This window comes from Lysinibacillus sp. NPDC096382 (genome assembly GCF_044762845.1).
In the GTDB taxonomy this organism is placed as follows: domain Bacteria; phylum Bacillota; class Bacilli; order Bacillales_A; family Planococcaceae; genus Lysinibacillus.
The window spans coordinates 1-54,900 of sequence record NZ_JBIWFC010000003.1; the positions used below are offsets into that span (position 1 = coordinate 1).

Genomic DNA, 54,900 nt, shown 5'->3' on the forward strand with positions numbered 1-54,900 from the left:
AGATACTTAAGAGGTTGAACCGCCGTATACGGGACCGTATGTACGGTGGTGTGAGAGGTCGACTAGCCAAATAATGGCTAGTCTCCTACTCGATTTTCTCCTGAAGGGCTTTCCGTTCCTAATATGCCATTCTCTAGTATTTTAGTTCGTTGATTGTAACTCAACTTTGATTTATTACATTTATTCTTTTGTCGGAATCTCTTTTTATGTGATCTATTTTTACTGATTTTCTATTTCTGTTTGTCGTAAAAGTTGATTTCTAGTATGATAATGGAGTGATAGGGGGGAAACCCGTGAATAACGGTTCGAAAAAACAAGAAATGCTTGCAAAAATGCAAGAAAGAAAATCCGAGGTAAAAATTGTGAGAAAAATCGTTGCTATTGTAGCAATTGCTTTTGTTTTAATATCAGGGATTGTCGGTTTACTTGGTTATAGTTATGTGAAGAGTGCCTTAAAACCAGTGGATCCAGATGCAACTAAAACAATAGCAGTTGAAGTGCCGATAGGCTCAACTTTAAGCTCTATTTCAACTCTATTAGAGAAAAAAGGGGTTATTAAAGATGCTCGTGTTTTTAAATATTATGCTAAATTTAAAAATGAATCCCAGTTCCAAGCAGGAAACTATGATTTAACACAAGCAATGACATTGGATGAGCTAATCGAAAGTTTAAAAACCGGGAAGGTTTATCGTACGCCAGTCTTTACAATGACAATTCCTGAAGGTTTAACACTTGAACAAATTGGTAATATAGTGGAAAAGAAAACGCCTTACACTCAAAAAGAATTTATGGACTTAGTAACAAGCGATGCGTTTGTACAACAAATGAAGGATAAATACCCTGAGCTTGTGACGGATGCGGTTTTAGCTGATAAAATTCGATATGATTTAGAGGGTTATTTATTCCCTGCAACTTATTCTTATTTTGAAGAAAAACCATCATTAGAATCTATTGTAGACGAAATGGTAGGAGCAATGGACAAGGTTGTGAAAAATTACAACGATGCTCTAACTGAAAAGAAAATGTCAGTACATCAATTATTAACATTTTCTTCATTATTGGAAAGAGAAGCTACTGCCCAAACAGATCGAGAAACGATTGCGAGCGTATTCTATAACCGTATCGAACAAGGGATGCCATTACAAACAGATCCAACTGTTTTATATGCACTTGGTTCCCATAAAGATCGTGTCCTTTATAAAGATTTAGAAGTAGATAATGCCTATAATACTTACAAAAATAAAGGCTTACCACCAGGTCCGATTGCGGGTGCAGGAAAAACTTCGATTGAAGCAGTGCTTAATCCAAGTAAAACGGACTATTTATACTTCTTAGCGGATAAAAAAGGTGTCAACCACTTCTCGAAAACGTATGATGAACATTTACTGAAAGTAGATAAATATATAAAAAAAGCTGAGTAAGTACTTTAAATAGAAAAAATAAATAGCAATAATGTGGATAGAAGGAAAGAAAAATAGCTTTCCTTCTATTTTCGTGCTATTATAAATTGTGATTTTTAATCAATCCGCATGGAAAAAATTCAAATCAGTCCGTTAATGCGGAATAATATACGTGGTGGCAATTGTTTTGAGCTTATAAAAACAATTGCTCATTTTTGTATGACGAAGTACCAAGACATCACGTTTGGTCTTTTTCTTTTTGTTGCTAAATGATGAAGTACAGACAACGAGTATTGCTCGTTACGCCTCCGGCGAATGTCACGGAATCGGAGTGGAGTTCTTAAAGGATGTTAGCCTAAAATCATCGCATCCATGCGAGAACGGCTAACTGACCTGCATCGGTAAAAACGTCACGTCCTGTGGCATTACCGAAATGTCCGACATCGTGTCGGCCCTCATGCAGGCCTAAGCACAAAGCTGATTCCGGAAGCATTGTTTATCTGCGCAAAAGCGTAGCGACAGCGGCAATTATGCCGAGGCATAATTGATATGAGGGTGAACTAAAAAATGGAATTATCAGATGCATATATACAATCATTTATTCAACCACGTAATGAATTGCTTTTAGAAATGGAAGCATTTGCGGAGGAGAATCATGTACCGATTATGCAACTTTCAGGCATTGATGCACTAAATCAATTGCTACGTATTCAAAATCCGTCGAAAATTTTAGAGATTGGTACTGCAATTGGTTATTCTGCAATAAGAATGGCAGAGGCTATACCAAATGTGCAAATCGTTACAATCGAACGTGATCCAGAGCGTGTTGCAAGAGCAAAGGCTTATATTGAACGTTCTACAGTATCAGATCGTATTACAGTCATTGAAGGTGACGCCTTAGAAGTGAATGATGAAGCAATTCAAACGACCTTCGATGCTGTTTTTATCGATGCTGCAAAGGGACAATATCAACGCTTTTTTGAAAAGTATGCGCCTCTTGTAAAATCTGGCGGAGTTCTGTATATCGATAATATGTATATGCATGGCCTATCAGATTTGGATTTAAAAGATGTACCGCGTCGTAAGCGTACAATGATTCGCAATTTAAAAAACTTCACCGAATGGATTATGCAGCACCCTGATTATACAAGTGCATTTTTACCAGTTGGTGATGGTTTATTATTATGTTTGAAGAGGTGACTATTATGAAAAAACCTGAATTGCTTGTTACACCACAATCGGTGGACCATGTTAAAGCACTTTTACAGGCTGGAGCAGATGCTTTTGTCATTGGTGAACAACAATTTGGTCTGCGCCTAGCAGGAGAATTTTCTGTGAGTGAAGTGGAAGAAGCTACAAAGCTAATTCATGCAGCGGGTAAAAAGGTTTATGTTGCGGTAAATGGGCTATTCCATAATGAAAAATTGGATGCGCTTGCCGAATATTTAAAAGAAATGCAACGTATTGGTGTCGACCGTTTAATTTATGGTGATCCAGCAGTATTAATCATCCGTCGTGAGCAAGGTGTAACAATACCGCTACACTGGAATCCGGAAACGACTGCAACGAACTGGTTTACTGCAAATTATTGGGGAAAACGCGGAGCAACTCGCGCAGTGCTTTCACGTGAACTTTCTTTAGATGAAGTGCTAGAAATTAAAGAAAATACAGAAGTAGAGATTGAGGTTCAAGTACATGGAATGACATGTATGTTCCAATCAAAACGTCCATTACTAGGCCATTATTTCTTATATCAGGATAAAGTAATGGAAATTGAAAATCGTAAGGAAAATCGCAATATGTTCCTTCATGATGATGAACGAAATAATAAATATCCAATTTATGAGGATGCTAACGGTACGCATATTTTTAGCCCAAACGATATGTGCATTATCGATGAACTTGGCGAATTATTCGAAGGTAACATCGATGCATTGAAAATTGAGGGTGTTCTTCAAACGCCAGAATATGTGATCACAGTAACAGAAGCTTATCGTCAAGCAATTGACACATATTTTGACGAATCAGAAGATGCGTATGAAGATATTAAAGATGATTTATTAGCTAAAATTGAAGATATTCAGCCTGCCATCAGACCTCTTGATACTGGCTTTATCTTCAAGGAAACAGTTTACTAGGAGGTGGCAAGAACATGGCATTAGTATTAGAGCAAAATGACAAAATCCGTGAAATTGTAGACGGTAAACGTGTCATTACAAAAAAACCAGAGCTACTTGCCCCTGCAGGTAGTTTAGAAAAATTAAAAGTAGCAGTTCATTATGGAGCGGATGCTGTATTTATTGGTGGACGAGAGTTCGGTCTACGTTCAAACGCAGATAACTTCTCAATTGAAGAAATGCGCGAAGGTGTTGAATTCGCCAATAAATATGGTGCAAAAATATATGTTACGACAAATATCTTCGCCCACAATGAAAATATGGACGGCTTAGAGCAATATTTACAAGATATTGAATCTGCGGGTGTTACAGGCATTATTGTAGCGGATCCACTAATCATTGAAACATGCCGTACAGCTGCACCAAAGCTTGAAATTCACCTTTCTACACAGCAATCTTTATCGAACTGGAAGGCAGTACAGTATTGGAAAGAAGAAGGCTTACATCGTGTAGTATTAGCACGTGAAGTAGGCGGCGAAGAAATGAAGCTGATGAAGGAAAAAGTCGATATTGAAATTGAGGCATTCGTTCATGGAGCAATGTGTATCGCCTATTCTGGTCGCTGTGTACTTTCAAATCACATGACTGCTCGCGACTCTAACCGTGGTGGTTGCTGTCAATCTTGCCGCTGGGACTATGATTTATATGAGCTAGAAGATGGCGAAGAAAAGGCACTTTTCGATGATAATCACGCATCTTTTGCAATGAGTCCGAAAGACTTAAAGCTGATTGAAGCAATTCCACATATGATTGAGCTTGGTATTGATTCATTAAAAGTAGAAGGTCGTATGAAATCAATTCACTATGTTGCTACAGTTATTTCAGTGTACCGCAAAGTGATTGACGCTTATTGTGCTGACCCTGAAAATTTTAAAATTAAACGTGAATGGCTAGAAGAACTAGACAAATGTGCTAACCGTGATACTGCTGAAGCATTCTTCCATGATGCCCCTGGCCACGAGGAGCAAATGTTTGGTGTACATGGCCGTAAAACGACTTATGAGTTTGCTGGTTTAATTTTAGAGCATGACCCTGAAACGAAAATTGTGACAATGCAACAACGGAACTATTTTAAACCTGGCGATGAGGTAGAATTCTTTGGACCGGAAATCGAAAATTTCCGTTTTACAATGGGTGAAATTTGGGATGAGGATGGCAATAGCTTAGATGCTGCACGTCACCCATTACAAATTGTTAAATTTAAATGCGATACACCATTAAAACCACATAACATGATGCGAAAGGAGAATAATTAATGGTAGCAAAGCGTCCAGTCGTCATCGGAATTGCTGGTGGTTCATGTTCGGGAAAAACGAGTGTGACCCGTGCTATTTATGATGTTTTCCGCGATCATTCAGTAGTAGTAATTGAACAAGATTTTTATTATAAAGACCAAAGTCATTTAACGTTTGAGGAACGTTTAGGTACAAACTATGACCATCCGTTAGCGTTTGATAACGATTTGTTAATTGAGCATATAAAAAAATTATTGGTCCGTCAATCAATTAAAAAGCCAGTATATGATTATGTACAGCATACAAGGGCAAAAGAAGTTATTCATGTAGAGCCTGTAGATGTTATTATACTAGAAGGTATTTTAGTGTTAGAAGATGCAGATTTACGTGATTTAATGGACATTAAATTATTTGTAGATACGGACTCAGATTTACGTATTATTCGTCGTATAATGCGTGATATAAAAGAGCGCGGACGTACAACAGATTCTGTAATCGACCAATATTTATCGGCAGTGCGTCCAATGCATAATCTATTTATTGAACCGACGAAACGTTATGCTGATATTATTATTCCAGAAGGCGGGGATAATGAGGTTGCGATTGATTTAATGGTAACTAAGATTAAAACTATCCTTGAAACTGACAACGTATTGTAATAAGATAGAGTGGTATTGACAATATTTACATGCATATCTGTACATATTTCAGAAAGGCATGCATACTATTAGGTCAAAGAGTAATTTGAAACCGTTTAAAAATAATAAAATTCGATTAAGTGCATCCACTAGGCCACTTAATCGAGTTTTATGTTTTTATATTGACGAAAACAAGGAGTGAAGAACTTTGGCAAATGAAAAACAGTACCCAATGACAGCTGAAGGTAAAAGAAAATTAGAAGAAGAATTAGTAAAATTAGAAACGGAAACACGTAAGGAAATCGTAGAACGTATAAAAATCGCTCGTGATTTCGGGGATCTTTCTGAAAATGCTGAGTATGATTCTGCAAAAGAAGAACAAGCCTTTTTAGAAGGTCGAATTTCTACATTAAAATCTATGATTCGTAACGCAGTTATTATTTCTGAGGACGAAACAGACAACAGTGTAGTATCACTAGGGAAAACGGTTACATTTGTAGAAGTTATTAATGGGAAACCATCAACAGATGAGGAATCGTATACAATTGTTGGTTCGGCTGAGGCAGATCCAATGGAATTCCGTATTTCAAATGAATCACCAATTGCTAAAGGCTTACTAGGCCGTGCTGAGGGCGAAGAAGTTGTCGTACAAACACCTGGTGGTGAAATGAAAGTTAAAATTATTTCAATAAAATAATTTTGGTACAAGCAGTTAGCTTATCTTTAAGGAGAGCTAGCTGCTTTTATCTTCTGCATTGTCTGTGTGAAAGCGAGAACAATAACAATAACAATAACAATAACAACAATATACGCCAAGGGGAAATTGATCTTGATTTAAACATCTATGTAAGTATTTAAATCAAGGGAAAAAACTATGGGGAAATAAGTCGAGATATTTATATTTTTCTCTCTGAAAAAATATATGAGCACAATTATTTTGCAAGTACTGTTGAACTTGATAGAATATTGGCTAGAGAGGGGGAGACTTCATGAGTGAACGAAAAACTCGAAGCAGTCGTCATTTGCAGCCATCTCGTAATAAAAAGCTAGATAAACTATTGAATGTTTTAATTGGTATTGTCGTGATATTAATTATTATAACAGCAACATTTGTGTTTAAATGGCAGGATGATGCAGGAAAAGCTGAGAAAGACGAGCCAATACAGGAGCAGAAGAACGATAAAAAAGATGTGAAGGAAGAGCCTTCTAAAGAGCAAAAAAATGATGAATCAGCTCAGGAGGAAAAACCAGCAAAGGAAGAGCCAACAGAAGAATCTCAACCATCTGAACAGGACTCTACTACTGAAACTACTTCAGACAACCCAATTGTTGACAAGGTCATAACAAATAAAAATTGGGAACCTACACCTACAACACAAACAGGTCAGCATGTGTCTTCTTACGATGAAAAATCCGTAGACTGGGCTGAAAAGGTAGCAACAGTTGCGGCCGTTACAGGCATCGAAAAGGACAATATGATTATCTGGCGTATGGGGAACAATGGTAGCGCTAATTCGGCTATTGCAACAGTTTCAACGAATGATAAGACAAAAATGTATCGTGTTAGCTTGGAATGGGTTGACAACGAAGGCTGGACACCAGTAAAAATTGAACAACTAAATACATTAAACGGCGCCTATTGACGAAAATAATTCGTTTTATTATTTTTAATAGAGTTGAATATAGAAGGGAAGTAACAGAGAAATGAAAATTGCAGTAATCGGCGCAATGGAAGAGGAAGTAGAGCTTTTACGAGCATCATTAGAGCAAGCAAAAAGCACAACAATCGCAGGCAGTGAGTATACAACAGGAACTTATAAAGGGAAAGAGGTAGTTTTGCTAAAAAGTGGTATTGGTAAAGTGAATGCCGCAATGTCAACTACTATACTATTACATGAATTCAAGCCTGACGTAGTCATTAATACGGGCTCTGCCGGAGGCTATGATGAAACTCTTGAAGTTGGCGCAGTCGTTATTTCAGATGAAGTTCGTCATCATGATGTAGATGTAACGATTTTCGGTTATGAAATGGGTCAGATGGCAGGTATGCCAGCAGCTTATAAATCGGATGAAAAACTTATGAAAGTTGCTGAAGAGGCCGTAAAGGCTGTTGGAGAGCACCAATATGGTATTGGTTTAATTTGCTCAGGTGATGCCTTTATGAATGATCCTGTTCGTGTAGAAGCTGTCCGTTGTCATTTCCCCCAAATGAAGGCAGTGGAGATGGAAGCAGCTGCAGTTGCACAAGTATGTTATCAATTTGGTACTCCATTTGTTGTTATTCGTGCTTTATCAGATATTGCTGGAAAAGAATCGAATCTTAGCTTCGATGAGTTTTTACCAGTAGCTGCAAAGCATTCAACACAAATCGTACTAAAAGCTATCGAATCATTATAGAGTCTAATAATTTAGTGAAATAAACTACACAAAATAGTCAAAATGAGTGGCTTTTAGTGTGAGAAAAATCACAGTTTACAGGTTTCACTAATGCTAAACTGTTGTTAAATAAATCTCTTCATATCTAGATGGGAGGCATTCATAATGCTATTTTTAACAGCAGGTGCAGTTATTATAACAATGTTACTCGGTACACTTATTTCAGTAGAACTATCAGAATCTGCAGAATAAAAAAATCTCTTGCGATTAAAAATCGCAAGAGATTTTTTTGTACTTCATTAGTTACCCAAACTTTCTAAGAATTGGCTTATTACTAAAAGCTAGAGGTGATGTTTGGTAAAAAACGTATGATTTGTATATAAGTGATTGGAGTGGAAGCTGGCGACTCTTTAGGGATTAACGTCACAGATAAGGCCTTGGATCGCGCAGGTAGGGGAACAAAGTCTAAAACATCTTGTCTTGTGACAACGCCTCTGTGATTAACCTCCTGTTGTTATTGCTGTCGCTTCGCTTTCGCACAATAACATCCTATTACCCCAAGTGGCTCATCAGACGCCCCCGAGAGAGCGTTCAGTTGGAACGGAAATCAACTTTACGTTATGGTGATTTGCCAAAGGGGTACTTTTGTAACAAAAAATACAAGATTAATTGCAGAATAAAGTAATAAGATTGTTGAAATTTTATAAGTATCAATTTACAATATATTACTCAATTATCTTTTGATCTCGTTTATATAATTGATAGAGTTTAATAAGTGCTCGCTTTTCAATGCGAGATACATAACTACGAGAAATATTTAAACGTGCAGCGATTTCTTTTTGTGTAAGTGCATCTTGCTGGTTTAGACCATAGCGGAGTGTAACGATTTCGAGTTCACGTTCGTCAAGCATATGCAAATAATGATATAGTTGTGCAACATGCTCTTTATGTTCAAGTTTTTCTGTTGCACTTTCTTCATCGCATTGTAATAGATCTCGGATTTGTAGTGCATTACCATCTTTATCTGTACCGATTGGCTCAAATAAGCTAACATCTTTTTGCACTTTTTTCTGTGTACGCAGATGCATTAAAATTTCATTTTCGATACAACGGGCGGCATAAGTGGCAAGACGGGTTTTTTTGTCAGGAGTATAACTTTCAACGGCTTTCATCAGACCAATAGTACCAATGGAAATATAATCATCAAGTTGTTCATGCTTTGGGTGGAATTTTTTCACAACGTGTGCGACGAGCCTCATATTGCGTTCAATTAGATCAAGACGCGCTTGCTCATCACCGCCTAAAAATCGTTCAATACAAGCAGCTTCCTCTTCTTTTGAAAAGGGTTTATGGAATGTTTGCCCCTTTAAATAGCCAAGTAACGCTGGGATCTCAAGCCATAACTGCAACATAGATGTAAAAATTCCGCTCATTGAATGATTTCATCCTTTCCCCATTTTTCGACAGTATATGTTATAAAACTGTGTTAAATGAAAAAAAGTGCAACAGCAAATGCGCTGTTACACTTTTTTTAACGAGATTGTACTAATCATTAGTAATGCTAGTATTGGGAATAGGAAAAGATAAAATGCCGGGTGGAACGTATTAGATGCAAAATACGTTAAAGTTAAGATCGTACCTGCAGCTGTAATTGGTAACCCTGTAAAATAGCCGTTTGCTTCAGTAATATTGAAACGAGCCAATCTCATCGCACCGCAGATGATGTATAGTACTGTCATCGTCATGCCGACGAAACCAAAGTCGACTAAGACAACTTTATACATTAATAATGCAGGCGCCACACCAAATGATATAATATCACTCATAGAATCTAACTGTTTACCTAGATCAGACACTTGTCCGAGTGCTCTAGCTACCTTTCCATCATAACGATCAAGAAGGGCTGCAATAAAGATAAACAAGACACTGTAGCTATAGTATTCGTGTAGTGTAGCCATTATGGCCGCGCCGCCGAAGGACATATTACTGATTGTGATAAAGTTTGCTGCTTGCGATTTCATTTTCTTAACCGTGGTATCCACCAACTTGTGATAAAAAAACAAGGGGGATCACTCCTTTGCACTTAAGATATTGTACCATTATACTTCGAATGCGAAAAAATTGACAGTCTAAATTAATCGATAGGGGTTTTGTTTTATGAAAGAAAAACTATATCAACACTTGATTGAATTAACAAATGGCAAGCAATCCTCCCATCTTTTGCAATCTATTGCAAAAGCAAAGTGGAGTAAACGAATTATTCCTAGTTATATGAAAGTATACGACATTAATCTTGAAGAAGTTTCAAAACAACAACAACAATTTTCAAGTTTACATGATTTTTTTACAAGAGAGCTTTTAAAAGATGCACGTCCAATTGAACAAAATCCCACTACTTATGTAAGTCCAGTGGATGCCAAAGTGGAATCCTTCGGACGTATCGAATGGGATATGACATTTCATGTAAAGGGTAAGCCTTATGCTTTACATGATTTACTCGGCAATGTAGAACGTGCTTCACAATATGCAGATGGACATTTTATCGTGTTTTACTTGAGTCCTGCAGATTATCACCGTATTCATAGCCCGATTGATGGGGAAGTGCTAAGACAATATACACTTGGTCAAAAATCTTTTCCTGTTAACCAGCTCGGTCTTACATACGGTAAAAAACCTATTTCACACAATTATCGTTCAGTAACAGAGCTTAAAGTGGCGAATGATCAGCAAATAGCGTTTATTAAAGTTGGTGCTACCTTTGTAAACTCTATTATGCTCACTAATACAACAACAAAGTGGCATAAGGGTGAAGAAGTCGGATATTTTTCATTCGGCTCAACAGTAGTTATGCTGTTTGAAAAGGATGCTATAGAATTTACGGAAAATGTTGTACAAGGAAGCCCAATTCGAATGGGTGAAGCCTTCGCAAATATGCTATAATGGTCGAATAATACGTTTAGATTAGGGGTCGCTATTTTGTATAATTTTTTATTACCAGATGAATTTGTCACGAGTATTTATGAAATTACACCGGAAAAGCTTCAAGACTTAGGTATTAAAGGGATTATTACGGATTTAGATAATACGCTTGTGGAATGGGACCGTGCAGATGCAACGGAAGAGCTTATTATTTGGCTGCGCATTATGAAAGAATCAGGCATTCGTGTAATTATTGCGTCGAATAACAAAGAGGCGCGTGTTAAGCAATTTGCTGAGCCATTAGGTATTCCTTATATTCATAAGGCGAGAAAGCCACTTCGTAATGCCTTTTATAGTGCAATTGTTCAATTAGGGCTACGACCACAGGAGGTAGTAATGGTAGGAGACCAGCTACTAACAGATGTAATGGGCGCAAATCGCTTAGGTTTGCATACGGTACTAGTAAAACCAGTTGCACAATCAGATGGGCTCGTAACAAAATTCAACCGATTTATTGAACGTCGTGTGTTCAATAATTTAAAACGAAAAGGAATCAGTACTTGGGAGGAAAAAGAATGAACGAAATGCCAAATTGTATTGGCTGTGGTACAACAATTCAAACAGAAGATAAAACAGCAGTTGGGTATGCACCCCCATCATCATTAGAAAAAGACGTGGTCATTTGCCAACGTTGCTTCCGTTTGAAAAATTATAATGAAATTCAACCAGTGTCATTAACAGATGACGACTTTTTACGCATATTAAATGGTCTTGGAACACAGCAAGGCTTAATCGTAAAAATTGTTGATATATTTGACTTCAATGGGAGCTGGCTACCAGGACTTCACCGCTTCGTAGGTAAAAATCCTGTGTTATTAATCGCGAACAAAGCCGATTTATTACCGAAATCTGTGAAACCGAAAAAAGTGATTAATTGGCTAAAACGTGAAGCAAAGGCTCTGGGTCTACAACCTGTAGATGTACTTTTAGTGAGTGCCCATAAAGGTATAGGGATGGCCGAAGCAATGGAAGCCATTGATGAGTACCGTAATGGACAAAATGTGTACGTTGTAGGTTGTACAAATGTTGGGAAATCCACGTTCATTAATCGCATTATCAAGCAGGCTACAGGTGAAGGTGAGATTATTACAACTTCTCATTTCCCAGGTACCACTTTAGATATGATTGAAATTCCATTAGATGATGGTAGTGCATTATATGATACACCGGGAATTATTAATCACCATCAGATGGCACACCATATTGACGCTAGCGAATTAAAATATATTATGCCTAAAAAAGAAATAAAGCCAAAAGTGTATCAACAAAATGCTGGACAAACATTATTTATTGGCGCTCTTGCTCGTTTTGACTTTATTCAAGGAGAACGTTCGGCATTTACGGTACACGTGGCAAATGACTTGCCAATACACCGAACAAAGCTTGAGAAGGCAGATACATTGTATGCAGAGCATAAGGGTGAATTGCTGGCACCTCCAACTGCTGAATTTATAGAACAGCTACCGCCATTAGTGCGTCATGAGTTCTCTATTAAAGAAGCGAAAACAGATGTTGTCTTCTCTGGTCTTGGATGGATTACTGTGCAGCATGCCAATGTAGTTGTTGCAGCTTATGCTCCAAAGGGTGTACAAGTTTCAATTCGCCCATCACTAATTTAGGAGTATAAGTAGAGAAGAGGGATTAGGAAATGAAGAAATGGTTTGCGGTTATGGGTGATCCGATTGAGCATTCAAAATCCCCAGCGATGCATAATGCTTGGTTCGAGGAAATGTCGATAGATGCAACGTATATTCCAGTGCATGTATCTTCTGAAAATTTGGAGTCAGCGGTTGCTGGCCTGAAAACATTAGGTGCTAGTGGCTGGAATATTACACTCCCACATAAAACAGCGATCATTCCTTATTTAGATGAGCTAGATGAGTTGGCAAAAAAAATGGGAGCTGTCAATACGGTTGTCCGAACAAAAGAAGGAAGATTAAAGGGATACAATACAGACGGTGTTGGTTTTGTACGTTCGCTAGAAGAAGCGGTTGGTAAGTCACATAAAGACAAGCCAGTTCTTCTAATTGGTGCGGGCGGTGCTGCTCGTGGTATTGCTTTTGCCATGCAACAGCAAGGTTATACGAATTTAACCATTGCAAACCGTACAGTGGCAAATGCCCAAGCAATTGTCGATGAAATGGGTGTAGGTCATGCCATTTCTTTAGCGGAGGCTGAGGAATTATTAGCTGATTTCGGCATTTTAGTGCAAATGACATCGGCTGGACTTGCTACGGGTAATTTTTTAATGCCATTTTCATTAGAACGACTTGCAAAAGGCGCAATTGTGGCCGATATTGTGTATAATCCATTAATGACGCCTTTTTTAAAAGCGGCTGAGGAAAAAGGAGCAACCGTCGTTACGGGTCTTGGAATGTTCGTTCATCAAGGGGCTATTGCTTTTGAGCATTGGCTTGGTGAATACCCAAATACAAATTCAATGATTGCGCAATTAAAGGCGCAATTAGGAGGAAATTAATTTTTATGTTAACAGGTAAACAAAAACGTTTTTTACGTGCAGAAGCACATCATTTAACACCAATTTTCCAAGTAGGAAAAGGCGGCGTTAATGACGAAATGACAAAGCAAATCCGTGAAGCATTAGAAGTACGAGAGTTGATCAAGGTACGTATTTTAGATAACTGTGAAGACGATAAACATGAAGTTGCAGAAGCACTTGCTAAAGGTGCTCATGCAGAGCTTGTGCAATTAATTGGACTGACAGTTGTTTTATATAAAGAGTCACGCAATCATAAAAAGATTGCATTACCAAAAGCAACGAAATAAGGTGAGACGATGAAAAAGGTCGGTTTACTGGGAGGTACATTTAATCCACCACATAATGGACATTTAATGATGGCTAATGAAGTACTGCATGCATTAGATCTAGATGAAGTTCGCTTTATGCCTAATGCGTTGCCACCACATAAGTTCGCACGTCATGATGCTAGCGATAAGGGACGCCTTGAAATGGTAAAGCGTGCAATAAGTCCATATCCGTATTTTTCTGTGGAGTCGTATGAGGTGGAGAAGGGTGGCGTATCCTATTCATATAAGACACTTTCTGCGATGTGTATAAGAGAGCCTAATGTGAAGTTTTACTTTATCATTGGAGGCGACATGATTGATTCGCTTCATACATGGTATTGTATTGATGAATTAGTGAAGCTTGTGCAATTTGTAGGAGTAAAGCGTCCAGGAACAGTGGCCACTACAGAGTATCCTATAGTAATGGTGGAAGCTCCCCAAATCGATTTATCGTCCACACTGATTCGTGAACGACTTGCCACTGGAGGAACGGTTACTTTTTTACTGCCTGAAGCGGTAGAGACGTTCATACGAGAGGAAGGTCTATATGGAACGCGAACAGTACTTAGCGGCGATTAAGCCACGCATGCCTGAGAAGCGCTATATTCATACCATTGGTGTAATGGAAACAGCCATCGAGCTAGCAATATTGTATGGCGAGGATGAAAAAAAGGCTGAGATCGCTGCCATCCTTCACGATATTGCGAAATATGCAGATATCGAATGGATGGAGAAAATCGTCTGTGATGAAAAATTAGATGCTCGCCTTATTGGCTGGGGTAGTGAATTACTGCATGGTCCAGTAGGTGCATATATTGCAGAAAGCGAATTTGGCATTACGGATGAGGATATGTTAAATGCTATTCGTTTTCATACTACAGGACGCGTGGGCATGAGCCGTCTAGAAAAAATTATTTTTGTTGCAGATATGATAGAACCTAATCGTAAATTTGATGGTGTTGATCGTCTGCGAAAAAAAGCAAAGAAAAATTTGGATAAAGCGATGAGTGCTTGTGTGCGCCATACATTGGCATTTTTAATTGACACAAAACAACCAATTTATCCATTATCAATAGAATGTTACAACGATATGATGAAAAGAGAGGACAGTGAAGGATGACTTCAACTTTATTACAAGCAGCTTACAAAGCAATTGACGACAAACATGGTGAGGATATTGTCGTTTTAAATATGGAAGGTATTTCACTTTTAGCAGATTACTTTATTATTGCTCATGGTAATTCTGACCGCCAAGTGCAAGCAATCGCACGTGAATTACAAGAGGTAGCAGTAAAAGAGGGCTATGAAATTCGTCGTGTAGAAGGCTTCGATGGAGCACGCTGGGTTCTTGTGGATCTTGGAGATGTTGTAGCGCATGTATTCCATAAAGATGAACGTGCTTATTATAATTTAGAACGTCTATGGGGCGATGCACCGCAACTAGACATGCCAGAGGCTTAAGTGTGAGTAGCTACGAACGATTTGCACACGTGTATGACGAGCTGCAAACCGATATCCCGTACAATCTTTATGTGGATTGGGTTTTGCAGCATGCACCGAGCAGTCAATTCCCAAATCTTTTAGATATCGGCTGTGGTACAGGTGTGCTTGGCCTGCTGTTTGCGCAGGCAGGTTACAAAGTGAGTGGAATTGACTTGTCTGAAAATATGCTCTCAATTGCCGCAGAGCGCTTTGCTGATGCAGGATTACATGTTCCTCTCTATTGTCTGTCGATGGATGAATTAGAGGGCTTTGAGGCGCTTGACGTTGTAACGATAGCTATTGATTCGCTGAATTATGTAGTGGAAGAAAAAGCAGTTTATTCAACATTAGAACGTATTTATGGTGCTTTACGAGATGGAGGCCAGCTGTTTTTTGACATACATTCATTATTTAAAATGAATGATATATTTTTAGACGGACCGTTTACGTATGACGATGGTGATATTAGCTATGTATGGCATACGGAACCTGGCGATTTCGAACATTCCGTTGTCCACCAAATGACGTTTTATGTGCGTGATGCTGTGAGTGGTGATCTGTATGAACGTTTCGACGAGGAGCATAACCAACGTACATTCTCAATTGAGCAATATATGGCATGGCTTCTGGAAATTGGCTTTAACCATGTAGAAGTAACAGCAGATTTTACAGATGAAAGCCCTGAATATGAAAGTGAACGCATTTTTATCCGTGCGGTAAAATAGTAAAACAGCTCGCTGGTAAACTTACTAGTGAGCTGTTTTTGTTTTTAGTTGTCGAAGAACACTTAGACTCTCAAAAAATATAATGATGATTTTATCCATAATTTTAGCTAATTACCATAAGGAGCAGTTGGAACTGCAATCAAATCTACGTTATGGCGGTGGGCTTTTATTCTTAGCCTTTCTATAAATAATTTATCTTTTCAACACTTGAATGATATTGTAAGATGAAATAGACTCCATATGATTACCTTTTGCAAAGGAAAGGATGTTATTGGATGATCCAATCTTTTTGGCAAAAGTACAAAAAAAGTATGTTGCTCCCCGGCATACTAGTAATCAGTGGACTTTGTTACTTCTTTTTTTCGAGATCTGACTCTTCACCTCCCCAAGAAGAGCTCATCGAAACAATCCAACCTATTGAACAACCTAGTATGAAAGAATCTGTTGATGAAGCGGTCATACAGCAGGTATTTGTTGATATAAAGGGTGCTATTATGTATCCAGGTGTCTATGAGCTACAGACTGACCAGCGAATTATAGATGCAGTACAGCTTGCAGGAGGCTATACGCAGAATGCTGATACGCAACTCATTAATCATGCACAAAAAGTTGAGGATGAGATGGTTATTTACATTCCTATAAAAGGTGAAAAGCCTAACGAAATTACTTCTAATATTTTAACGATGCCTACTAGCGGAGCATCACAAGGTGACAACGGTGTAAAAGATCAAAAAGTTAATTTAAATAAAGCAGATGAAGCTAAGCTTTCGACATTATCAGGTATTGGTCCATCTAAGGCGAAAAGCATTATTTCGTATCGTGAGGAGAATGGTGGCTTTAAAACAATTGAGGACTTAAAAAAAGTGAGTGGTATTGGCGAAAAAACGTTTGAGAGACTGAAGGATTTCATTACCGTTAAGTGATGGCAGGAAATTTTGAGATATTGACGTTTCTTTTCAAAAAGGGCTACACTATAGTATAAAAAGAGCAAAATGAACAGCTTTTAAATTTATGGAGGTAGTCATATGGAGCGAATTACTTGGGATCAATTTTTCATGGCGCAAAGCCATTTACTCGCATTACGTAGTACATGTACAAGGCTTGCAGTAGGAGCAACTGTCGTTAGAGATAAACGAATTATAGCAGGTGGTTATAACGGTTCAATTACAGGTGATGAACATTGTATTGAAAAAGGTTGCTATGTTGTGGAGAATCATTGTGTGCGTACAGTGCATGCCGAGATGAATGCACTGCTACAATGTGCTAAATATGGTACGCCTACAAAAGGTGCAGACTTATATGTTACGCATTTCCCGTGTCTACCATGTACGAAATCTATTATTCAAGCAGGTATTGAACGGGTGTATTACGCTACTGATTATAAAAATAACCCTTATGCACAAGAACTATTTGAAAAAGCAGGTGTAGAGGTTGTACACGTTCCGTTTGATGAACGTAAAATCGACTTTTTAAGCGACGAAAAATTAGCCTTGTACATAGACATGCTAAACGAGCTTCGTGAGAGTGGTATGCCTGCAGAAAAATTGCTCCCATATGAACAGAAGGTGAGTACATTATTTGGCAAAAAGCTTTAAAGCATAAATGGATTTACGTAGCACTAGCTGTACTTGTTGCTTCAATAGCGGCACACAAGTCAGCTTGGCTACTCACTATTCTTCTATTTTTCGCGTTATGGCTTAAATGGAAAGGTGAAAGGCGTCTAATTTCAGCGTTTGTTATAGCCTTTGGATTTCTTTCTTATTTCTTCATCGTAACATTTCAACTGACGGAATCTTCCCCTCTACCGTCAACATTCTCAATAACTTGGTCGAGTGAATATAAAATAAATGGTCATAAACTTAGAGGCTTTGTCAAAACTGAAACAGGTGAGAAGCTGTATGTCGTCTATACATTTTCATCAGAAGAAGAGAAAAGCTTGTTTGAAATTACTTCATTGACAGGCAGGACCTATCTAGTTCAAGGAGAACTTGTAGCACCTCTTCCACCTGCACACGTGTATGCGTTTTCTATGGAAAACTATTTAATCAGTAAAGGTGCCAGAGGAATATTTGAAGTTTCAAGATGGACCTTTATTGAAGAGAAAAAATCCATACGTTCGTTTCTTGCTAAACAGAGACACTCTATGAAAAAACATATTGAAACAACATTCCCTGATTTACTAGTTGCAGAGGGACAAGCACTTCTAATAGGATTACAGGATCAAGTGGATCATGAGCTTCAAAGAGCCTACCAAAAGCTTGGTATCACTCATATATTTGCTATCTCTGGTTTGCATGTGGCACTTGTCTCATGGTTGTTTTTTGAAGGACTTCTACGTATAGGCGTACGGAAGGAAATGGCGACCTTAGTTTTACTCATCATCTTACCTATCTATGGGGTGATTGCGGGTGGTGCTCCTTCCGTATGGCGCGCAGTATCTGTTGTAGAATTAATCATGCTGATGCGTTACGCTAGGTGGCAAATATCGAATGACGATGCCCTAGCAATTAGCTTTCTTTGCTTTGTCCTACTTGAACCAGGTGTCATTTATCAGATTGGCTTTCAATTGTCCTATTTAGCAACGGTTAGTTTAGTCTATTCAAGTGTCATTTTAAGACGATCCATGAACTGGTTGATTCGTTCATTTTTTATAACATTAGTGTGCCAGCTACTTGTTTATCCATTATTACTCCATCATTTTTATGAAATTTCTATTTCTTCATTTTTAGCAAATATTATTTTCGTACCACTGTTTTCCTTTGTTATTTTGCCCTTAAATTTTGCCATGTTTATAATAACGATTATATCGATGCCAGTAGCAAAAGCTTTGTTTGCTGGATACGAGCCGGTCCGTGTTTGGCTTATAAAGTTTATTTTATATCTTCAGGAATTGCCGTTTCAGCTGTGGTCGCCTGGGAAGCCTGCTATATGGCTTATTTGCGTAGCATTGATCAGCGTATTAGCGGGATTCTATTTTATAGAGATAAAACATTATGGTAAATTTGCAGTTGTTATTTTTATTCCTGCATTGTGTATTCATTTATCACCGATGTTGTTTAACGAAACGAAGCTGACATTTTTAAATGTTGGTCAAGGTGATTGTACAGTAATAGAATTACCGTTTAGAAGGGCTGTGTATGTTATTGATTCAGGCGGTTTACTACGCTTTGAGCAGGAAGTATGGAAGACTTCAGAAAGCCCATATGAGATTGGGAGACAAGTTGTTGTACCGTTTTTGAAAGGAAAAGGGATACGAGACATTGCTATTTTTATCGCCACTCATGCGGATGCCGATCACGTAGAGGGAGCTGAAGAGATTTTGCAAGAGATTACTATGCATGAAATTCATCTCACTCCTGGTTCGATGGATAAGCCTGTAATGCGGGATTTACTGATGGAAGCCAAAAAGCAAAAAGTTCCTGTGAAAGAAAAAATGCAGGGAGCTGCGTGGCGCATAGGAAAAACTAGTTTTTATTATTTATGGCCCCGTGACACCTTTTATGAGGGGAATGATGATTCAATTGTATTATATATGCAGCAGGGGTCATTTCGAGCGTTGTTAACGGGTGACTTAGAGGAACATGGGGAACAGGAGCTTATTCATCTTTATAACAAGCAATTAGCGAATATGACAGTGTTGAAGGCTGGACACCATGGCAGTAAAACATCGAGTTTTGAGCCTTTTGTAGAGCTGTTACAGCCTGAATTAACCATTTTCAGCGCGGGGCTCAATAACCGCTATCGTCATCCACATGCTGAGATAGTGGAGCGTTTTACAAGTCGAAATTTAGCTACTTTAACAACTGGAATAGATGGGACGATTGAAGTAAGAATTCGTGGCAATAGTTGGTCTATGCAAAAGGGAAAAGACCTTGTCCAATGAGCAAGGTCTTTTTTTCTAAGTACATTACATTCAATTATTTAGAGGCTACTTCTACTACTATCGCGATGAGAAAAATAAGTGCGAACATTCCGAATGATACACCGAAGCCAACTCCTGAATCAGTTGCATCGTTACGGCGACATTGTATGTTTTTTCCTTCAAATGGATTCATTGTTATCCCTCCAATTCTGTTATTTATTATAAGACATCGTTTTCATAAAAGCTATATCGAAACGGAGAATTTACCATGTGGCAAAGAATCGACACAATTCGGTCAAAGTCACAAAGGAATTTCAAATCATGTATACTAGTAGTATTGCTAGATGGAGGGAAAATTATGATTTCAACGATTTGGAATAATATTAAAAAAGGAGAGCTCTCACCAGTGTATTTACTCGTTGGTGAGGAAGGCTATTTTATAGATGAAACAGTTAAACGATTGAAAGAAGCGATAGGACCCGAAGAAGAGATAGAGATGTCAACATTTGATTTGGAAGAAACGCCAGTGGATGCCGTTATGGATGAAGCTGATACAATTCCTTTTTTCTCTGAGCGAAAGCTTATCATTGCTAAAAACGCATCCTTTTTAAAGGCAACTGAAAAAGGAAAAGAAAAAATTGACCATGATATGAAACGCTTAGAAACATGGCTTGCTAATCCTTCTGATTTTTCAGTAACAGTTTTTATCGCACCTTATGAAAAATTGGATGAACGTAAAAAAGTGACAAAGATGATGAAGGAGCATGCGTTATTAGTCCAAGCCGAAACGCCAAAAGAGCAGGACTTAGCTGTGTGGATACAGAGTAGAGTTAAAGCAGAGGGCAACAGCATTACACAAAATGCGATTGAGCAGCTTGTCGCAATGGTTGGATCGAATATGCTACAGTTGCAAATGGAAATTGAAAAGCTAACCCTTTATATAGGAGATGGCGGTGAAATAACTGCTACGCTAGTCGAGGATTTAGTGGCAAAAACGTTAGAGCAGGATGCCTTTAAAATGTTAAATGCTTATTTTGCAAACGATTCTGTAGGAGCATTGTCTATTTATCATGATTTACTACGTCAAAAGCAAGAGCCTATTATGCTTGTTGGTTTGCTAGCATCAAATGTACGTACGATGTCCAATGTGTTTTATTTATTAAAAAAGGGCTATCATCCACAGCAAATCGCAAAAAATTTAAAAATACATCCTTATCGTGTTAAGTTGATGGTTGAGCAGCGTAATCGTCCATCAGAGGAAAGCTTATTGAAGGCGTTATATCAGTTAGCAGAGGTCGATTTACAACTGAAATCAACAGGAGGCAATCGTGAGCGTTATTTAGAACTCTTTTTACTGCGTCAGCTTTAAGAATTGTGTAGTAAGATTTATGAGCTGTCCGAAGCACTAGGGGCAGCTTTTTATCAAGATGTAATTAATTTTCTTGTAAATTAAAAAGATCAGCTACTCTTAATAGAGTAAACTGATCTTTTATAACAATTACGCTTTTTTAGCAAGGCGAGACTTTTTACGAGCCGCCGCGTTTTTGTGGATAAGTCCTTTTGAAGCTGCTTTATCTAAAGATTTGTAAGCTGCTTGTAAAAGTTCTTGTGCGTTTTCAGCTTTAGCAGCAACAGCGTTCTCAGCTTTTTTCACTGTAGTACGCATTGCAGATTTAGCTTGAGTGTTAGCAGCGTTAGCTTTTTCGTTAACTTTTACGCGTTTAATCGCAGATTTAATGTTTGGCATATGTTTCACCTCCTAAAATAGGTACGAGATGATATCTTCTCATTGATTTCTTGTGTCAATACAACAAAAATCATTTTAACAAACGCTAGGACAAATTGCAATAGATAAATGCAAAGAATATTTACTTGACAGTTTGAACAAACTACAGTTGAGGTGAACTGTATGCAAAATTTTAATTGGCAACGCACGGATTTAATTGATGAGTCTGAAGAGGTTGTTTTACATCAAACGAAAGAGCAAAAAGATACACTTAAAGAGTCGAGTGGTATTCAAATTGAAGATCAGACTGCTGGTCGGGTAAAAATCACTGATGTGCTCGTTGATGCCGAAGGTGAGAAGCAAATCGGGAAGAAAAAAGGGAAGTACATTACTCTTTCTGTTCCTACTTTGACGTTAGAAGATCAGGATGGCTTTGAGCAGCTTGAGAAAGAATTGCTTGTGAATTTCAAAAAAATGCATAAATCCATGTCATGGAAAGAAGATGACAAAATTTTAATTATTGGTTTAGGGAATCGGACAATTACACCAGATGCTATAGGACCGTATCTTATTGATCATTTGCATAGTTTAGATGTAATAGATGAAAAATTCGTCATGTATGCGCCTGGTGTAACGGGGCAAACAGGATACGAGACTGGTGAATTTGTAGCGGCGTTGGCAGAGCGTCTTAAACCTAAATTAATTATTGTTGTAGACGCACTTGCAACGAGAGCTAGTGATCGCTTATGTAAAACAATTCAATTAACGGATACAGGGATACATCCTGGTTCAGGTGTAGGAAATCACCGTAAGGAAATTTCATATGAGATGCTTGGCATTCCTGTTACTGCAATTGGTATCCCAACAGTAGTTGATGCACCTGTATTAATTGCGGATGCTGTAGAAGTAATGCTACGTTCTATAGCTGCACGGGTGGCAGAGCGGAGTAAACCTTCATCAAAATTGTCATTGTCGTCTTGGCAACCAGATATAAATAAAGAACTAGATATGTCTTTAGTACAGCCGATTTTTGGCGAATGGGCTACATGGTCTAAAGAAGAGCGTCAGCAATTATTTGCTGAGACTTTCGCAGGCTCGCATACACAGCTGATGGTTACGCCAAAGGAAGCTGATTATTGGGTAGACAAGTATGCAAAACTCGTGTCATCTATGCTTATGAAATGGGCTAATAATCTATAATTTTTTTCGTTCTAAAAGACACATCCCCTCCATACGATAAGGGGAGGAGGGTGTGACTTTGCTAAAAAAACTACAGTGGTCATTTGGTTTATTATTGTTCTTCTTCGTATTACCTGTCATTGCTGGGCAACTTCCGTTCAACAAGCAAGCATCGACTCCGATTAAAGAACCAGAGGATAAACAAGTCGTGTATGCCGCTACTAATTTAGCTGAACAAAGTGCACTGGAGCAGACAAAAAAGGAAACAAAAGAAGAAACAAAAGAAGAAACAAAAGAAGAAACAAAAGATCAAACACAAGATCAAACACAAGATCAAACAAAAAACCCATTTAAAGTATTGTTATTATTTACGCATTCACAGGAATCATATCAACCAATAGTGAAAGCTGCTAGCGGGAAAGCCGCCGTTTATGATGAAAAAACGAATATTTATCAATTAAAAGATACTATTTCTAAGCATTTTAGTACGAGTGGTATACAAACCGACGTTTTAGATGTGGATGTTATGAAGGAACTAAAACTTAAGGGGAAAACTTTTCCGTATTCTTACAACTTTGTACGTCCTTATTTAGCAAAACGTTTACAAGAGCAATCGTACGATTTAGTTATTGATTTGCATCGAGATTCTGCCAAGAGAGATGCGACAACTTTAACATATAATAATGAGTCCTATGCACGGATTGCGATTGTTATTGGTGCAGAGCATAAGAATTATAGATGGAATACTGCTTATGCAGAAAGTCTATCTGCTGCTATGAATGGAATTGTGCCAAAAATTTCTAGAGGTGTTATATCAAAAAGTGGTGACAATGTAGATGGACGTTATAATCAAGATTTAACAAAAGAAATGATATTAATCGAACTAGGTGGAATTGACAATACAGAAGTAGAATTGAATCGTACGATTGCTGTAATAGGAAAAGCTATATCAAAATCCTTCATTACAGGAAAACAAGAATAAATAAATAGATTATTAAAATTTATTGGCGAAAAGCAGTCTTCTTTTTGCCAATTTTTTATTGATATATTGTACTTAATTACATTTTGGACAAAGTATGAAAATTGAATGATTGTTAGTAAAAAATACCAGGGATTTATTTAAGAAAAAATAGTAATTAAGCCTTTTAATTATTCATTTCTTGCCTTATAATTTTCGAGTCAGCACATAAAGATTTGACGATGAGTTGTAAAAGTGAAGCGGCATATGCAATAGGCGAAATACGCTTTTAAAGCATCTACCATTTTGGAGATGCTTTTTTGATGGATAAAATATGAATAAGATTAACCTTTATTTTATAAGGATGAAGGACATATACATATGAGAAGTTATTTTAATGTTGTTTATGTGATAAAAAAAGTAAACTTTTATAAATACTCATCCGTCATTTATATAAGTGAATGCACCGAATCAGTAGGTAAAAGGGGACGATATTGACTTAATACTAATTTTCACACTATAAGTTTGTAGATTATCGGAAGAAGAGGAAGGAATTTTATGTCAGGCAAGACAGTCAATCATCGTTATATCCCTGGAATAGATGGGATTCGAGCTTTAGCAGTACTAGCTGTGATAGCTTATCATTTTAACTTCAAATGGGCCAGTGGAGGGTTCCTAGGAGTTGATATCTTTTTTGTTTTATCGGGTTACTTAATAACTTCTACTATTTTACCTTTAAAAGGAAACCGATTAAAAGTAGGTCTAGGAGAATTTTGGATTGGGCGATTTCGACGCCTACTGCCTGCTGCGTATGTAATGATTATTACTTCATTCGCTTGGGCTACCTTATTTCATAAAGAACTTCTCCATACATTGCGCGGAGATGCAATATCCTCTATTTTTTATTCAAGTAATTGGTGGTTCATTTTTCATAAGCTCTCGTATTTTGATAGTTTTGGATCCCCTTCACCTATAAAAAATTTATGGTCTTTAGCAATTGAAGAACAATTTTATCTTATTTGGCCAATTCTGTTAATGCTCGGGCTTTATCTTGTGAAAAAACAGAGTAAATTAGCCATTTTTATCTTTATCGGTGCATTATGTTCCGCTGTGTTAATGGGTATACTGTATGAGCCAGGAGCTGATCCTAGTCGTATATATTACGGGACAGATACACGTTCTTTTGAATTACTTATAGGCTGCTGGCTAGCTCTCGTTTGGCCGATGAAAAGACTATCTTCTCAAAAACTATCTACTGACCATGTCAATAAACTAAATGCCATAAGTTTGGTTGCTTTTAGTATTTTCATATTAAGTATTATTTTTGTAAATGAATATCAAACTTTCTTATATAGAGGGGGCATGTTCCTATTTTGTTTGAATGCAGCTATATTAATAGCGTGTGTTTGTCATCCAATTAGCATATTAGGAAAATTACTTTCTTTGAAGCCTCTACGTTGGATCGGTTCAAGATCATATGGAATTTATCTATGGCATTATCCAATCATGGTGTTGGGTACTCCAGTCCACGAAATAGGTAATCCTGCATACTGGCGAGTTGCTTTACAGCTAGTTCTTATATTGATTATTGCAGAATTATCGTATCGTTTTATTGAAATGCCAATAAGGAAAGAAGGATTCCGCTCCTATTATCGACAATATCTTGTAGTTAATAAAGATAAATGGGGCAGCTTTTCGTTTACTAGAAAAATTTCTACTGTGCTTGTTTCACTATTCCTTCTAGTATTTTTTACTGGAATGACAGGCGTTATAGGAAAAGAACAAACGGAATCTAAAGAATCTAAGCCAACAGAAATTAAAATAAATGGTGAAGAGCAACCTTCTAAGCATAATGATTCCGTAGCGGAAAAAGGAACAACGGGAAGTAATTCATCAAATGTTGGGAATGAAAAAACTGAAACTAGCCCTCAATCGGACAAAGAAGAACCTAAGCAAGGAGAAAATGATGCAACTGCTAATCCTAATGAATCCTATAATGGTATATTAGCTATTGGAGATTCTTTAATGATAGATATTGCTACTAGCTTACATAATATCTATCCTAACATTACAATTGATGCAAAAATTGGTCGTCAAGTTTCACAAGCTGTCCAATTGGCACCAAATTATGCTAGTTTTAATGAGCCAAATAAAGCGGTTATTATTCAACTTGGCACAAATGGTTTCTTTACGAATGATCAGATCGATTCACTACTTAAAGCTTTCTCCAATGCCGATATTTATTTAGTGAATACTCGAGTACCTCGATCATGGGAAAGTAATGTAAACTCTTCATTGCAACAAAAAGCTCAAGAGCATGATAATATTACATTGATTGATTGGCATTCGGTTGCTATCAACCATCCAGAATTTTTTGCTCCAGACGGTGTGCATTTAGAACAAAAAGGTGTTAAAACGTTAACAAACCTTATTCAACAAACAATAAATATTTAACTTCTTTCAGCGGGTGTCCAAACATCTGTACCTGTCGCTATGTTTTCGGTACAAAAACATCCGCTGAAATAGAGGAACTCAGTCTTGGACGCCATGTCCTGTGGCAGCGAAGCGTCAGCGGCAATGTTTTCTGCGCGAAAGCGAAGCGTCAATTATGCCGAGGTCAAATTGATTTTAGTAATAGCCAGTGTGCACCATTTCTAGGTGTAGCTGGCTATTTTTTATGAAAGGTATAGGAAATTATTTTTAGCAACTTATTATCTTTTTTGCATTGTTTTGCAGAGGAAACGGTACACTATTTAGAATAACCATTGATTTAACAGCATTTATGCTGTTCTGTTGTTGTGGTTTGTATAAGGTTCATAGTATAATTCATTATAGTTTAATTAGGAGTGGAAAAGATGAACCGAGAAGCACGTTTAAAAAGACAAGAGAATATACGAAATTTCTCTATTATTGCACATATTGACCACGGGAAATCAACGCTAGCTGACCGTATTTTAGAGCAAACGAAATCACTAACATCTCGTGAAATGAAAGCACAGCTACTCGACTCAATGGATTTAGAGCGTGAGCGAGGCATTACGATTAAATTAAATGCAGTCCAATTAAAGTATGAAGCTAAAGATGGTGAAGTGTATATATTCCATTTAATCGACACACCAGGGCACGTCGATTTCACATATGAAGTATCACGTAGTCTAGCTGCTTGTGAGGGTGCAATTTTAGTTGTCGATGCAGCACAAGGTATTGAAGCACAAACACTAGCAAATGTATACTTAGCGCTTGATAACGACCTAGAAATTTTACCTGTTATCAATAAAATTGATTTACCAGCAGCAGATCCAGAACGTGTACGTCAAGAAGTTGAAGACGTAATAGGGTTAGATGCTTCTGAAGCGGTTTTAGCTTCTGCTAAAGCCGGTATCGGGATTGAAGATATTTTAGAACAAATTGTAGAGAAAGTGCCTGCACCGACGGGTGATCCGGAAGCACCGTTACAAGCCCTTATTTTTGACTCTGTTTACGATGCTTACAAAGGTGTTATTATTTCCATTCGAATCATGAATGGTACAGTAAAACCTGGCGATAAAATTCGTATGATGGCTACTGGAGCAGAATTTGAAGTTATTGAAGTTGGTATACACACACCGAAAGTTGTACCACAAGCTGAATTAACAGTCGGTGACGTAGGTTATTTAACAGCGTCTATTAAAAATGTAGGTGATACTCGTGTGGGGGATACAGTTACATTTGCGAATCGCCCAGCAGATGGGCCATTAGCAGGTTATCGTCGTTTAAATCCAATGGTATACTGCGGATTATATCCAATCGATACAGCGAAATATAATGATTTACGTGAAGCGTTAGAAAAATTAGAACTTAATGACTCTGCACTTCAATATGAGCCAGAGACATCACAAGCATTAGGATTTGGTTTCCGCTGTGGCTTCTTAGGGCTTTTACACATGGAAATCATTCAAGAGCGTATTGAGCGTGAGTTTAACATTGATCTAATCACAACAGCGCCTTCTGTAATTTACAATGTTCAAATGACGGATGGCTCTACAGTGAAGGTTGACAACCCTTCATTTATGCCAGATCCTCAAAAAATTGATTATGTGGAAGAACCATATGTAAAAGCTACAATTATGGTACCAAACGATTATGTAGGAGCTGTTATGGAGCTTTGTCAATTAAAGCGCGGTAATTTTATGACAATGGATTATATTGATACAACACGTGTCAGCATTATTTATGAAATGCCGTTATCAGAAATCGTTTATGACTTCTTTGATTATTTAAAATCAAATACGAAGGGCTATGCTTCATTTGACTATGAACTCATTGGTTATCAGACTTCAAAACTAGTGAAGATGGATATCTTATTAAATGGTGAGCAAGTCGATGCACTAAGCTTCATCGTACACCGTGACTTTGCATACGAGCGCGGTAAAGTCATCGTTGAAAAATTAAAAGAATTAATCCCACGTCAACAATTTGAAGTGCCAATTCAAGCAGCAGTTGGCCAAAAAATTGTGGCACGCTCAACAATTAAAGCTATGCGTAAAAACGTATTAGCGAAATGTTACGGTGGGGATATTTCTCGTAAACGAAAACTTCTTGATAAACAAAAAGAAGGTAAAAAACGTATGAAACAAGTAGGTTCAGTCGAAGTACCACAAGAAGCATTCATGGCTGTTCTGAAGATGGATGATTCGAAGTAATATAGTAATGGTAAGGGTTTATGGCGTATCTAGTTAATTTATAAAAGGGTTAAATGGTGGGGTTCCCCACCAATTCCCCACCATAAAAAAATACGTTAGCAATTTTTATATATCTTGAGCGAATGAATCAAAGATGTTCGCAGCATCTCTGGCCATTTTCTCAGTGAGGTGGACATAGCGATCTTCTGTTACTGCAGCTCTGCTATGTCCCAATCTTTTTTGTACAGTTTTAATAGGTGTACCATTTTCTATTAATGTTGTTGCATGTGTGTGACGCAATGAATGATAGTTAAAACTGATGTTTAATGTTTCACTAATTTTCCTAGTATTATATTTGATGACACTTGGCGTACAGTGTTCGCCATTTTCTTTTTTACATACATAATCATGTTCTGTATCCTGTTTATAAAACTCACCGAACTTTAAACGATTTTCAAGTTGTCTTCTTTTTGCACGTCTTAGGATTTCAGTTAGAGCATTACCAAATGGAAGTGTTCGATAACCAGCCTTTGATTTCGGTGGCCTAGGTTGCCACTGAATTTTTTTATTTTCATCTTTGATACCGACTAGTTGCTGCTCAATTTCTAATGTCATTTCCTCGAAATTTATATGTTTCCATTCAAGCCCGCAAACTTCTCCTACACGTACACCGCAATGTAAGCCGATGTGAAATGGTAAATAAAAAGGGTGATCCTCATTTAAAACACTATTAATACGTCGTAAGTTTTCTTTTGATTGAATTTTTAATTCTTCACGAGTAGGTTTTCTACTTTTGTCTTTCATTAACTCTACATAATGCATAGGGTTTTCTTTGATATATTTGTACGGATATACAGCGTGATTTAAAGATTTGCTTAAGATACCTACAATTATGCTTAATGTTTGACGAGCATATCCCTCACGTGTCTTTAAATTGATAAATTGTTGTAACACGTGGGTGGTTAAAGACTTTACTTTGTATTTACCTAAGTGAGGTAAGATGTGATTATTTATTACCCCTTCATAGTTGTAATACGTATTTGGTTCTAATTTAAGATCCACGTATTCCTCCATCCAAAACCTTAAAAAGTCTTGTAATGTAATCTCTTGAGGTTTAAATACTGTTCCGGCATTTTCGTACTCTAAAATCTTTCTTCGTAATATTGCTTCTGCTTCTGCTTTTGTATGAGCTCCTTCAGCTGTTGCCGAATACTCTGGACGAACACGCTTGCCCTCCACAATTCCCATATCAAAGTAGTAGTACCAGGTGTTTCCGCGTTTGCGAACTCCGCCTTTCATGTCTTTTCTCCTTCCTTATTTTGTTTTTCTGTTATCTTCACATAATAACCACCACCTTTAATGGGAATGTTTGTTCTTTTTAAGGTAAAATTTTTTTACCACCTATGTTTTTTAAAGACAATAGTTCGATTGGAACACCTTTTTCTTTAATTGCATCATAGATGGTAAAACATGAATAATTATCTTGCTCCAAAAATAGTTCGTCAGGTAATAACAATTCAACTGCAAATGTATTAGCTTCGATTTCTATTTTATCTGTAGAAAAAAGAGTGTGTTTTTTCAAAAAAGAAGTATTGATATCCTCATGTTGAACGTAGTGACCTAATTCATGAGCACAAATAAAAATCTGTAATTTCCTATCAGCATTTTCATTAATGTGAATCATAGGTACTCTAAAATGCTTATTATAGTATCCGAGCGCATTCCCTAAAGGTTCAAACACAATAAGTACACCCATGTACTCAGCAAGCTTAAAAGGGTCGTTAGTTCCGTATTTTTTAATTAACTGATTAACAATCGACTTTATTGACATGGCATCCAACACTCCCATTAATCTCTATATTTTTTTGGGGTGAATTTCTGTTTTGCTACACGTTTAGCTAGTCTTAACGAATTTTCCAAACTTGATAATAATAATTCTCTATCTTCTAATTCTTCTTCGCTTAATTCGTCTAGGGTTCTACCATCAAAAGAAGCATGACCACTTTTAGATAAACCTTCAATCATTCTATGGAGTTCTTTTTGTATATCTTGTTCATCTTTTTCAGTTAAATCGAAATAACGTTTTTTATCAGTACGCCCAAGTAAATAATCAGTACTAACATCAAAATAGTCTGCTACCTTCTCTAGTGTTTCTGATTTCGGGCTTTGTGTTTTCCATTTATAAAAAGCATTTTCGCTAAATCCTAGTTTTTGAGCAACAAATTTCAAGTTTTCTCCACGTTGTTCAGATAATTCTTTTACTCTATCGAACAGCATAATATCAACCTTTCTGGCTGCTTAGAGAAAATAAAATATACTTTTGGATATTTTTTAGTTGCAATAAGTATCCAATTGTATTATTATGTTCACATAAGCTAAATTATTAGCTAAAAGAGTACAAAAAATACGACCTATTTAAACACATTTTGACGTTGGGGAACGGAATAAATGTAATGTTTACAGGCTTTTCAAAGTCTTATTTAGCTATGCTTAAATAGTATACTATTGGATACTTAGTGTCAATACAATTAGCTAATTATTTAGCTTACATTTTCGTTAATTTTTGTAAATGCGCTGTGGTACCGAGCCAATGACGGTATAAACCATTCGGATTCATAGCTTGTATGACGGTAGCAACGTCAAGGTTTTTAGAAGGAGGTTAGGTTATGTCAGAAGATTTAGGAGTGCAAGTTCGCGCTGAATTATTTAAACGAAAAATGAATCAGAAAGAGCTTGCTGATCTAGTAGGGATTTCGAATGCATATCTTTCGGACATTATTCGTGGCCGTAAGGATGGCCCAAAAGCTCAGGAACATATAAAACACATTCGCAAGATTTTGTGTATTTAGGCAAAGAGGTGAACTATTTTGAATGAACTTTTAGAAGTTGCGGAGGTAGCTAAAAGACTTAAATGCAATAAAAATAAAGTATACGAGCTTATTAAAAGTGGTATGTTGCAAGGTCTTAAATTAGGTCGAATGAAAGTTTCGACTATAGAGCTAGATAACTTTATGGTGCGAAATACAGGCAAGGATTTAACAGATCCATATGATGTAAAAATACTAGAAAGTCAGGTGAACTAAATGAAAATCAAAGTAGCAGTGTGGAACGCGATGTCGGATAAGGATAAACAAGCTGCTTTAAATAAGCGAGCGAGAGGTGAACGCAATGAACATTAATCAAGTACCAGTTGAACTAGTTAGTGAAGCATTAAATAAAGCTGTATCAGCACGTCAGAAGTAAATCTATCAAACTATGAAAGGAGAGTGAAGAGTGTGGAGGACAAAGATGTATTTGCCAATTTAAAGCAAGCGTTTGAACAAGCTGTTGAATATGCAGTAGCAAATGGTATGGGTGAATGCGAAGTAGGAGAGATACGACGCTCAGAACTGTTAAAGGCAGTTGTGAACGAAGCATCCCTAAGATTAAAAGAAAGAAATGTGCCATACCAAGATGGTATTGCAGATGTTGTTACTGGTAGAAAGAAGTATCTAGAACGTTAGTGTTATTTTTGGGTGCTATCATAGAACATTTTGAATGAGTATTCGAAAACTCTAATAAAGCTATCAGAAGTGTTGTGTCGTTCTAAGTATTCAATAATAGTTTGGTAATCTTTAACGTTTGGAAAATCTTTATCTTCTAAAATGTCAGTAGCAATATCGCCAATAGGCAAATCTACACCTACAAACTTAATAATCCATTCTTTGAATGTCAACACTATGTATCACCTACCTTTCTACCAATAGTTTAACAGAAAGGAAATATAAGGAGGAATAAATATGCAAGCAGTTTTAAACGTAAAAGGTACAAAGTTATCGGTTCTATCAATTCATTATCGTACGAATGGAAAGCCTTCCACAGTCTATGCAGCAGATGAGAATGGACGTGAATCACTATTTATCGAAAAGGTTCAAAGTCAATACGATGACCGTCCTCATGTTGCCGTGGAAAACTTGAGTGAATTACTTGAATATCCGGAACTAGAAGCAAGAATTGTGGAAGGCAATAACAAGCTGATTAAGCATTTGGAGGATATGCAAAAGGAGGAAAATAACAAACTATTAGACATTGCAATAGATGCGATGGAAAGTGAACCAAACTTACCGTTTGATAGCCATCTATCAAGTAAACAACGTGAATACAAGCTTCTACAACAGCGAGTATTTGGCATCATCGACACAGTAGAAGAGGTCAAAGCATACACGGAGGGTTATTACGCAGATGTCGATGAAGAAGCATTTGAAGCGCAAAGCAGTAATCCAGCAATTGAATAAATTAGGCATCCACTGTATTGAAGGACAACCGTTAGAAGATGCCTTGTATACCACTTTATTAAAAATACTGGCGCGTAAACGTGCTAAAAACTAGGAGGAATTTAATTATGAAATCAACAGGTATTGTTCGTAAAGTAGATGAATTAGGTCGTGTGGTAGTTCCAAAAGAATTGCGTCGCACATTAGGGATTAATGAAGGAGATCCAGTAGAATTCTTTGCGAGTGGTGAACAGGTGATTATCAAAAAATACGTGGCTCATATGACGTGTGCTGTTACTGGTGAAGTCTCTGACGATAATTTCAGTTTACTAGGTGGCAAATTGGTTCTAAGTCTAGAGGGTGCGAAAAAGTTAATTGCTGAAATTGAGCGATCTAAGTAGGTGATTCCATGCGTATAGGCCACACACACGCTGATGTATATGACAGAGAATCGGATTACTGGCAAGACATCGAAGACGTTCAGAATGCTCAATTAGAGGCAGAAAAAAACTCGTCAAAGGCGGCAACCAATGGCGAGCGCAAAAATTTTATAAATGACACTGGTATTGTACCACAGGAGGATGCGAAATGACAAAGACGAAAAATGAGCGTATCACAGCATTAGAAGATACAGTAGCAATGCAATCGGAAGAAATTAGTAAATTAAAGCTAATTGTTCATGAATTACGTGGCAAGAAATCGGTTGAGCTTTCCACAACTAATACTGTGGAGGACATCATCGAACTTGAAGGTGATAAATATCGCAAGGTTGATCGTGAAGCAAAACATGGTGATGTCATTATGTATTCGGAAGTCGGTGAGGATTGGTCGTGCATTACACCTAACAAGCCTTATAAAGTTTATCAAGCGGAAGGTCCAATCAGGTTATTGTTTACTAGGGATAGCGGAAGAACTTGTAGAGTTTATGGTGACGATTTAACTTTAAATGGTTTGAAGTCTAAAAACATTAATGTATACGAACTTATCAAATCCAAACCACTAACACCAAATCAACAACGTGCTGCAATTATTGAAAAAGCGAAGAAGTTTGTAGAAAAATACAACGCTGTTCGAGCTGGGAACAAGACTCGAAAAAATGAGGGTAACACAACTGCAACTCAACATTATTACGAAACGGACTTCTTTGTAAAAGAGCAAAAAGTAACAGCAGTTGTTTACTGGTTATTATATGGTGAGATACGAATTAAAGAATCAAGAGAAGTAGGTCGTGCTGAATGTAATCCAACAGACGTATTCAACGAACATATCGGCAAAGCAATTGCACTAGGACGAGCGCTAGGTCTAGATGTTAGTGAGTTTGAACAGGCGGTGCAGCCAACTAAGGTATTGGCTGGCATGCAAGTACAATTTTATGATCACGATGGCAAAGATATTGGTATCGCTGAAGTAGAAAGTGTTGTTGAAGCAAATTACTGCCATTGTGGGAAATGGGGTTCAACGCATTTCGAACCAAATAAAACAAACGATAGAATCACCAACGACACTAACGCTAAATACTAGGAGGGGAAATAATGCAAACTGCTAACCAACTAGAATATCTAGATGAACAATTGCAAGAAGAAACAGTTCAATTAACAAATGAACAAGTTTCTGACCAATACAAGATTGATAACTTAGATAGTCTTGATTGGGCATTCCGTAAAATCGCTTCATATCGGGATGATTTATCAGAACAAGAAGCATTAGCAATATCACAAATCAAAAAAATAACAAAATGGATTGAAGGGGAACGGACTAAAGCTGAACGAAACATCAGTTTTTTTGAGTATCTTATAACAGAATATCACTCTAGCATTCTAACTGATAATCCTAAAAAGAAATCGATCAGTACACCAAATGGTAAAGTGCAATCGACAACTCGAAACCCTTCAATCGTTAAACCCGAAAAAGATGGCCTTCCACAGTTGATTGAGTACGCAGAGCAAAATGACTTCAATAAATTTGTAGAAGTTAACAAGGAACTGAAATGGAGTGAATTTAAAAAAGAACTACAACTCAAAGAGTTAGATGGCAAACAGGTTGTAGTTGATAGTAACGGTCAAATTGTTCCGAATGTACCGATTTCTGAAGGAGGTACAACATTTAAAGTCACAACATAGGAGGTAACTATGCATCGTTACACAAAAGGCATCATTGAAATTCAACAAAAAATATTTACTCAAACAAGTCAACGTACAGATGCACATTTCGAAATCGGTAAAGGTGCATTATTCGTTCCGGAGTTTGCAGAATTGAAACGAGAAAACGTCATTTACGCTGCATCAATCATGGAGTTGCATATGCGTTCATTATAAGGAAGAAACACAGAAAAGGAGTGTGGAAGGCTTGCAAATAACAAATGGTGCTCAAATCACTCGCAGTCATAAAGCCAAAGTGATTATGTATTCAAAGCCTGGTGACGGTAAAACAACCGTTGCTGGACTATTACCAGGAAAAACATTAGTGCTGGATATAGATGGTACGAGCCAAGTCCTTGAAGGTTATGAAAATGTAGATGTAGCGAAGATTGATAGTGAAAACCCACATGATAGCATTCTTCAATTTTACGCATTGGCTAAAGCTAACATTAACAATTACGACAATATTTTCATTGATAATCTAACACATTATCAAAAGTTATGGCTGCTTAAAAAAGGCGAGAACACTAAGAGCGGGATGCCTGAAATAAAAGATTACGCATTGCTGGATAATCACTTATTGAAATTGGTTGAAGTGTTTAACTCACTTGATGCAAATGTAATTTTTACGGCATGGGAAACAACGCGATCTATCACTCATGATGATGGTCAGCAATACAATCAATTCGTTCCTGATATTCGCGAGAAAATTGTAAATCACATCATGGGAATATCACATGTAGTTGCTCGATTAGTACGGAAAGCAGATGGTACAAGGGGTTTCATGCTTGAAGGCAATCAAAGCATTTTTGCTAAAAACCACTTAGACAATCGTAAAGGTTGTGTACAAGAAGAATTATTAAATATCGGCAGTACGCATTCCACAGATAATAAGGAGGAAAAATAATTATGTCATTCAAAATTAATTTCGATTCAGAAAACGTATCAACTGGAGATTTTCAATTAGTAGCAGAGGGTAAATATGAAGCTTCTATTATAAATGCAGAGGCTAAAGAGTGGCAAGGTCAATATTCAATAGGATTTGATGTTGAAATTCGCTCAGATGTTGAACAAAAGCATCAAGGAGCAAAAGTTCTTTATAATACACTTTATTTAAGCAGCACTAACCCTGAATACGCGGAAAATACGGAAAAGAAAAGAAATTCATTCTTAGTAGCTTGCGGTTATAGTGGTAAGCAAAGTCTTGATTTAGATGAAGTGGTTAAAAATATTATAGGAAAATCTGTATTAGTGTATATCAAGCATGTGGAGGATAAAAACGATAAGGAGCGTAAATATCCACGCGTTTCATTTGTTGCTGAATCAAAAGTGAATCCACCACAACCAAGTGGACCACCAATAACTGTTGGAAGTGATGATCTTCCATTCTAATAAAACTAAATAGAGAGGTCTGTTTTTGGCGGACTTCTCTTTTTTATACCCAAATTTGATAGTTTAGGAGTGATTTTATGAAAAAAGGTAGTACATTTCATGCACCTATAAAAGTATTAAGGGTCAAGAGTGGTATTCCTACATCAATTGAAGTTAATGGTGTGAAATACTCATTAGCTCATCAAAATAATCATGGTCGTATCACTGCTGCTAAACAAAAACAAAGTGGTGAATAAGTAAGAAATAAAAAAAGCACTCGGTTAGAAACCAAGCGCTAGTTTTACGATAGTCCAAAGGATTTTCCAAAGTACCACCGCTGCTTCTCGAGAAATTTCGGCTTCAAAGCTTACTTTTACTCTCATAGCAGACCACCCACTCACAATTGATAAGGTGGAATCCACCTTTCGATTGGTTAGTTGGGTAGGTTGATTACTATATTAAACATTTTTTCATATTTTGTAAATACTTGGAGGGCGACAATGAAAGAACATTATGATTTTAATAGTATACCGTCAGAGCTTAAAGCCCTTCCTCAGTGGATATTGTGGAGGGCAGAAGAAAAAAGCGGACGGTATACAAAAATACCGTATCAAGTAGATGGGAACGAAGCACGTTCGAATGACCGCCGTACATGGTCTACATTTGCGACAGCAGCTAAGTTTTATACAGAATCTGATGCAAACGGCATTGGCTTTGTATTTAGTAGGCAAGACAAGTATATCGGCATTGATATTGATAAATGTATTACGTACAGTGCTGATGATACTGAAAAAGCAAACCCTATAATTAACACCTTTGCTCAAGAAATTATAGACACATTAGACAGCTATACAGAGTTTAGCGTTAGTGGTACAGGAATTCACATCATCATCAAGGGTAGCCTTCCACAATCAATAGTAGGTACTGGACGTAAAAGCGTTAAGCATGGGCTAGAGATTTACCAATATGGACGCTACTTCACAATGACTGGTAACCGTGAAAACTCAAACGAAATTTATGAACGTACGGAAGAAGTAGCAGAGATCTTAGAAAAATATTTTGATGATAGTGATGTACAGGGACGTGTAAACCTAGCCGAGTTCGAAAGAGATGAAATCAAACTTTCTAATGATGCATTGTGGGAAAGAATGTTCCGTTCGAAAAGTGGAGACGAAATCCAAGCACTGTTTAACGGAAATTTAAAAAATGATGATCATTCTTCTAGTGATTTAGCTTTGTGTAATCACTTAGCTTTTTGGACTGGGAAAAGTGCTTCAAGAATGGATTCAATGTTTAGAGAAACATCCTTGATGCGTGATAAATGGGACAGAATCCATTTTAGTGATACTGGTGAAACGTATGGTGAAAGAACGATTGCTATGGCTATTTCTTCTACAACAACAACTGTACTAGACCACAAGCATGAAGAAGAGTATGCAGAATTCGATGTTTCTTTCAATGTTGATGCAGTGGTAGTAGATGAAGAAGAAAAACCGAAAAAGAAATTCCGACTTAATGAATTAGGAAACGCCGAACGGATCGCACATGAGTATGGCCATGCTATTCGCTATGTTTCTGAAATGGGTTGGATGTTATGGGACGGCAAACGGTGGAAATACGATAACAAATTACAAATTGAGCGTATTGCTAACAAGGTACTACGTGATTTAGAAAGGTCGGATGATGAAATGGAGCGTTCCTGGGCTCGTAAATGTGGTAAACGAAATATTCGTATGAACAGTATTAAGGACTTAATGCCATTAGTTCCGGCAGAGCGTGAAGAATTTGACTGTCATAAATTTTTATTTAACTGTACCAATGGTGTTTTAAATCTTAGAGACGGCAAGCTGCAGCAGCATGATAGAGATTTAAGATTATCAAAAATATCAAGTGTAGCATTTGATGAAAAAGCAACATGTCCTATTTGGTTAAATTTCCTTCAACAAATTTTTAAAGGTGACAACGATCTCATTGATTACATGCAGCGATTAGTTGGTTACAGCATGACTGGAGACATAAGTGAGCAAGGTATGTATTTCCTTGTAGGCGGTGGTAGTAATGGTAAATCAACATTTATCAATATTATTAAATCGCTCATGGGTGATTATGGACTTCAAACTAAATCTGACACGTTTATTAAAAAGAAAAATGATGGCGCTAATAACGATATTGCTAGATTAGCAAGTGCTAGATTTGTATCGGCCGTGGAATCAGAAGAGGGAGAAAAATTACAGGAATCACTTGTTAAAACAATAACAGGTGGTGAACCGATATTGGCCCGATTCTTACGACAAGAATTCTTTGAATTTATTCCGGAATTTAAAGTTTTCTTCACAACAAACCATAAACCGATTATTGGTGGCGTTGATGAAGGTATTTGGCGAAGAGTAAAAATCATTCCTTTCACTTTGAATTTAAAACCACATGAGCGAGATAAAAAACTTGAAGAAAAATTATCGCTCGAGATGTCAGGGATTCTAAATTGGGCTTTGGAAGGTTGCTTGAAGTGGCAGCAGTCAGGGTTAAAAGAACCTAAAATTGTGGTAGATGCAACAGGTAATTACAAAGAGGAAATGGATATTCTTGCTCCGTTCCTAGATGAAATTTGTTATATAGATGAACCGAAAAATGAAACGATTCGCATTGAAGCACAAGAATTATACAAAGTCTACGATAGATGGTGTCTTAATTCTGGCGAACGTCAAATTGGAAATCGTAGTTTTTATCGAATGCTCGAAACGAAAGGTTTCGGAAAAATGAAAGGTACTGGTAACAAAACGTTTTTGACAGGAATTACCTTGAATGAACGAAAACCAGTTAGTGAAGGGGTTACCGAAAATGATAAAACAGGTGGTTTTAAGGTTACTTACTAACTGTTTTGCACGTTAAATAACTTTCAGTAACTTTTCAGAAATTCAGTCGTACCAAGGGTTTAAGAGTTGTTTTTTACTACTTTAGTTATTTTAGTTATTTGTTTTTAGGTTAATTTAAAAAACAAATAAATATATAAGTATATATATAGAGCAGTAACACCCAAACGTGATAACGATACTAACTTTTTAGTAGTAAAAATATATTCAAACCCTTGTGGCTGTAAGGTTTAGGTGGTAGTTATTTAAATAACTATAGGGTTATTTTAGCCCGTTTTTCGTTATTTTGTGGGCTTTTAGAAATAACTCGGTAACTAGGAGGAAACAAAAAAATGGTTGATGAATTTATTCGAAATAAAATCGTAAAAAGTCCAGGTGCTCAATTAACACAAAATGAAGTGTATGAGAAATACAAGAAATATTGTTATGAAAATGGTGAAAAACCAGAAACTAAAATTTGGTTTGGTAGAAAAATGAATATATTTGATTTTTCATCAAAACAGGTCTCTAAAAATGAACGGCTTTATTTTGACTTCTTGGTGATAGATTGATGGTTTTATATATTCTTTCGCAAATTTGGAAAAGTGGAGCTGAAATATATCGTGATAAATCGGATGGTAGATTGTCGCTAAAAAATGCGAAGTTGGTTCCAGAGGAAGTGTTAAAAGCAACTGATCCGATTTTCAACGAAATAGAAAAATGGTTTAAATCATGGGAAGGTGCCGATGGAATCAATCAAACAATGCGGAAGATGGTCCATCAAGCTTGTGGATGGCAGCACAACCCAAAGTTGAATGAATGGATATGCGAGGACGTTGATTCATTGATGTTGTTCATGGAGTGGCAAGAAACATTGACTAAAAACGGATGGAACAACATTTATGAAGACTATCGACATTATGAAAATGAAGCTTCAAATGTCATGAAGAAAAAATTACACGAAAGTGCAGTTTTATATGCTAATCAAAATAAGTGATTTACAGCCGTTTTAAGCCGTTTTATAAGTATGGTGATAAATATATCAAACTTTAAAATAGAACGCGTGTACGGTGCTGATAATAGGCAAAAACGAGGAGGTTAAGAGAATGAGAGAGATTAAGTTTCGTGCATGGTGGAGCAACATTGGAGAAATGGAATACTTTGATACAGTAGCGTTTTTAAATTTTGAAGATGGTACTTTAATTTATCAAAAACATCCAGAAGAAGAAACTTGTACAGATGAGATATCAGATGGATTCGAATTAATGCAATACACAGGCTCGAAGGACGCAAACGGTGTTGAGATTTATGAAGGCGATATTTTACAAAGTGTTAACGACGAAACGTATATGTCCGTTGTCAAGTATTGTACTGAAGGCGTTGGTAGCTGTGGTTGTTGTTACGATGAATTCGAAGGTACTGGATTCAAAGCGAAAGATTTACGATTTAAAGAATCAGTAGTTGTCGGCAACATTTACGAAAATCCTGAATTGCTAGGTGGTGCTGTTGAATGAAGGCAATAACAATTAAACAACCATGGGCAACATTGATTGCTTTAGGTGAAAAACAATTCGAAACACGTTCATGGCAAACGAAACATCGTGGTCCAATCGCCATTCATGCAGGTAAGTCGATTGATAAGGAGGCTTGTGATGATTCTTGGATTAAATCTACTTTAGCTGAACATGGTATTAAGTCATATAAAGACCTTCCAACAGGAGTGGTTCTTGCAACAGCTGAATTAGTAGATTGCTATAAAGTTGAAGCTACCATAGGTCATGCGTCAGTATTATCCAAAGGAAAAACTGTTAATGGTTTAGAGGTTGCTTTTGGTGATTATACAGAAGGTCGTTACGCATGGGAATTAACAAATGTACAAGTGTTACCTATTCCTGTACAAGCTAAAGGACAATTGAGCTTATGGGAATGGAATGGTGATTCACAATGATTCACTACCATTACACGGACACAGAACTAAATAAAATCCTAAAAACACTCACAATTGTGGTTGATACTCGGGAAAAAGTGAACCAGCACATTTTAGACTATTTTCGAAAACACGACATTCCAATTAAATTCAAAAAATTAGATTATGGAGATTATTCAGCGATGATTCCTAAAAATGAGGAATTAGGAATTGTTCGTGATATTTATTTAAACAGCGCAGTTGAACGAAAAAACAGCGTTGATGAAATATGCGGTAACTTACAAAAAGATACACAGGCAGCATTTGAAAATGAACTGATTCGCTCGCAAAAAGGTAAGTTCGTCATATTTGTAGAAGATCCGCAATTTGACGAAAATATTGCTAATCACAACTATCGTAGTAGGTATGACAAGAAAGCATTGAAAGGACGTTTAGAATCATTCCAAGCAAAATACAATTTCGAAATTAGACCAATGAGCAAATTAATGATTGGTCATAATATTTATCATCGTTTCTTGCAACAGGCGAGATACTACTTGAAAGCTGGGGTGTTTTGATTATCGTGAACATGCGCAATGGGATTCCTATTGTTCAGTCGGTGAAAAGTAAGAAACCACAGAATAGATTGTGGAGGGCCATACCCAATCCGTTTACACGTTATATCGAAATGGCAATGATCATTAATGGATGCGAAGCAAGTGTCGTTATGCCTTACAAATTAGAATGGGTGCAACAGTATATCGAAGAAGGCTGGCATACCAAGAAAGTGTGGGATATAAATGAACGCAGATATGGTTGAGAAACGAATTAAGATATTGAAACAAATAGATGTTCTTTTACCGAAATGTGATTGTCTATCAGCAGTGGAATCTGAATCATGTTCAAACTGCATAGAAATTGCTTTTCACGGTCAAAAACTACTCAGATTAGTAAACAAACGAAAGTCTAATAAATTCATTGATTTAGATGATGTTGTACCCGTTAAAAATTCAAAAGTTCAATTAACAAAGCAGCAATATCTGAAGTTTAAAAGTGCTGATAAAACAGATAAGGAAATTGCTAAAATGTGTGGCGTATCTCCAGGAACAATTAAGAACTGGAAAATAGCAAATAACATTGTAACTGAGCGTGTAATAAGAAGGAGTTATAAAGCGAAATGACAATTGAAGAACAAATCTTAGGAAATCCAGTATTAAGAGAAGTTAACGGATTATTAAAATCAAAAAGAGCGAAAGAAGTACTAGCAAATCAAACTGCAAAAGGTTTGGCTAAGTACGGAACAACTGTAAATCCTGACGACTATTCACCTTCCGAATGGATTAATCACGCAATTGAAGAAGGGATGGACATGCTTGTCTATTGCACAACTTTGAAAATGAAGGTGCTTTACTTAGGATTGAAGGAATCGGGTTTAATGGTTAGTTACTTGGAAGATGAAATTAAAACAATCGTTTCAAAAATTGAAAGAATAATAAAGTTCAAAGGAATTTTAGAAGGAGCTATTAAAAATGAATCTAAATAAATTTCAAGAGTTATCAAAGCGTACAATGCCGTTTAAAGGTGAGCCGAAAAACAATATTGAATATGAAAATGGCTTAACAAATTACGCTATGGGATTGATTGGTGAGTGTGCAGAAGTATTGAGTGCTGTTAATGATCGTGAAGCAATTCTTAAGGAATTAGGTGATGTTTCGCATTACGCTTTTGGGATTTTAACTTTCTTAGGTGAAGCATATGACAGTGAGTCACTACCTAACTACTTTGTGGAAGGCTCAAAGGAAAAGCTAATCAATAAAATCATCATCTTATCAGGTGAAATTTCAGAACAAGTTAAGAAGTTCGTGTTTCATCGTCATGAATTGAATTCATCTAAAGTGAAAATGGCATTAAAAATGTTAATTAAGAATTTAATTGAATTGGCTAAGTTTTACGATTCTTCACTTGAAGAAATTTGCGAAATGAACATCGATAAATTGAAAATGCGTTATCCGGAAAACTTCAATGTTGAGGATAGTAAAAAGCGAGTAGATGTATCATGAAAATTCCATGGCATAAACGGATTTACGCATTATACAAAGGTGAACGGTTTATTGCAGAAGGAACGATACGAGAGATTAGTAGAGAAACAGGTAAAACGATTGATTTCCTTAGATACATGACGTATCCGATTTATGAAAAGCGAAGTATAAACGGTAAACATCGATTGAAAATGATTTCGTTAGATGATTGAAAGGAGAAGTGACATGACAGAAAAGGGATTTGAAAGTTTCCTAGAAAAATATGAAGACGAAATTCAATTATCTGCTGAACGTGCAGGAATAAGTGTTGAAGCCTTTAAAGATAAATTAAGAGTTATCTATGTAGTTGTAGAAGAGTTTGTTGATACTGTATGGAGAATTATAAAAGAGTTTTTGACAAATATAGATTTCGAAAAAATGGAACGGAAGATTGGGCAAAGACTGCATTTATACAAGTTGGATTTGAAAAGACCAATAATCAAAAATCAAGTAATTGATAGGAAACCTCAACATCTCATCAAGAAAATAATTTATTGAGTTAATTACTCAGTATCGCAAAGGATAATAAGGATGAAAAAAAGAGCCATCTCTTTAAAAAGAAATGGCTAAATAGTAATCAAAGGATGAAGACAAATCGTCAAGCGAATATGTCTAACACTACTATAAATATGTTGTAATTTTAGTTTTGTATAGTTGAATAACCTGGAAATTGAGTAAATAAACAAACAAGGTAGGTGCTGCACATGTATGAATGGTTGAAGGATTATCGAAAGCTTGAAGAACAAATTACTTACCTTGAATACAATCTTGATAAAACAAAACGTGAATTATCACGTTGGGAAAATGTAAATGACTTAGGTAAGTACAAGCTTGAAGCTAAATCATTAGGTGCAAATGTAGAAGAAAAGATTGAAGCAATCGAATACGAATTGGCCCATAGATTAAATGACCTTTATGATTTAAAGAGGCTTATTAGTACATTCGAAGGCCTTGAATATAAAATACTTTATCGCAAGCATGTGGAAGGCAAGACGCTCGAAACGATTGCCTGTGAATTAAATTACAGTACAAACTACATTAAGATGAAACACGCTAACATTATGCGTATGATGCAATACGCTAATAAAGTATCATCTAAGTAATGTATTAAAATAGTACCTTACTATCTAGTGGCTGAATCTATTGAAAATCCGTTATATGATAGTAGTATCAAAAAGCGCACGGAAATGCGTAAACAAATTACCTTACAAAATAAACAAGTTCGCTTGTACGTGTATTTCGCAAACAAGCATGAGAGGCTACTAAATTGGTAGTCTCTTTTTATATGTATCAGATTTGTATTATTGGCGTATCTTACCTTTTATCCTATGATAATAGTAGAAGGGAGGTATGTATAATGAATAATCAAGTTGGATTGAGTGAAAGAGAAATTGAAGGATATCTTAATCAAACTTCATTGAAAGATGAAGACAAGGAAATAATTAAAAACTTATTTGTAGCTAATAACAAGGCTCTTTGGGAAAAGAACCCTTTAAAAGATGCAATGAGTGCTAAAAAATTTTAAATGGTAGGTGTTATCAATGGCAGAACTGGAAGAAGTATTCGATGATTTACATGAACTTTTTGTAAAGAACGTTGAGAAAACTGGGGAGGCATCAACAACGGTTTTTGCTGCACTACTTACCTTGGTTAAGTTGTTAGAAAGCAAAGGTGTTATTGAATACGATGAGTATATAATAAAGTTAAAAGAAGACTTGCAAGAAAGTTTAAAAGATAGCGAATAGCAAATACATAGAAGGTCACACTCACAATGAGTTGTGGCTTTTTATTATGCCTTGAAGACTGTATATCCTATCGACCATCAAGTAATCGTAGGCGTTAATCGCGGGGTTATGAATAGGATGTGCAGTCTTGAAGATATAAAGTCGAAAGCTAAACAGACTATAAAAGCTAATGAGCAAATCATTATAAATTGTGGAGGACAGAGAAATGACAGAAGAACAATACAAGAAAACATTTACTTATCAACATAACGAATTGATGATTGCTTTCTACGATTTTCTTTGCGCCTTATTTTCTAATTGGAATGGGGTGTATCGACAAGTATCTCAATTACGAACTAAAGCAATAGACAAAGCCAAGCAAGACTACGAAGAATGTGTGGATGAATGAACAATGATTGAATTTGGTTTGTTCCTAACTAAGTGGGTAACGGTTCCGATTTTAATTATTTTCATGATTTCTCTTTTTATTTATAAACGAAAACGATAACGGAGGTATGAACAATGAAGATTGGTTATAGATGCATGGACAATCCTGCTCATTCATTTAAGTCTAAAAGTAAACACATGGATGGTGTGCGATGTCCTATTTGTCAATGTCAAGTGTTACCAACGGGTATGAATGAAGATGAGTACATTCAATTACCTTATTACCAAGACTTGAAGAAGCAATGCACAGACTCTAAAAAGGAATCTGATTTAAAACGTTTAGAGAGTATTAAATCATTTGGTAGATATACAAGTACGAATCCAAGTGGTCCAGGTGAAATCATTAGCTGTGTTCTTAAAGAAGATTTCGATTGGTTAGTGGAACAACTTGAAAGACGAATGAACAAAGGTTTATGAAAGGGGAATGAACAATGGCAAAGGTTGAAGGAATCACAATTGATGTAGGTATAGGTGATAAAACTAAATTAAGGTTACGAGCAATCGAAAAGCATGTAGGAGCATTGGCTGATGAGTTAGATAGGATTGATAACATGAAAGAGTGCCTAACATGTGGTTCTTATAAAACAGTAACAGAGACTTTAACAGATATAGAAGCTCGTAAAGCCATTAGTGTAATTGTAAAATGTTCTGATTGTAATCATGAATGGCCAACACGATTAGAGGGTAGCGATTAACTTGAATAGATTTTGGATTTCACTTTTCGAATCCACAAATCAAATTCGAAATCTAAATTACGATTTGTAAATCTTTATTTGAATTGAATATGAAAATAAAACCAAAAGAATATTAACAGATATTAATGGAGCTCGAGATGAAAGGTGATGAGTAACATGGAACCAATCTACGCAAGGTGTGACAAGTCATGCAATCAAAGCTTCTATGTTAAACACTTCAAAGAAGACAAGCTGCATAACACTATCGAGAAGACATACTTCAACTGTCCTAATTGCGGACAAGAGTATGTCTGTTTTTATACAGACGAAGAAGCAAGGAAGCTACAGAAGAAGCAACGTGAACTACAGCGTAAGCTAAAGTGGGTGACTGATGCTGATGAAGTGAAGGCGCTACTGATAGAGCAAGATAAGCTTCGTGCTACTACGAAGGAACGCATGGATGCAATTAAACAAAAGGTTGAACAGCAACATGAATAGCAAACCTTTACGTCCGTGTAACAAGCCAGGATGTCCTAACTTAACTAATGGCGGTTATTGTGAACAGCACAAGACAACTAAAGCCGATAACAACCGTTACTACGATAAGTATCAACGTAACAAGAAGCACGATCGCTTCTATCATTCAGCTTCTTGGATCAAATGCCGTGACTATATCAAGATTCGAGATAACGGATTGTGTCAGCATTGCCTAAATGAAAAGAGAATTACAGTTGGAGTTTTAGTTGACCATATCATTCCATTATCTATGGATTGGAATAAAAGATTAGACGAAGATAATTTGCAGCTGCTCTGCACTGGTTGTCACAACAAAAAAACAAACGAAGATATACAGAAATACGGAAGAAAATAGGATAGCCCCCCCTCCTTTTCACTTTAGTTCGTTAAAGCGTCCTACACCGACTGTCCGTTTTCTGCGCAGAAAAACCCGTTTTTGAATATTTTTTCAGAAGACCTAGATTAATTGAAAGTGAGGTGATAGTATGGCAGGTCGAAATAAGCAGCCATTGCAGGTGATTCTAGGGAATGGACGATCTAAACATTTAACAAAAGATGATATAAAAAAGCGTCAAAAACATGAAGAAAAGATGCGTGGACCGACTGAAAACATTGAAATTCCATCGTATTTAACAGCAACACAAAAGAAGGAATTTGCAGAGATTGCTGAAAAGTTAGTAGCACTTGAAATTTTCAGCGAGCTTGATGTGGATTCTTTAGCTAGGTATCTGGACTCGAAACACCAGTACTTACAGTTGGTGAAAGATATAAGAAAAATCAAACCAACTGAGACAATCGAACAGGAAAACGGCAAGAAGATCACGATTGCTAATGAAGATTATCCAAAGCTACAACGTAGCAAAAATACATTGTTTAATGAATGTCGTTCCGCAGCTACTGATCTTGGACTTACTATTACATCTCGTTTGAAGTTAGTCATCCCCACACCCTCATCTGTGGAAGGCAAAAGCGAGGCTCAGAAGCGGTTCGGTGATAGGGTATGAATTGGGTTTTAGAACGGGTTTTTAATTACTGCGATGATATTTTAAATGGGAAAATCAAAGCAAGTATTAAGCATAAATGGGCAGTACAACGCTTCTTAAAAGATTACGAGGATTGTCAAAATGAAGACAGTCCTTTTTATTTTGACGAAGAAGTAGCAGAAGATTTTTATTGGTGGGCCAATGAATTCGAACACGTTGAAGGAGTCTTAGCTGGTCATAAAGTAGAACTAACGGATTTTCAATTATTTATTTCGGTAAATATTTTTTGTTTCAAAAAGAAACGTAATGGAGCACGTCGTTTTCGTAAAGTTTATATCCAACTTGCTCGTAAAAATGCCAAGTCGCAGTTTTTAGCAATTGTTGGTTCATACATCGCTTTCCTTGGTGACGAGAAGCAGCGTATGTACATTGCTGGATGGCAGAAAGACCAATCAGATGAAGTATATATTGCTGTTCGAGATGGGATAAATTCAAGTGAATTATTGGATGGTAGATGGAAAGAAGCTTATGGGAAAATTGAAGTCTTAAAAAATAGCTCTGTTATCGTTCCATTATCAAGAGAAACACGTAAAACAGGTGACGGTAAAAACCCATCTGTTGGGATAGTTGATGAGTACCACATACATGAAACTTCAGAAATATACGATGTTTTGCTATCAGGGATGGTTGCTCGTAAAGAACCATTAATGTTCGTTATTACAACAGCTGGTTTCGATTTAAGTCGGCCATGTTTCGTTGAATATGAATATGTATCACGTATTTTAAATCCTGATGATGATACAGAGAACGATGATTATTTCGGTATCATTTGTGAATTAGATCCAGGTGATGACATAAAGGATGAGAGTAATTGGATTAAAGCAAATCCTATTGTAGCTACTTATGAAGAAGGACTTACTTCCATTCGTTCAGATTTAAAGACAGCCCTTGATGTTCCAGAAAAGATGAGGTCGTTTTTAACAAAGACTATGAATATATGGGTGGACATGAAAGAAGGAGGATACATTCCTGCGAACAAATGGAAAGCTGGTGAAATAGAAGCCTTCGAAATGACTGGTCGTGATGTATTTATTGGAGTCGATTTATCTAAGAAAATTGACTTAACTTCTGTTGGATATGTGTTTCCTACCGATTATGGCTATCATGTTGGGCAACATTCTTTCATGCCTGAAGAAGCACTAGCGGAGCGTAGAGCAAAAGATAAAGTGCCATATGATGTCTGGATAGAAGAAGGTTGGTTAGATGTTACACCTGGCGCTGTAGTGGATTATAGCTTTGTAGAGCAATGGATTATGGATTTCATCAATAACAATGAATTGAATGTAATTCTATTTTGCTACGATCCATACGGAGCAACACAGTTTGCTCAAAACATGCAAAATTATGGATTAACAATTGTGGAAGTCCGGCAAGGTTTTCCTACGTTATCTGAGCCTACAAAAGAATTTCGAGATTATGTGTATCAGAACAACGAAAGTCAAAAGAAAATCACTCATGTTGGTGACAAGGTGTTATCTTGGGCTGTCGGGAATGCGATAGCTGAAATGGCAGCAAACGAGAGCATTAAACTTTCAAAATCAAAGTCTAGGGAGCGAATTGACCCGATTGCTGCAATAATTACAGCATTTGTACAGGCAAGATTTTCGACACATGAAAGTGGAGATGGGAATATCAGTTTCATTTCTATTCATGATTTATAAGAGGGAGGTGAGGAATTGAAACTATGGCAACGGATTAAAACTTCCGCGTACATGGCATACGCTGGAGCTAGTACAGGTTGGAAGGGTACAACATGGGATTTCACAAATTGGTTTGGACGAAGCTTTTGGGGTATTGATAACAGCCAATTAGCAACAAATGAAACGATATTTAGCGTTATTAGCCGTCTTGCTAATACAATATCGGCACTTCCTATTAAGTTACATCAAAATTATGATGTGATTCAAAATGAAGTATCAGATGTGCTCATAAATGAGCCTAATCAAAATATGAGTAGCTATGATTTGCTTAATGCACTTGAAGTAAGTCGCGATGAAACAGGTAATGGTTATGCAATTATTCTACGAGATATACGTATGCAACCCAGCGAAATCATTCCATTGGATCCATCATGTGTTACTGAATTTATTAATAAAGATGATGGTTTGATTTGGTATCAAGTTCAAGGTGAGCGAGGGACAATGTTTGTAGCAAACACGGACATGTTACACGTTAAACATATTCGAGGTCCTGCTCGTATAAGAGGTTTATCACCGTTAAAAGTTTTAGCAAATACCATCAGATATGATAAGGCAGTTCAAGAGTTCTCACTTTCCGAAATGGAGAAAAAAGAATCATTTGTTTTGAAGTATGCAGCCAATTTAGACAAAGACAAAAGAGATGCTGTAATAGCAGACTTTAGACGTTTCTATGCAGAGAATGGTGGTATTTTACTTCAAGAACCTGGTGTTGAAATTACAGAAATGAAAAAACAATATTTTGCATCAGATACATTGGCATCAGAACGAATTACACGTTCAAGGGTCGCCAATGTTTTTAATATACCAGTGAGCTTTTTAAATGATGTAGATGGTGGCACATCAGCTTCAAATGAACAACAAATGATTCAATTTGTAAACATGACTTTATTGCCGATTGTACGGCAGTATGAGCATGAATTTAATCGTAAGTTGCTTACAAAAGCTGACCGCAAGCAAGGGATGTACTTCAAATTTAACCTTGGAGGTCTTTTGCGAGGCGATACAGCAGCCCGTACAAACTTTTATCAAGCAATGTTACGAAGTGGAGCAATGAAGCCAGACGAGGTGCGTATGCTTGAAGATTTAGCTCCAATGGGTGGTATGGCAGATAAGTTATGGATTAGTGGTGACTTATATCCGCAAGAAATGGACCCTACATTACGGAAGTCTGCTACTGCTACTGCAACAACTGTGGAAGACAACAAATCGAAAGGTGGTGAGAAAATATGAAATTTTGGAATTTGAAAGCAATTGCAAATCAGACTAGTGCAGAATTACGAATTGATGGTGAAATCCTTAGTGGTGGGATGAAGTGGGATGAAACTGATGTAACAATTTCAGACTTCAATGAAGCAATTGACGGTTTATCCGAAAGTGTAAATGAGTTAAACATGCGTATCAACTCACCAGGTGGAAGTGTATTCACAACTATAGCCATGATAAATAGATTGAAACGCTTGAAAAGTGAACGCAACATTACAATTAACGCTTATATAGACGGTATTGGCGCAAGTTCAGCTTCAATGTTACCTATGGTAGCAGACAATGTTTACATGTATTCAAATAGTTTTTTGATGGTTCACAAGCCGATGGTTACTATGTATCTAGCGAATATAAACGATTTAAAAGAAGCACAAGATTTCTTAGAAAAGACAGAAGAAAACATGGTAATTCCTACGTATAAAGCAAAAGGTAAATCACTTACTGATGAAAAAATAGCTGATTTACTTAATGGCGAGGATAACTGGTTGTCGGCGAAAGAGGCAAGTGAAATATTTGAAATTGATATTATCGAAGAAAAATTCAATATTGTTGCTAATTTTGATATTGAAAAGAGTTTCAAAGAAATTCCAAACGAAATAAAGGCGTTATTTAGTCAGCCGTCTGCACCGTCAATGGGTGTAGAAGAAAAAGAATTACGTGAAAAAATCATTGCAGATTCAAAGGCGAATCTAACTTATTTAAACACAATTCTATAAGGAAACAGGAGGTTTTCATTCATGAAAACACAAACTAAAAAATTATTAAAATCAATTGAAAATAAAAACTCTATGAAAATGCTTTTACCGCTTAACATTCAATTTTTCGCTGGTAAGAAAACAATTTATGAATTAAAACAAGCGATGGCTACAATCGGTCAACAACTAGCTAAAACAGAAGAAGACCTAGCTACAAAGGCTATGGATCCATCTGCTTCACTTGATGATATTAAAACAGTTCAAACCTCAAAAGCTGATTTGCAAGCTCGTTTCGATGTAATTAAGGCTCAACATGATCAACTGGAGGATGAACAAAAAGCTAAGTTTGCTCAAAATCCATTAGCTCAAATTGACGACCCGAAACAAAAACGTACAGAAGCATTTGCTTCTTTAGTGCGCTCAACTGTGCGAAATCAACCGATTGATCAAGAGATTTACGCTGCGTTAGGTGATAACACAAATCCAGCAACTGGTGGTGAAAAATTCTTACCTAAAACAGTTTCACAGGAAATTATCACTGAGCCAATGGCTAAAAATCCGATGCGTGATTTAGTTACAGTTACAAATATTCCTAACCTTGAGATCCCAAAATTAGCTTACACAATTGATGATGACAATTTCATTGCAGATACAGAAACGGCTAAAGAATTAGAATTAGAAGGTTCTACAGTAACGTTCGGACGCTTTAAATCGAAAGTATTTGCAGGAGTTTCCGAAACAGTCCTTGCAGGTACACACACAAATTTAGTTTCGCATGTAGAAAATTCATTACGCTCAGGTCTTGCTGCTAAAGAAAAGAAAGTTCAATTTGCTACTTCACCAAAAGCAGGTGAAGAACACATGAGCTTCTATCAAACAGGTGCAAATGCAATTAAGAAAGTAAGTGGAGAGGATCTGTATAAAGCAATCAAAGCAGCTATTGCAGATTTACATGAAGACTATCGTGAAAACGCAAAAATCGTCATGACTTTCGCTGACTATTCAACGATTATTGAAACATTAGCGAATGGCAATGCAACACTTTACGCTGCACAACCTGAGCAAATTTTAGGTAAGCCAGTTGTGTTCGTAGATGCAGCTACTAAACCGATTATTGGCGACTTCTCATATGCTCACTTAAATTATGATCTAAATGTTCTATACGATACTGATAAGGACGTAAAAACTGGTGTTAATGCATTTGTATTGACTGCATGGTTTGACCACCGTATTAAATTAAAATCTGCTTTCCGTATCGCTGATGTAGTCGCTACTCCTTAATTGGATAGCGACTTTTTAGTTAAAGAAAGAAGGTGAACTGAGTGTACAAAGTAATTAATCGATTTCAAGAAAAAAACCATGACGGCCATATTTATGAGGTAGGAGACACCTACCCTGCTGATGGTAAAAAGCTAGTTAAGGCTCGTGCTGAGGCTTTAACGAAAGTTCATGATGAATATAACGTAGCATTCCTAAAAGTTGTTGAAGAGCCTAAAAAAGCACCTACAAAGCAAGCGCAAAAAGAGCCTTCCACAGATGAAAAGAGTGATGCTTAATGCAATTGCTTGATGAACTTAAAGAATACTTGCGAATAGATGGGAATGACGAGGATCGTTCCCTTTCTACTTTTCTGCAGACATCTATTTCTTATTTGGAGAACGCAGGTGTTAAGCAGCCAAGTGATTATTATTTAACTGTGGAGGACAAAGATGTATTTGCACAGCATCGTTTAGCTATTATGATGCTCGCTACGCATTTTTATGAGAATCGTACAACTATTACGCCATCCACAATAAAAACAGCTCAACAGCCTATCCCTTATGGCTTACAGTCGATGATTTTGCAATTAAAGTGGGTGAACCCGGATGAACTATCAATACAATAATAATCCTGGTCGAATGAACAAGCGTGTTACGTTTTTAAATCCACCAGGACAAATTGTAAATGGTTGGCCATCAAAAGAATGGACTAAACATGAAACAGTATGGGCGGAATTAAAGACGGCAAAAGGTTACAAATTATTTAGTTCAGATGCTACACAATGGCAAGGGAAATGTGTTATTGGCATTCGGTATCGTAAGGATATAAATGAAAAAATGCGCGTTAAAATTGCAGATAAAACGTATGAAATGGACTCACCACCTGTAAATGACAATGGCAATAATCAATGGCTCACAATCTTTTTAAAAGAGGTGATGTAATGTGCGTATAGAACTGCAAGGCATGGAAGCATTGATGCAAAATATATTGAATTTGCCATTAGAAGAAGCTGAGGAAAATAAAGCACTTAATGCAGCTGCTAAGATAGTAAAAGAGGCTGTAATTGAAGAGGCACCAGAAGATGACGGAACCCTTAAGAAGAACATCAAGGCTAAAAGAGCAAAGGATGGAGAAGCGAAGGTTCATACAGGTGCAGCATATCACAGTCATATTGTTGAGTTTGGACGAAGCGCAGGCAGTAAGTATGCTCTTAAAAATGGTAAGCGTCAATTAGTAACGTGGGGAGCAACAGCACCGAATCCTTTTTTCACAAGAGGCCTTGAAAAAAGTAAACCAGCAGCAATTGATAAGATGGCTGAAGAAATAAAGAAGGCGAAAAAATTATGATTGATATTGTAGATCATGTTATTAAAACTTTAGAGTCTTTGAATATTCCAATCATATTTAATACAGTTCCCACAGGCTCTAATATTCCAGAACAATTTATTACGTTCTTAGAGATTAATGCAAAACCAGCACTTGAAGCATCTGACCAAGAGTATGAAACAGAACGATTAATACAAGTCAATGTATGGTCAGAAGATAATTACTACATGCTTGTGGAGGACATCAAACGGTTGATGGAATCAGCAGACTATGAAAGAACATTTGAATATGATGCACCAAAACAAGAAGGCGATTCTCACTTTAACAAAGTGTTGAGATTCGTCTTTTTTGATGAATATTAAACATTAGGAGGTCATGATAAATGGCTATTACACCGGTAAATGAAAGAACAAAAAAAATTAGTTTAAAGCGTTTGTATTACGCTTTGATGACGGATGAAGCAGCGGAAACATATGCAGCAGATATTAAAGTATTAGATATGCCAATCTCTTTTACTCAAACACCTAACTATTCAGAAGCATCTTTAGATGCAGGTGATCGCGTTGCAGATTCAGAGGCACAATTAGATTCAATTTCAATAAGTGGGGAGGTAGCCGATTTACCAACGGAAGTTCAAGCAGATTGGTACGGTCATAAATTATCTTCTGACGGAGGATTAATCGTTAACACAAATGATTCTTCACGATATTTAGCAGTCGGTTATGAATCTGGATCTAAACTAGTTTGGTATTACAAAGTTAAGTTTAAGCCAGGTGAAGAATCAGCTGACACTCGTAAAAAGGGTGAAACAAGCTACAAAACGGATAAATTTAGCGGAGAAGCTCTACCGCCTAAGAATGGCGACATTAAACACGTGGTAGATACGCGTGACACAGGCGTTACAGCAACCGCTGAAACTTTCTTTGCATCTGTTAAAAAGCCAAAAGAACCAACCGTACCTACACCTTAATTAGAAGTCCTTTCGAGGGCTTCTTTTCTTTTAACTAAAAATAAGTAATTAACGAAAAGGATGGATTAAATTATGCAAATTACATTACGAATTGACGGAGATAACAAAACGTTCACAAATGACTTTGTAAAGGCTCGTATATTCCGAAATGCATTAAAACTAAATGAGAAGATGAGTGAAGAAGGCAATAAAATTTCAGTTGAAACTTTTGATGAATTGGTTGGTTTCGTTGTAACTGTATTCGATAACCAATTTACAATTGATGATTTTTACGATGGTGTTAAAGCAGAAGAATTGCAATCTGAAATCATGCGTGTATTCAACGGTGTGCTTAACGCTGGTGGTCTTGAAACATCGCCTTCCACAGATGATGAGGGAAAGTAAGTAGATTAAGTCCATATCAAAGTATCAAAAAGTTCTATCGCAATTTATTAAAAGAGGGATATAAGCTTCATGAAATTGATGAAATGGACATCCACTT

77 protein-coding genes are annotated in these 54,900 nt (G+C 36.7%); 69 read left to right on the forward strand and 8 right to left on the reverse strand.

The genetic code is table 11. The features are described 5' to 3' along the window. Positions 1–293 precede the first annotated feature (293 nt). The 8 genes from mltG (at position 294) to mtnN (ending at position 7,847) form a co-directional block, all read left to right on the forward strand. Entirely contained in the window at positions 294–1,421 is a 1,128-nt protein-coding gene (mltG, locus tag ACIQZA_RS06160) for an endolytic transglycosylase MltG (protein ID WP_400933065.1), read from the forward strand. Positions 1,422–1,967: 546 nt separating this feature from the next. Then, positions 1,968–2,600 (forward strand): O-methyltransferase, encoded by a 633-nt coding sequence (locus ACIQZA_RS06165; protein ID WP_400933067.1) that lies wholly within the window; start codon positions 1,968–1,970, stop codon positions 2,598–2,600. A gap of 5 nt (positions 2,601–2,605) precedes the next feature. Further along, complete coding sequence (locus ACIQZA_RS06170) at positions 2,606–3,538, forward strand: peptidase U32 family protein (RefSeq protein ID WP_400933069.1); 933 nt, start codon at positions 2,606–2,608, stop codon at positions 3,536–3,538. A 14-nt stretch (positions 3,539–3,552) separates the two neighbouring features. Continuing rightward, positions 3,553–4,833, forward strand: coding sequence for a peptidase U32 family protein (locus ACIQZA_RS06175; protein ID WP_134018575.1), 1,281 nt, complete (start codon positions 3,553–3,555; stop codon positions 4,831–4,833). After that, the gene (udk, locus tag ACIQZA_RS06180; protein WP_400933072.1) at positions 4,833–5,471 is read left to right on the forward strand and encodes a uridine kinase; all 639 of its coding nucleotides are present in this window, start codon (positions 4,833–4,835) and stop codon (positions 5,469–5,471) included. The genes ACIQZA_RS06175 and udk overlap by 1 nt, the downstream gene beginning before the upstream one ends. Before the next feature lie 187 nt (positions 5,472–5,658). Beyond that, positions 5,659–6,147, forward strand: a complete 489-nt coding sequence (greA, locus tag ACIQZA_RS06185; RefSeq protein WP_049667741.1) for a transcription elongation factor GreA — start codon at positions 5,659–5,661, stop codon at positions 6,145–6,147. Positions 6,148–6,439: 292 nt separating this feature from the next. Then, positions 6,440–7,093, forward strand: a complete 654-nt coding sequence (locus tag ACIQZA_RS06190; protein WP_402881185.1) for a YrrS family protein — start codon at positions 6,440–6,442, stop codon at positions 7,091–7,093. A gap of 61 nt (positions 7,094–7,154) precedes the next feature. Continuing rightward, entirely contained in the window at positions 7,155–7,847 is a 693-nt protein-coding gene (gene mtnN, locus ACIQZA_RS06195; protein ID WP_402881182.1) for a 5'-methylthioadenosine/S-adenosylhomocysteine nucleosidase, read from the forward strand. Positions 7,848–8,551: 704 nt separating this feature from the next. Here mtnN and sigK read toward each other — a convergent pair. Together sigK and pssA are read right to left on the reverse strand one after the other, a co-directional pair. Further along, a complete protein-coding gene (gene sigK, locus ACIQZA_RS06200; protein WP_053484741.1) occupies positions 8,552–9,259 on the reverse strand; it encodes an RNA polymerase sporulation sigma factor SigK in 708 nt (235 codons plus the stop codon). Positions 9,260–9,346: 87 nt separating this feature from the next. After that, entirely contained in the window at positions 9,347–9,847 is a 501-nt protein-coding gene (gene pssA / locus ACIQZA_RS06205; RefSeq protein WP_142509087.1) for a CDP-diacylglycerol--serine O-phosphatidyltransferase, read from the reverse strand. A 136-nt stretch (positions 9,848–9,983) separates the two neighbouring features. On the opposite strand from pssA, the gene ACIQZA_RS06210 reads away from it, so the two are divergent. From ACIQZA_RS06210 to ACIQZA_RS06265, 12 genes are all read left to right on the forward strand, one after another. Continuing rightward, on the forward strand, positions 9,984–10,766 hold the full coding sequence (locus tag ACIQZA_RS06210) for a phosphatidylserine decarboxylase (RefSeq protein WP_142508935.1): 783 nt from the start codon (positions 9,984–9,986) through the stop codon (positions 10,764–10,766). Positions 10,767–10,802: 36 nt separating this feature from the next. Further along, positions 10,803–11,324 carry a YqeG family HAD IIIA-type phosphatase gene (locus ACIQZA_RS06215; RefSeq protein ID WP_049667747.1) on the forward strand — a complete coding sequence of 174 codons (522 nt, stop codon included), beginning with the start codon at positions 10,803–10,805 and terminating at the stop codon, positions 11,322–11,324. Beyond that, on the forward strand, positions 11,321–12,424 hold the full coding sequence (gene yqeH / locus ACIQZA_RS06220; RefSeq protein WP_400933079.1) for a ribosome biogenesis GTPase YqeH: 1,104 nt from the start codon (positions 11,321–11,323) through the stop codon (positions 12,422–12,424). Before ACIQZA_RS06215 ends, yqeH begins: the two co-directional genes overlap by 4 nt. Positions 12,425–12,453: 29 nt before the next feature. Next, positions 12,454–13,284: a shikimate dehydrogenase gene (gene aroE / locus ACIQZA_RS06225; RefSeq protein ID WP_402881178.1), complete on the forward strand. Its 831-nt coding sequence runs from the start codon at positions 12,454–12,456 to the stop codon at positions 13,282–13,284. A gap of 5 nt (positions 13,285–13,289) precedes the next feature. Then, positions 13,290–13,592 carry a ribosome assembly RNA-binding protein YhbY gene (gene yhbY / locus ACIQZA_RS06230; RefSeq protein ID WP_132356910.1) on the forward strand — a complete coding sequence of 101 codons (303 nt, stop codon included), beginning with the start codon at positions 13,290–13,292 and terminating at the stop codon, positions 13,590–13,592. Positions 13,593–13,601: 9 nt separating this feature from the next. Further along, positions 13,602–14,192: a nicotinate-nucleotide adenylyltransferase gene (locus tag ACIQZA_RS06235; protein ID WP_142508932.1), complete on the forward strand. Its 591-nt coding sequence runs from the start codon at positions 13,602–13,604 to the stop codon at positions 14,190–14,192. Then, positions 14,161–14,733, forward strand: a complete 573-nt coding sequence (gene yqeK / locus ACIQZA_RS06240; RefSeq protein WP_402881173.1) for a bis(5'-nucleosyl)-tetraphosphatase (symmetrical) YqeK — start codon at positions 14,161–14,163, stop codon at positions 14,731–14,733. The genes ACIQZA_RS06235 and yqeK overlap by 32 nt, the downstream gene beginning before the upstream one ends. Continuing rightward, positions 14,730–15,074 carry a ribosome silencing factor gene (gene rsfS / locus ACIQZA_RS06245; RefSeq protein ID WP_142508930.1) on the forward strand — a complete coding sequence of 115 codons (345 nt, stop codon included), beginning with the start codon at positions 14,730–14,732 and terminating at the stop codon, positions 15,072–15,074. Before yqeK ends, rsfS begins: the two co-directional genes overlap by 4 nt. Positions 15,075–15,076: 2 nt before the next feature. Then, a complete protein-coding gene (locus tag ACIQZA_RS06250; protein ID WP_402881170.1) occupies positions 15,077–15,820 on the forward strand; it encodes a class I SAM-dependent DNA methyltransferase in 744 nt (247 codons plus the stop codon). Positions 15,821–16,095: 275 nt separating this feature from the next. Beyond that, positions 16,096–16,743, forward strand: a complete 648-nt coding sequence (locus ACIQZA_RS06255; RefSeq protein ID WP_400933090.1) for a helix-hairpin-helix domain-containing protein — start codon at positions 16,096–16,098, stop codon at positions 16,741–16,743. A 102-nt stretch (positions 16,744–16,845) separates the two neighbouring features. After that, a complete protein-coding gene (locus ACIQZA_RS06260; RefSeq protein ID WP_402881168.1) occupies positions 16,846–17,415 on the forward strand; it encodes a ComE operon protein 2 in 570 nt (189 codons plus the stop codon). 341 nt (positions 17,416–17,756) lie between these two features. Further along, on the forward strand, positions 17,757–19,703 hold the full coding sequence (locus ACIQZA_RS06265) for a DNA internalization-related competence protein ComEC/Rec2 (RefSeq protein ID WP_402881165.1): 1,947 nt from the start codon (positions 17,757–17,759) through the stop codon (positions 19,701–19,703). Between the two features lie 34 nt (positions 19,704–19,737). On the opposite strand, the gene ACIQZA_RS06270 is transcribed toward ACIQZA_RS06265, so the two are convergent. Then, on the reverse strand, positions 19,738–19,875 hold the full coding sequence (locus tag ACIQZA_RS06270) for a YqzM family protein (RefSeq protein WP_400933098.1): 138 nt from the start codon (positions 19,873–19,875) through the stop codon (positions 19,738–19,740). 165 nt (positions 19,876–20,040) lie between these two features. On the opposite strand from ACIQZA_RS06270, the gene holA reads away from it, so the two are divergent. After that, positions 20,041–21,051, forward strand: coding sequence for a DNA polymerase III subunit delta (holA, locus tag ACIQZA_RS06275; protein WP_248716617.1), 1,011 nt, complete (start codon positions 20,041–20,043; stop codon positions 21,049–21,051). Positions 21,052–21,180: 129 nt separating this feature from the next. On the opposite strand, the gene rpsT is transcribed toward holA, so the two are convergent. Next, on the reverse strand, positions 21,181–21,429 hold the full coding sequence (gene rpsT / locus ACIQZA_RS06280; protein ID WP_142508923.1) for a 30S ribosomal protein S20: 249 nt from the start codon (positions 21,427–21,429) through the stop codon (positions 21,181–21,183). A 162-nt stretch (positions 21,430–21,591) separates the two neighbouring features. Here rpsT and gpr point away from each other — a divergent pair, with 162 nt between their 5' ends. From gpr to lepA, 4 genes are all read left to right on the forward strand, one after another. Beyond that, positions 21,592–22,608 (forward strand): GPR endopeptidase, encoded by a 1,017-nt coding sequence (gpr, locus tag ACIQZA_RS06285; RefSeq protein WP_400933101.1) that lies wholly within the window; start codon positions 21,592–21,594, stop codon positions 22,606–22,608. Between the two features lie 52 nt (positions 22,609–22,660). Next, on the forward strand, positions 22,661–23,569 hold the full coding sequence (gene spoIIP / locus ACIQZA_RS06290) for a stage II sporulation protein P (RefSeq protein ID WP_402881161.1): 909 nt from the start codon (positions 22,661–22,663) through the stop codon (positions 23,567–23,569). 534 nt (positions 23,570–24,103) lie between these two features. Next, positions 24,104–25,999 (forward strand): acyltransferase family protein, encoded by a 1,896-nt coding sequence (locus ACIQZA_RS06295; protein ID WP_402881158.1) that lies wholly within the window; start codon positions 24,104–24,106, stop codon positions 25,997–25,999. A gap of 401 nt (positions 26,000–26,400) precedes the next feature. Further along, positions 26,401–28,227 carry a translation elongation factor 4 gene (gene lepA, locus ACIQZA_RS06300; protein ID WP_142508919.1) on the forward strand — a complete coding sequence of 609 codons (1,827 nt, stop codon included), beginning with the start codon at positions 26,401–26,403 and terminating at the stop codon, positions 28,225–28,227. Positions 28,228–28,332: 105 nt separating this feature from the next. On the opposite strand, the gene ACIQZA_RS06305 is transcribed toward lepA, so the two are convergent. From ACIQZA_RS06305 to ACIQZA_RS06315, 3 genes are all read right to left on the reverse strand, one after another. Further along, entirely contained in the window at positions 28,333–29,505 is a 1,173-nt protein-coding gene (locus ACIQZA_RS06305) for a tyrosine-type recombinase/integrase (protein ID WP_402881155.1), read from the reverse strand. Positions 29,506–29,584: 79 nt separating this feature from the next. Then, positions 29,585–30,037 (reverse strand): ImmA/IrrE family metallo-endopeptidase, encoded by a 453-nt coding sequence (locus ACIQZA_RS06310; protein WP_402881152.1) that lies wholly within the window; start codon positions 30,035–30,037, stop codon positions 29,585–29,587. A 17-nt stretch (positions 30,038–30,054) separates the two neighbouring features. Next, a complete protein-coding gene (locus tag ACIQZA_RS06315; RefSeq protein WP_402881149.1) occupies positions 30,055–30,483 on the reverse strand; it encodes a helix-turn-helix domain-containing protein in 429 nt (142 codons plus the stop codon). A gap of 389 nt (positions 30,484–30,872) precedes the next feature. Here ACIQZA_RS06315 and ACIQZA_RS06320 point away from each other — a divergent pair, with 389 nt between their 5' ends. The 3 genes from ACIQZA_RS06320 to ACIQZA_RS06330 all read left to right on the forward strand — a co-directional run bounded on the left by ACIQZA_RS06320 (position 30,873) and on the right by ACIQZA_RS06330 (position 31,709). Next, positions 30,873–31,055: a helix-turn-helix domain-containing protein gene (locus tag ACIQZA_RS06320; RefSeq protein ID WP_402881146.1), complete on the forward strand. Its 183-nt coding sequence runs from the start codon at positions 30,873–30,875 to the stop codon at positions 31,053–31,055. An 18-nt stretch (positions 31,056–31,073) separates the two neighbouring features. Further along, positions 31,074–31,289 (forward strand): helix-turn-helix domain-containing protein, encoded by a 216-nt coding sequence (locus ACIQZA_RS06325; RefSeq protein ID WP_402881143.1) that lies wholly within the window; start codon positions 31,074–31,076, stop codon positions 31,287–31,289. 192 nt (positions 31,290–31,481) lie between these two features. Then, on the forward strand, positions 31,482–31,709 hold the full coding sequence (locus ACIQZA_RS06330) for a hypothetical protein (protein WP_402881140.1): 228 nt from the start codon (positions 31,482–31,484) through the stop codon (positions 31,707–31,709). A 2-nt stretch (positions 31,710–31,711) separates the two neighbouring features. On the opposite strand, the gene ACIQZA_RS06335 is transcribed toward ACIQZA_RS06330, so the two are convergent. Continuing rightward, positions 31,712–31,924 (reverse strand): YozE family protein, encoded by a 213-nt coding sequence (locus ACIQZA_RS06335; RefSeq protein ID WP_402881137.1) that lies wholly within the window; start codon positions 31,922–31,924, stop codon positions 31,712–31,714. A 61-nt stretch (positions 31,925–31,985) separates the two neighbouring features. Between ACIQZA_RS06335 and ACIQZA_RS06340 the strand changes: the two genes are divergently transcribed. The 41 genes from ACIQZA_RS06340 (at position 31,986) to gpG (ending at position 54,803) form a co-directional block, all read left to right on the forward strand. After that, entirely contained in the window at positions 31,986–32,480 is a 495-nt protein-coding gene (locus ACIQZA_RS06340; RefSeq protein WP_402881135.1) for a hypothetical protein, read from the forward strand. 107 nt (positions 32,481–32,587) lie between these two features. Beyond that, positions 32,588–32,860 (forward strand): AbrB/MazE/SpoVT family DNA-binding domain-containing protein, encoded by a 273-nt coding sequence (locus ACIQZA_RS06345; protein ID WP_402881132.1) that lies wholly within the window; start codon positions 32,588–32,590, stop codon positions 32,858–32,860. 8 nt (positions 32,861–32,868) lie between these two features. Beyond that, entirely contained in the window at positions 32,869–33,051 is a 183-nt protein-coding gene (locus tag ACIQZA_RS06350; RefSeq protein WP_402881129.1) for a hypothetical protein, read from the forward strand. After that, positions 33,048–33,980: a hypothetical protein gene (locus tag ACIQZA_RS06355; RefSeq protein ID WP_402881126.1), complete on the forward strand. Its 933-nt coding sequence runs from the start codon at positions 33,048–33,050 to the stop codon at positions 33,978–33,980. Before ACIQZA_RS06350 ends, ACIQZA_RS06355 begins: the two co-directional genes overlap by 4 nt. An 11-nt stretch (positions 33,981–33,991) precedes the next feature. After that, the gene (locus ACIQZA_RS06360) at positions 33,992–34,579 is read left to right on the forward strand and encodes a host-nuclease inhibitor Gam family protein (RefSeq protein WP_402881123.1); all 588 of its coding nucleotides are present in this window, start codon (positions 33,992–33,994) and stop codon (positions 34,577–34,579) included. A 9-nt stretch (positions 34,580–34,588) separates the two neighbouring features. Further along, entirely contained in the window at positions 34,589–34,774 is a 186-nt protein-coding gene (locus ACIQZA_RS06365; RefSeq protein WP_402881120.1) for a hypothetical protein, read from the forward strand. A 31-nt stretch (positions 34,775–34,805) separates the two neighbouring features. Continuing rightward, complete coding sequence (locus tag ACIQZA_RS06370; RefSeq protein ID WP_402881117.1) at positions 34,806–35,504, forward strand: AAA family ATPase; 699 nt, start codon at positions 34,806–34,808, stop codon at positions 35,502–35,504. 2 nt (positions 35,505–35,506) lie between these two features. Beyond that, complete coding sequence (locus tag ACIQZA_RS06375; RefSeq protein ID WP_402881115.1) at positions 35,507–35,989, forward strand: DUF669 domain-containing protein; 483 nt, start codon at positions 35,507–35,509, stop codon at positions 35,987–35,989. A 77-nt stretch (positions 35,990–36,066) separates the two neighbouring features. Further along, positions 36,067–36,225, forward strand: a complete 159-nt coding sequence (locus tag ACIQZA_RS06380) for a hypothetical protein (RefSeq protein WP_402881113.1) — start codon at positions 36,067–36,069, stop codon at positions 36,223–36,225. Between the two features lie 243 nt (positions 36,226–36,468). Next, on the forward strand, positions 36,469–38,841 hold the full coding sequence (locus ACIQZA_RS06385; protein ID WP_402881111.1) for a phage/plasmid primase, P4 family: 2,373 nt from the start codon (positions 36,469–36,471) through the stop codon (positions 38,839–38,841). A 329-nt stretch (positions 38,842–39,170) separates the two neighbouring features. Beyond that, positions 39,171–39,389: a hypothetical protein gene (locus ACIQZA_RS06390; RefSeq protein ID WP_402881109.1), complete on the forward strand. Its 219-nt coding sequence runs from the start codon at positions 39,171–39,173 to the stop codon at positions 39,387–39,389. Then, the gene (locus ACIQZA_RS06395; protein ID WP_402881107.1) at positions 39,389–39,814 is read left to right on the forward strand and encodes a hypothetical protein; all 426 of its coding nucleotides are present in this window, start codon (positions 39,389–39,391) and stop codon (positions 39,812–39,814) included. Before ACIQZA_RS06390 ends, ACIQZA_RS06395 begins: the two co-directional genes overlap by 1 nt. A gap of 109 nt (positions 39,815–39,923) precedes the next feature. Further along, on the forward strand, positions 39,924–40,331 hold the full coding sequence (locus tag ACIQZA_RS06400; RefSeq protein WP_402881104.1) for a YopX family protein: 408 nt from the start codon (positions 39,924–39,926) through the stop codon (positions 40,329–40,331). Continuing rightward, positions 40,328–40,765 (forward strand): ASCH domain-containing protein, encoded by a 438-nt coding sequence (locus tag ACIQZA_RS06405; protein ID WP_402881102.1) that lies wholly within the window; start codon positions 40,328–40,330, stop codon positions 40,763–40,765. Before ACIQZA_RS06400 ends, ACIQZA_RS06405 begins: the two co-directional genes overlap by 4 nt. After that, a complete protein-coding gene (locus ACIQZA_RS06410; RefSeq protein ID WP_402881100.1) occupies positions 40,762–41,301 on the forward strand; it encodes an ERCC4 domain-containing protein in 540 nt (179 codons plus the stop codon). Before ACIQZA_RS06405 ends, ACIQZA_RS06410 begins: the two co-directional genes overlap by 4 nt. Before the next feature lie 5 nt (positions 41,302–41,306). Continuing rightward, complete coding sequence (locus ACIQZA_RS06415; protein ID WP_402881098.1) at positions 41,307–41,543, forward strand: hypothetical protein; 237 nt, start codon at positions 41,307–41,309, stop codon at positions 41,541–41,543. Continuing rightward, on the forward strand, positions 41,524–41,904 hold the full coding sequence (locus ACIQZA_RS06420; RefSeq protein ID WP_402881097.1) for a hypothetical protein: 381 nt from the start codon (positions 41,524–41,526) through the stop codon (positions 41,902–41,904). Before ACIQZA_RS06415 ends, ACIQZA_RS06420 begins: the two co-directional genes overlap by 20 nt. Further along, positions 41,901–42,266, forward strand: a complete 366-nt coding sequence (locus tag ACIQZA_RS06425; protein ID WP_402881096.1) for a hypothetical protein — start codon at positions 41,901–41,903, stop codon at positions 42,264–42,266. Before ACIQZA_RS06420 ends, ACIQZA_RS06425 begins: the two co-directional genes overlap by 4 nt. After that, complete coding sequence (locus ACIQZA_RS06430; RefSeq protein WP_402881094.1) at positions 42,253–42,783, forward strand: nucleoside triphosphate pyrophosphohydrolase family protein; 531 nt, start codon at positions 42,253–42,255, stop codon at positions 42,781–42,783. The genes ACIQZA_RS06425 and ACIQZA_RS06430 overlap by 14 nt, the downstream gene beginning before the upstream one ends. After that, complete coding sequence (locus ACIQZA_RS06435; protein WP_402881093.1) at positions 42,780–42,974, forward strand: hypothetical protein; 195 nt, start codon at positions 42,780–42,782, stop codon at positions 42,972–42,974. Before ACIQZA_RS06430 ends, ACIQZA_RS06435 begins: the two co-directional genes overlap by 4 nt. Positions 42,975–42,987: 13 nt before the next feature. Further along, positions 42,988–43,299 carry a hypothetical protein gene (locus ACIQZA_RS06440; RefSeq protein ID WP_402881091.1) on the forward strand — a complete coding sequence of 104 codons (312 nt, stop codon included), beginning with the start codon at positions 42,988–42,990 and terminating at the stop codon, positions 43,297–43,299. A 206-nt stretch (positions 43,300–43,505) separates the two neighbouring features. After that, complete coding sequence (locus tag ACIQZA_RS06445; RefSeq protein ID WP_402881089.1) at positions 43,506–43,904, forward strand: hypothetical protein; 399 nt, start codon at positions 43,506–43,508, stop codon at positions 43,902–43,904. Positions 43,905–44,158: 254 nt separating this feature from the next. Further along, a complete protein-coding gene (locus ACIQZA_RS06450; RefSeq protein ID WP_402881088.1) occupies positions 44,159–44,326 on the forward strand; it encodes a hypothetical protein in 168 nt (55 codons plus the stop codon). A gap of 16 nt (positions 44,327–44,342) precedes the next feature. Beyond that, the gene (locus ACIQZA_RS06455) at positions 44,343–44,546 is read left to right on the forward strand and encodes a hypothetical protein (protein WP_402881087.1); all 204 of its coding nucleotides are present in this window, start codon (positions 44,343–44,345) and stop codon (positions 44,544–44,546) included. Positions 44,547–44,751: 205 nt separating this feature from the next. After that, a complete protein-coding gene (locus tag ACIQZA_RS06460; RefSeq protein WP_402881084.1) occupies positions 44,752–44,934 on the forward strand; it encodes a hypothetical protein in 183 nt (60 codons plus the stop codon). 113 nt (positions 44,935–45,047) lie between these two features. Further along, entirely contained in the window at positions 45,048–45,389 is a 342-nt protein-coding gene (locus ACIQZA_RS06465; protein ID WP_402881082.1) for a hypothetical protein, read from the forward strand. 14 nt (positions 45,390–45,403) lie between these two features. Continuing rightward, positions 45,404–45,667: a hypothetical protein gene (locus ACIQZA_RS06470; RefSeq protein ID WP_402881079.1), complete on the forward strand. Its 264-nt coding sequence runs from the start codon at positions 45,404–45,406 to the stop codon at positions 45,665–45,667. 156 nt (positions 45,668–45,823) lie between these two features. Then, on the forward strand, positions 45,824–46,144 hold the full coding sequence (locus ACIQZA_RS06475) for a hypothetical protein (RefSeq protein ID WP_402881076.1): 321 nt from the start codon (positions 45,824–45,826) through the stop codon (positions 46,142–46,144). Then, the gene (locus tag ACIQZA_RS06480) at positions 46,137–46,517 is read left to right on the forward strand and encodes an HNH endonuclease (RefSeq protein WP_402881074.1); all 381 of its coding nucleotides are present in this window, start codon (positions 46,137–46,139) and stop codon (positions 46,515–46,517) included. Before ACIQZA_RS06475 ends, ACIQZA_RS06480 begins: the two co-directional genes overlap by 8 nt. Positions 46,518–46,647: 130 nt before the next feature. After that, positions 46,648–47,166: a phage terminase small subunit P27 family gene (locus ACIQZA_RS06485; protein WP_402881071.1), complete on the forward strand. Its 519-nt coding sequence runs from the start codon at positions 46,648–46,650 to the stop codon at positions 47,164–47,166. Continuing rightward, entirely contained in the window at positions 47,163–48,866 is a 1,704-nt protein-coding gene (locus ACIQZA_RS06490; protein WP_402881068.1) for a terminase large subunit, read from the forward strand. The genes ACIQZA_RS06485 and ACIQZA_RS06490 overlap by 4 nt, the downstream gene beginning before the upstream one ends. Positions 48,867–48,881: 15 nt before the next feature. After that, the gene (locus ACIQZA_RS06495) at positions 48,882–50,135 is read left to right on the forward strand and encodes a phage portal protein (RefSeq protein ID WP_402881065.1); all 1,254 of its coding nucleotides are present in this window, start codon (positions 48,882–48,884) and stop codon (positions 50,133–50,135) included. Next, positions 50,132–50,884: a head maturation protease, ClpP-related gene (locus ACIQZA_RS06500; protein WP_402881062.1), complete on the forward strand. Its 753-nt coding sequence runs from the start codon at positions 50,132–50,134 to the stop codon at positions 50,882–50,884. The genes ACIQZA_RS06495 and ACIQZA_RS06500 overlap by 4 nt, the downstream gene beginning before the upstream one ends. 72 nt (positions 50,885–50,956) lie before the next feature. Beyond that, entirely contained in the window at positions 50,957–52,144 is a 1,188-nt protein-coding gene (locus ACIQZA_RS06505; protein ID WP_402881207.1) for a phage major capsid protein, read from the forward strand. 41 nt (positions 52,145–52,185) lie between these two features. Beyond that, positions 52,186–52,419 (forward strand): hypothetical protein, encoded by a 234-nt coding sequence (locus ACIQZA_RS06510; RefSeq protein ID WP_402881060.1) that lies wholly within the window; start codon positions 52,186–52,188, stop codon positions 52,417–52,419. Then, entirely contained in the window at positions 52,419–52,748 is a 330-nt protein-coding gene (locus tag ACIQZA_RS06515; protein ID WP_402881057.1) for a head-tail connector protein, read from the forward strand. Before ACIQZA_RS06510 ends, ACIQZA_RS06515 begins: the two co-directional genes overlap by 1 nt. Next, positions 52,729–53,064 carry a phage head closure protein gene (locus ACIQZA_RS06520; RefSeq protein WP_402881054.1) on the forward strand — a complete coding sequence of 112 codons (336 nt, stop codon included), beginning with the start codon at positions 52,729–52,731 and terminating at the stop codon, positions 53,062–53,064. The genes ACIQZA_RS06515 and ACIQZA_RS06520 overlap by 20 nt, the downstream gene beginning before the upstream one ends. A gap of 1 nt (position 53,065) precedes the next feature. Then, entirely contained in the window at positions 53,066–53,470 is a 405-nt protein-coding gene (locus tag ACIQZA_RS06525) for an HK97-gp10 family putative phage morphogenesis protein (RefSeq protein WP_402881051.1), read from the forward strand. Next, complete coding sequence (locus tag ACIQZA_RS06530; protein WP_402881048.1) at positions 53,467–53,811, forward strand: hypothetical protein; 345 nt, start codon at positions 53,467–53,469, stop codon at positions 53,809–53,811. Before ACIQZA_RS06525 ends, ACIQZA_RS06530 begins: the two co-directional genes overlap by 4 nt. A 20-nt stretch (positions 53,812–53,831) precedes the next feature. After that, a complete protein-coding gene (locus tag ACIQZA_RS06535) occupies positions 53,832–54,419 on the forward strand; it encodes a major tail protein (protein WP_402881045.1) in 588 nt (195 codons plus the stop codon). A gap of 72 nt (positions 54,420–54,491) precedes the next feature. Further along, positions 54,492–54,803 carry a phage tail assembly chaperone G gene (gene gpG, locus ACIQZA_RS06540; protein ID WP_402881042.1) on the forward strand — a complete coding sequence of 104 codons (312 nt, stop codon included), beginning with the start codon at positions 54,492–54,494 and terminating at the stop codon, positions 54,801–54,803. The last annotated feature ends 97 nt before the right edge of the window (positions 54,804–54,900 follow it).

Excerpts from the sequence above, each read along its gene's own strand:
- ACIQZA_RS06375 (WP_402881115.1), top strand. The coding sequence starts at position 35,507 with ATGTCATTCAAAATTAATTTCGATTCAGAAAACGTATCAACTGGAGAT.
- ACIQZA_RS06190 (WP_402881185.1), top strand. The coding sequence starts at position 6,440 with ATGAGTGAACGAAAAACTCGAAGCAGTCGTCATTTGCAGCCATCTCGT.
- lepA (WP_142508919.1), top strand. The coding sequence starts at position 26,401 with ATGAACCGAGAAGCACGTTTAAAAAGACAAGAGAATATACGAAATTTC.
- ACIQZA_RS06255 (WP_400933090.1), top strand. The coding sequence starts at position 16,096 with ATGATCCAATCTTTTTGGCAAAAGTACAAAAAAAGTATGTTGCTCCCC.
- yhbY (WP_132356910.1), top strand. The coding sequence starts at position 13,290 with ATGTTAACAGGTAAACAAAAACGTTTTTTACGTGCAGAAGCACATCAT.
- pssA (WP_142509087.1), bottom strand. The coding sequence starts at position 9,847 with ATGAAATCGCAAGCAGCAAACTTTATCACAATCAGTAATATGTCCTTC.
- ACIQZA_RS06420 (WP_402881097.1), top strand. The coding sequence starts at position 41,524 with ATGAACGCAGATATGGTTGAGAAACGAATTAAGATATTGAAACAAATA.
- ACIQZA_RS06400 (WP_402881104.1), top strand. The coding sequence starts at position 39,924 with ATGAGAGAGATTAAGTTTCGTGCATGGTGGAGCAACATTGGAGAAATG.
- ACIQZA_RS06270 (WP_400933098.1), bottom strand. The coding sequence starts at position 19,875 with ATGAATCCATTTGAAGGAAAAAACATACAATGTCGCCGTAACGATGCA.
- sigK (WP_053484741.1), bottom strand. The coding sequence starts at position 9,259 with ATGAGCGGAATTTTTACATCTATGTTGCAGTTATGGCTTGAGATCCCA.
- mtnN (WP_402881182.1), top strand. The coding sequence starts at position 7,155 with ATGAAAATTGCAGTAATCGGCGCAATGGAAGAGGAAGTAGAGCTTTTA.
- holA (WP_248716617.1), top strand. The coding sequence starts at position 20,041 with ATGATTTCAACGATTTGGAATAATATTAAAAAAGGAGAGCTCTCACCA.
- ACIQZA_RS06440 (WP_402881091.1), top strand. The coding sequence starts at position 42,988 with ATGACAGAAAAGGGATTTGAAAGTTTCCTAGAAAAATATGAAGACGAA.
- ACIQZA_RS06360 (WP_402881123.1), top strand. The coding sequence starts at position 33,992 with ATGCAAACTGCTAACCAACTAGAATATCTAGATGAACAATTGCAAGAA.
- yqeK (WP_402881173.1), top strand. The coding sequence starts at position 14,161 with ATGGAACGCGAACAGTACTTAGCGGCGATTAAGCCACGCATGCCTGAG.
- ACIQZA_RS06320 (WP_402881146.1), top strand. The coding sequence starts at position 30,873 with ATGTCAGAAGATTTAGGAGTGCAAGTTCGCGCTGAATTATTTAAACGA.
- ACIQZA_RS06235 (WP_142508932.1), top strand. The coding sequence starts at position 13,602 with ATGAAAAAGGTCGGTTTACTGGGAGGTACATTTAATCCACCACATAAT.
- ACIQZA_RS06340 (WP_402881135.1), top strand. The coding sequence starts at position 31,986 with ATGCAAGCAGTTTTAAACGTAAAAGGTACAAAGTTATCGGTTCTATCA.
- ACIQZA_RS06345 (WP_402881132.1), top strand. The coding sequence starts at position 32,588 with ATGAAATCAACAGGTATTGTTCGTAAAGTAGATGAATTAGGTCGTGTG.
- ACIQZA_RS06530 (WP_402881048.1), top strand. The coding sequence starts at position 53,467 with ATGATTGATATTGTAGATCATGTTATTAAAACTTTAGAGTCTTTGAAT.
- ACIQZA_RS06380 (WP_402881113.1), top strand. The coding sequence starts at position 36,067 with ATGAAAAAAGGTAGTACATTTCATGCACCTATAAAAGTATTAAGGGTC.
- ACIQZA_RS06170 (WP_400933069.1), top strand. The coding sequence starts at position 2,606 with ATGAAAAAACCTGAATTGCTTGTTACACCACAATCGGTGGACCATGTT.
- ACIQZA_RS06515 (WP_402881057.1), top strand. The coding sequence starts at position 52,419 with ATGCAATTGCTTGATGAACTTAAAGAATACTTGCGAATAGATGGGAAT.
- ACIQZA_RS06210 (WP_142508935.1), top strand. The coding sequence starts at position 9,984 with ATGAAAGAAAAACTATATCAACACTTGATTGAATTAACAAATGGCAAG.
- ACIQZA_RS06355 (WP_402881126.1), top strand. The coding sequence starts at position 33,048 with ATGACAAAGACGAAAAATGAGCGTATCACAGCATTAGAAGATACAGTA.
- ACIQZA_RS06365 (WP_402881120.1), top strand. The coding sequence starts at position 34,589 with ATGCATCGTTACACAAAAGGCATCATTGAAATTCAACAAAAAATATTT.
- ACIQZA_RS06535 (WP_402881045.1), top strand. The coding sequence starts at position 53,832 with ATGGCTATTACACCGGTAAATGAAAGAACAAAAAAAATTAGTTTAAAG.
- ACIQZA_RS06450 (WP_402881088.1), top strand. The coding sequence starts at position 44,159 with ATGAATAATCAAGTTGGATTGAGTGAAAGAGAAATTGAAGGATATCTT.
- ACIQZA_RS06395 (WP_402881107.1), top strand. The coding sequence starts at position 39,389 with ATGGTTTTATATATTCTTTCGCAAATTTGGAAAAGTGGAGCTGAAATA.
- ACIQZA_RS06445 (WP_402881089.1), top strand. The coding sequence starts at position 43,506 with ATGTATGAATGGTTGAAGGATTATCGAAAGCTTGAAGAACAAATTACT.
- ACIQZA_RS06475 (WP_402881076.1), top strand. The coding sequence starts at position 45,824 with ATGGAACCAATCTACGCAAGGTGTGACAAGTCATGCAATCAAAGCTTC.
- udk (WP_400933072.1), top strand. The coding sequence starts at position 4,833 with ATGGTAGCAAAGCGTCCAGTCGTCATCGGAATTGCTGGTGGTTCATGT.
- ACIQZA_RS06405 (WP_402881102.1), top strand. The coding sequence starts at position 40,328 with ATGAAGGCAATAACAATTAAACAACCATGGGCAACATTGATTGCTTTA.
- ACIQZA_RS06315 (WP_402881149.1), bottom strand. The coding sequence starts at position 30,483 with ATGCTGTTCGATAGAGTAAAAGAATTATCTGAACAACGTGGAGAAAAC.
- ACIQZA_RS06455 (WP_402881087.1), top strand. The coding sequence starts at position 44,343 with ATGGCAGAACTGGAAGAAGTATTCGATGATTTACATGAACTTTTTGTA.
- ACIQZA_RS06305 (WP_402881155.1), bottom strand. The coding sequence starts at position 29,505 with ATGAAAGGCGGAGTTCGCAAACGCGGAAACACCTGGTACTACTACTTT.
- ACIQZA_RS06175 (WP_134018575.1), top strand. The coding sequence starts at position 3,553 with ATGGCATTAGTATTAGAGCAAAATGACAAAATCCGTGAAATTGTAGAC.
- ACIQZA_RS06260 (WP_402881168.1), top strand. The coding sequence starts at position 16,846 with ATGGAGCGAATTACTTGGGATCAATTTTTCATGGCGCAAAGCCATTTA.
- ACIQZA_RS06505 (WP_402881207.1), top strand. The coding sequence starts at position 50,957 with ATGAAAATGCTTTTACCGCTTAACATTCAATTTTTCGCTGGTAAGAAA.
- ACIQZA_RS06430 (WP_402881094.1), top strand. The coding sequence starts at position 42,253 with ATGAATCTAAATAAATTTCAAGAGTTATCAAAGCGTACAATGCCGTTT.
- ACIQZA_RS06500 (WP_402881062.1), top strand. The coding sequence starts at position 50,132 with ATGAAATTTTGGAATTTGAAAGCAATTGCAAATCAGACTAGTGCAGAA.
- ACIQZA_RS06410 (WP_402881100.1), top strand. The coding sequence starts at position 40,762 with ATGATTCACTACCATTACACGGACACAGAACTAAATAAAATCCTAAAA.
- ACIQZA_RS06465 (WP_402881082.1), top strand. The coding sequence starts at position 45,048 with ATGAAGATTGGTTATAGATGCATGGACAATCCTGCTCATTCATTTAAG.
- ACIQZA_RS06390 (WP_402881109.1), top strand. The coding sequence starts at position 39,171 with ATGGTTGATGAATTTATTCGAAATAAAATCGTAAAAAGTCCAGGTGCT.
- ACIQZA_RS06435 (WP_402881093.1), top strand. The coding sequence starts at position 42,780 with ATGAAAATTCCATGGCATAAACGGATTTACGCATTATACAAAGGTGAA.
- rsfS (WP_142508930.1), top strand. The coding sequence starts at position 14,730 with ATGACTTCAACTTTATTACAAGCAGCTTACAAAGCAATTGACGACAAA.
- ACIQZA_RS06385 (WP_402881111.1), top strand. The coding sequence starts at position 36,469 with ATGAAAGAACATTATGATTTTAATAGTATACCGTCAGAGCTTAAAGCC.
- yqeH (WP_400933079.1), top strand. The coding sequence starts at position 11,321 with ATGAACGAAATGCCAAATTGTATTGGCTGTGGTACAACAATTCAAACA.
- ACIQZA_RS06460 (WP_402881084.1), top strand. The coding sequence starts at position 44,752 with ATGACAGAAGAACAATACAAGAAAACATTTACTTATCAACATAACGAA.
- ACIQZA_RS06480 (WP_402881074.1), top strand. The coding sequence starts at position 46,137 with ATGAATAGCAAACCTTTACGTCCGTGTAACAAGCCAGGATGTCCTAAC.
- ACIQZA_RS06350 (WP_402881129.1), top strand. The coding sequence starts at position 32,869 with ATGCGTATAGGCCACACACACGCTGATGTATATGACAGAGAATCGGAT.
- ACIQZA_RS06470 (WP_402881079.1), top strand. The coding sequence starts at position 45,404 with ATGGCAAAGGTTGAAGGAATCACAATTGATGTAGGTATAGGTGATAAA.
- aroE (WP_402881178.1), top strand. The coding sequence starts at position 12,454 with ATGAAGAAATGGTTTGCGGTTATGGGTGATCCGATTGAGCATTCAAAA.
- ACIQZA_RS06520 (WP_402881054.1), top strand. The coding sequence starts at position 52,729 with ATGAACTATCAATACAATAATAATCCTGGTCGAATGAACAAGCGTGTT.
- ACIQZA_RS06490 (WP_402881068.1), top strand. The coding sequence starts at position 47,163 with ATGAATTGGGTTTTAGAACGGGTTTTTAATTACTGCGATGATATTTTA.
- rpsT (WP_142508923.1), bottom strand. The coding sequence starts at position 21,429 with ATGCCAAACATTAAATCTGCGATTAAACGCGTAAAAGTTAACGAAAAA.
- ACIQZA_RS06295 (WP_402881158.1), top strand. The coding sequence starts at position 24,104 with ATGTCAGGCAAGACAGTCAATCATCGTTATATCCCTGGAATAGATGGG.
- gpr (WP_400933101.1), top strand. The coding sequence starts at position 21,592 with ATGCAAAATTTTAATTGGCAACGCACGGATTTAATTGATGAGTCTGAA.
- ACIQZA_RS06310 (WP_402881152.1), bottom strand. The coding sequence starts at position 30,037 with ATGTCAATAAAGTCGATTGTTAATCAGTTAATTAAAAAATACGGAACT.
- ACIQZA_RS06165 (WP_400933067.1), top strand. The coding sequence starts at position 1,968 with ATGGAATTATCAGATGCATATATACAATCATTTATTCAACCACGTAAT.
- gpG (WP_402881042.1), top strand. The coding sequence starts at position 54,492 with ATGCAAATTACATTACGAATTGACGGAGATAACAAAACGTTCACAAAT.
- ACIQZA_RS06425 (WP_402881096.1), top strand. The coding sequence starts at position 41,901 with ATGACAATTGAAGAACAAATCTTAGGAAATCCAGTATTAAGAGAAGTT.
- ACIQZA_RS06485 (WP_402881071.1), top strand. The coding sequence starts at position 46,648 with ATGGCAGGTCGAAATAAGCAGCCATTGCAGGTGATTCTAGGGAATGGA.